Origin of the sequence: Curtobacterium sp. MCLR17_034 (genome assembly GCF_003234485.1) — a bacterium.
GTDB lineage: Bacteria > Actinomycetota > Actinomycetes > Actinomycetales > Microbacteriaceae > Curtobacterium > Curtobacterium flaccumfaciens.
Genome location: NZ_QKTH01000021.1, coordinates 1 through 57,302, shown reverse-complemented (window position 1 = coordinate 57,302; position 57,302 = coordinate 1). Strand labels below are relative to the sequence as shown.

Here is a 57,302-nt window from a genome sequence, read left to right as displayed (position 1 = left end):
TGCATCCGAGGTCATCGAGGCGGCCCAGCCGTACTCCCCCGCCACTTCGTGAGCAGGAACGGTCGAGTCCGTCCCCGGGACTCGACCGTTTCTGCTCACCGAGTCGCACGGAGATGACCCGCGCCGGCCGGAACGACGAAGGGCCCCGGTGGAATCCACCGGGGCCCTTCTTCGTCCTGTGCGCTCGAAGGGACTCGAACCCCCAACCTTCTGATCCGTAGTCAGATGCTCTATCCATTGAGCTACGAGCGCGTGGCCTTGCGGCCGTGGAAGACTCTACAACAGGTGCGGCCCGGGCGCCAATCGAGCCCCTCCGGCCCCCGTGCTCGGCGTGTCGCGAACGGTCTCCGACGGCCGCTCCGTCACAGCGCCGCGGGCTCCTCGTCGAACACCTCGGCCAGGAACACCCGGAGCGCCTGCCACGACCGGCGGTCGGCACGCTCCTGGTACTGCGCGCCGTGGTCCGGCGCGTCGGTGCCGGGCACGGCGAACGCGTGCATCGCGCCCGAGTACGTCACGACCTGCCAGTCGACCTGAGGTGCAGCCCGCATCTCGTCCTGCCATGCGTGCACGGCCTCGTCCGGCACGACGGGGTCGGCGCCCCCGGTGAGGACGAGCAGCTTCGCCCGGATGTCCGCGGCGTCCGAGGGGTCGTGCGCGATCAGGCCACCGTGGAACGCCACGGCACCGACCAGGTCGGCCCCGGTCCGTGCGAGTTCGAGTGCGGTCGAGCCACCGAAGCAGTACCCCATCACCACGACGCGGGCGGGGTCGACGTCCGGGTCGGCGAGCAGTCGCTCGAGCCCGGCGGTGGCGCGGGCGCGCAGCAGGGGCAGGTCCTGGTAGAAACCGCCGGCGACCTGGGCCGCCGTGTCGTCGCCCGGGCGGACACCGGCGCCGTAGATGTCCGCGCCGAACGCGACGTAGCCGAGCCGGGCGAGCATCGTCACCCGGGCCTCGACGTGCTCGTTCACGCCGTGCCAGTCGTGCACGACGAGGACGGCCGGACGACGGCCCGCGATCGCGGCGTCCTTCGCGAGGACGCCGAGCAGTTCGGTGCCCTCGTGGTCGTAGGAGACGTCGTCGACACGGATGTCGGCGCCGGCGGGTTCGGGAACGGTCTGCAGGACGTCGTCGGTGGTGTTCACGTCGCCCGACGCTACGCCCCCACTCGGGCTCAGGCCTCGATGTTGTCCCAGCCGTCGGGGCCGACCGACCCGGCGGCGTACTCGTCGAGGGGTGCCTTGCCGGCCTTCCACGCGTCGAGGAACGGCCCGACGACCTTCCAGCCCTGCACGGCGCTGTCACCGCGGACCGACAGCGTGGCGTCGCCCTCGAGCACGCCGGCCAGCACCTCGCCGTAGGCACTCAGTCGCCCGGGGTTGAAGGTCACCTCGAGGCTGGTGTGGTCGATCGTGTACGGGTCACCGGCACCGTTGACGTTGAGCTCGAGCTGCATCTCGTCCGGGGCGATCCAGATGCGCAGCCGGTCGGGCAGCTCGGTGCCGGTGAGCCCCTCGGGCACGTGCGGGGAGTCCTTGAACGTGATGACGATCTCGCGGCGCTGTGCGGCGAGCGCCTTGCCGGACCGCAGGGTGAACGGGACGCCGGCCCAGCGCCAGTTCGCGATCTCCAGGGTGAGCTGGGCGAGGGTCTCGGTGCCGAGCGACGGGTCCACGCCGTCCTCGTCGACGTACGACGGCAGCTGGCGGTCCCCGACGGTGCCGGCGGTGTACCGGGCGCGCTTGCCCGCGGTGACGACGTCGCCGCCCCACGGTCGGACGGCCCGCAGCACGAGTTCCTTCTGGGTGCGCAGGTCGTCGGCCTTGATCGAGGCGGGGGCCTCCATCGCGACGACGGCCATCACCTGCAGCAGGTGGCTCTGGATCATGTCGGTGAGCGCCCCGGCCTTGTCGTAGTAGCGCGCCCGGCCCTCGAGACCGAGGGTCTCGTCGTAGACGATGTCGACGCGCTCGACGTGCTGCGACGAGAGCAGCGGTTCGATGATGCGGTTGGCGAAGCGCAGCCCGAGCAGGTTGAGGACGGTGGAGCGGCCGAGGAAGTGGTCGACGCGGTGGATGCGTTCCTCGGGGATGAACGAGTGCAGCAGGTCGTTCAGGTGCGAGGCACTGTCGGCGTCGGTGCCGAACGGCTTCTCGAGCGCCAGGCGGGTGCCGGCGGGCAGGTCGAGGTGGGCGAGCTGCTCGCAGCTCTTCTCGGTGACCGCCGGCGGCAGCGCGAAGTAGATCGCGGGGTCGTGCTCGCACGCGGCGAGCAGTGCGCGCAGGTCGTCCGGGTCGGTGACGTCGGCCTTCCGGTAGGTGGAGGCGTCGACCACGGCCTGCAGTCGCTCCGGCAGCGCTGTGTCGCCCGAGGCGCCCTCGTCCTCCTCGTTCTTCGACGCCTGCGCGTTCTCGAAGGACTCGCGCACCTGCGCCTTCCAGTCGGCGTCGGACAGGTCCTCGACACCGGCCCCGACGAGCTGGACGTCCCAGTCGTCCTTCACCTGGAGCAGGGTGGCGAGGCCGGGCAGGAGCAGGCGCTTGGACAGGTCGCCGCTGGCTCCGAGGATGAGCAGGCTGGTCTGGAGGCTCGACATGCAGCAGACGGTACTCATCGGCCCCGGTGGATGACCGGGCCGCTACGGTGGTGTCAGTCCGGCGCGAGGGAGCACCATGAGCAGTGGGTACGAAGGGCGACGCCTCCGTGTCGCCGTGGTCGGGACGGGCATGATCGCCGGCGTCCACGCCCGGGCGGCCCGGGCCTCCGGTGCCGAGGTCCTCGGTGTGCTCGGCCGGAACGCCGCCCGGTCCGAGCAGGTGGCGGCGCAGCTCGACCTGCCCCGTGGCTACGCCTCCCTCGAGGAGGTCATCGCCGACGCCCCCGACGTCGTGCACATCTGCACCCCGAACGACCAGCACCACCCGCAGGCGCTCGCGGTGATCGCGGCCGGCATCAACGTGGTGTGCGAGAAGCCCCTGGCGATCGACCCCGCGCAGGCCGCAGAGCTCGTCGCCGCCGCTGCAGAGGCCGGCGTCGTGGCCACCGTGCCGTTCGTGTACCGGTACCACCCGATGGTCCGCGAGATCCGGGCGCGCATCGCCGACGGGGAGCTCGGCCGGCTGCTCGCGGTGCACGGCCACTACCTGCAGGACTGGATGCTCGACGAGGACGCCTCGAGCTGGCGGGTCGACCCGACCTCGAGCGGGCTGTCCCGCGCGTTCGCCGACATCGGCTCGCACTGGTGCGACCTGGTCGAGTTCGTGACGGGTGAGCGCTTCGCCTCGGTGTCCGCCGCGACCGACATCGTCTACCCGACGCGGCCGGCGGCGTCCGGTCCGTCGTTCTCCGGCTCCCCCGACCCGGACCCGGTGGCCGACGCGGCCGAACGCGCCGAGGTCACCACCGAGGACACCGCCGTCGCCACCTTCCGCACCGCCACGGGTCGCATCGGGAACGTCGTGATCTCGCAGGTCGCGTCGGGCCGGAAGAACCGCCTGTGGTTCGAGGTCGACGGCACCCGCGGAAGCGCGGCGTTCGACCAGGAGCAGCCCGAGTCGGCCTGGTTCGGCAACGAGCGCGGCGCCCAGATCGTGGTCCGCGACCCGTCGCAGGGGTACCCGGACCAGCGCCGGCTGGCGATCGTGCCGGCCGGGCACCCGCAGGGGTACCTCGACGCCTTCGCGGCCTTCGTCGCCGACACCTACACCGCGGTCCGCACCGGCGTGGCCCCCGACGGACTGCCGACGTTCGCGGACGGCGCCCGCTCCGCCGACATCATCGAGGCCGTGATCGGCAGCGCGGCTGAGACGACCTGGCGGGAGATCCGGTGAAGCTCGGCATGCTGACCGCCTGCCTGCCCGGTTGGTCGCTCGACCGGATCGCCGGGTTCGCCCAGCAGCAGGGCTACGAGCGGCTCGAGGTCGCCGTCTGGCCGGGCACCGGCGGCCGCGACTTCGAGGCGGCGCACCTGCCGGTCGCCACGTTCACGGACGAGGACGCCCTGGCCACCCGCGCCCTGCTCGACCGCACGGGCCTCGAGATCTCGGCGCTCGCGTACTACGAGAACAACCTGCACCAGGACCCGGAGCACCGGGCAGCGGTGCGGATCCACCTCAAGCACGCCATCGACACCGCGCAGACGCTCGGCATCCCGTACGTCGGCACCTTCATCGGCCGCGACACCACGAAGTCCGTCCGCGAGAACATGGCCGAGGGGAACCGGGTCCTGCCCGAGCTCGTCGACTACGCCGGCGAGCGGGGCGTTCGGCTCATCATCGAGAACTGCGTGATGGAGGGCTGGCACCCCGACGGGTACCCCGGCAACATCGCGTACTCCCCCGAGCTCTGGGGCTGGGTCACCGGCCTGGGCTTCGGCCTGAACTGGGACCCGTCGCACCTGACGTGGATCGGCATCGACCCGGTCGAGACGATCCTGCCGTTCGCCGAGCACATCGTGCACGCCCAGGCGAAGGACCTCGAGCTGTTCCCCGAGCGGCGCAACGAGTACGGGTTCTTCGGCAAGGTCGACAAGGGCGACGACCCGTGGGACATGGGCTGGTGGCGGTTCCGGGTGCCGGGCCGCGGCGTCGTGGACTGGCCGCGCGTCGTCGACCGCCTCTACGAGGCGGGCTTCGACGGCACGCTGAGCGTCGAGCACGAGGACCCGCTCTGGGGCGGCACCGACGACAGGGTGCTCGAGGGGCTGCGCATCGCGCACCGCACGCTGCGTCCGCTGATCGCGCAGGAGCAGTAGCGAGCACCCACCGGCAACGAGCACAGGGCCCTGGTCTGGAGGCCCGGATCACGTGACCGACGTCGGTCACGTGATCCGGGCCTCCAGTCCGGTGCCTGTGAACGGACCCGTGCGCGCCCGCGCACGCTGGTGCCATGAGCACGACCGTGAGCGACTTCGTCATCGACCGCATCAAGGCGTGGGGGGTCTCCCGCGTGTTCGGGTACCCCGGCGACGGGATCGGCGCCTTCGACGGCGCGCTCGGCAAGGCGGCGTCGAAGGGCGACGGCCTGGAGTACGTCCGCCCCACGCACGAGGAGATCGCGGCGCTGATGGCGACCGCGCACGCGAAGTTCACCGGCGAGGTCGGGGTCTGCGTCGCGACGTCGAGTCCCGGCGCCTTCCACCTGCTGAACGGTCTGTACGACGCGCAGATGGACAACCAGCCGGTGGTGGCGATCGTCGGCCAGCAGGGGCTCGCGGCGATGGGGTCGTTCACGCAGCAGGAGTCGAACCTGGAGCGCGTGTTCGCCGACGTCGCCTGCTACGTGCAGACGGTGGCCACGCCCGAAGCCGTCGGTGTGGTGCTCGACACCGCGTTCCGCACGGCGTCGCTCCGCAAGCAGCCGGCCGTCGTCGTGCTGCCCCACGACGTGCAGGCGATGGCGTACGACGCGCCGCCGCTCGAGCACTGGGCCTCGCGGTCGAGCGACGTCCCCGCGTCCACCCGGATCACGCCGCCCGCCGACGAGGTCCGGAAGATGGCGGAGATCATCAACGCCGGGTCGAAGGTGACGTTCCTGGTCGGTGCGGGCGCGCGTGGTGCGACGGCCCAGGTGCTCGCCGCCGCCGAGAAGGCGGGCGCGGGGATCATCACGGCGCTCCGTGGCAAGGACGTGATCCCGTCCGACGTGCCGTACCACTCGCAGCAGCTCGGGCTGCTCGGGTCGCTGCCGTCGCTGCACCAGATCCGCGACTGCGACACCCTCGTGCTGCTCGGCACGAACTACCCGTACGGCGAGTACATGCCGAAGTCGGGGCAGGCCCGGGGCATCCAGGTCGACATCAAGCCGGAGCAGCTCGGCCTGCGGTACCCGACCGAGCTGAACCTGTGGGGCGACGTCGGCTCGACGCTCGACGCGGTGCTCCCGCTGCTCGAGCAGAAGACCGACAAGTCCTTCCAAGAGACGGTGGCCGACGAGATGCGCGAGTGGGAGTCGGAGATGCGTGCGCAGTCCGAGGTCGCCTACGACGACGGGGTGAACCCGCGCCGGGTGATCCAGGCCGTCAACGACCGGCTGCCCGACGGCGTCACGGTCACCGCGGACGCCGGCACGACCGCCGACTGGTACGGCCACCACATCCGGCTGCGCGAGGGCATGCGCGGCGACATGTCCGGCCGCCTCGCGACGATGCTCGCGGCGATGCCGTACGCGGTGACGGCGAAGTTCGCGTTCCCGGACCGTCCGGCGGTGTGCACGATCGGCGACGGTGCCTTCCAGATGCTCGGCATGAACGAGCTGATCACCGTGAAGAAGTACCTGGCGGCCTGGCCGAACCAGCAGCTCGTCATCGTGGTCATGCACAACGACGACCTCGGTCAGGTGTCGTGGGAGATGCGCACCGAGGACGGCAACCCGATGTGGCGCGGCTCGCAGGACGTCGAGTCGATCGACTACGCCGGGTACGCGACGCTGCTCGGGTTCCAGGGCATCGCGGTGCACGAGGACTCCGAGGTCGAGGCGGCGGTCGAGCGGGCCTTCGCCCACCAGGGGGTCACCCTCATCGACGCGTACGTGAGCCGGAGCGTCCCGCCGCTGCCCCCGCACATCACGAAGGAGTACGCGATCAACACGGCGAAGAGCCTGCTGAAGGGTGACCCGGTCGAGTTCGACGTCGTGAAGGACTCCGCGAAGGCGATGGCGACCGAGGTCACCGAGCGGGTGAAGGGCGCCCTCGGCCGCGACTGAACCAGGTCGGCCGAGCGGAGGGGACGGCCGTGTGAACGTCGTGTGACGAGTTGCGCAGGGGTCTGGCGAGTCGCCTGTGCGTCTTCGTAGGTTCGACGGCGATGAACACTTCCCACACCACCGGAACCGCCGGTGCGACGACCCGACGACGCCTCGGCGCCGGCGCGGCCCTCGCCACCGCCGGGGTCCTGGTCGCACTGTCCGTCCCGTCCGCAGCCGTCGCCGCCGAGGGCGACACGACGATCGACATCATCGACGTCAACGACTTCCACGGTCGCATCGAGTCCGAGGGCACCGCCGCCGACAAGGCCGCCGGCGCCGCGAAGCTCGCCGGCGTCGTGCAGTCGTACCGCGAGGCCAACCCGAACACGATCTTCGCCAGCGTCGGCGACAACGTGGGCGCCTCGACCTTCACCTCGCTCATCCAGCAGGACTCCCCCACGATCGACGCCCTGAACGCCATGGACCTCGACGTCAGCGCGATCGGCAACCACGAGCTCGACAAGGGCCAGGACGACCTGACCGGCCGCATCGAGGACCGTGCCGACTGGCCGTACGTCTCGGCGAACATCGTCAAGGCCGGCACCACCGACCCCGCGTTCACGCCGTACTCCATCGTGGAGAAGGGCGGCGTCAAGGTCGGCTTCATCGGTGCCACCACCGAGGACCTCATCCCCGGGCTCGTCAGCCCCGGCGGCGTGAAGGGCCTCGCGATGGCCCCGATCGTCAGCCAGGTCAACCGGTACGCCGAGCAGCTCACCGACGGCAAGGACGACAACGGCGAGGCCGACGTGCTCGTCCTGCTCGTGCACGAGGGCGCCACCACGAGTGCGCTCACCGACGCCACCGGCACCGGCGCCTTCGGCAAGATCACCTCGGGCGTCTCGTCGAAGGTCTCGGCCATCGTGTCGGCGCACACCCACGCGACGTACAACCACTCCGTCGCGGGCCCCGACGGCACGAAGCGTCCGGTGATCCAGGCCGGGTCCTACGGGGTGAACCTCGGACACCTGCAGCTCACGGTGGACGCGGACAAGCAGCTCACCGGCATCACGTCCTCGGTCACCCCCGTCAACGAGGACAAGCGTGTCCCCGCCGACACCACCTCGGTGACCGAGGTGAGCGACATCGTGACCGCCGCGAAGGCCGTCGCCGACGTCAAGGGCGGCGAGAAGCTCGGCGAGATCACGGGTGACCTGCGTCGCGCCGTGCAGTCCGACCGCAAGGCCGAGAACCGCGGCGGCGAGTCCGTCCTGGGCAATTACATCGCCGAGGTCCAGCGCAGCGCCACCGAGCGGAACGGCTCGCAGGTCGCCTTCATGAACCCGGGCGGCCTCCGCACCGACATGGTCTACGCGTCCAGCGGCGCCGGCGACCCGGACGGCACCGTCACCTACAAGGAGGCCGCGCTCGTCCAGCCGTTCGCCAACACCCTGGTGACGAAGGACATGACCGGCCGGCAGATCAAGAACGCCCTCGAGCAGCAGTGGCAGCCGGACGGCCTCGAGCGTCCGTTCCTGAAGCTCGGCGTCTCGGACGGCTTCGCGTACACCTACGACCCGTCGAAGGGTCGCGGCGAGCGCATCACCGCGATGACCCTCGACGGCGAGGCGATCGCGCTGACCGACACCCTCAAGGTGACCGTCAACTCGTTCCTGTCGACCGGTGGCGACAACTTCGCCGCCTTCGCGACCGGCACGAACGTCGCCGACTCCGGCCAGGTCGACCTGCAGGCCCAGGTGGACTACTTCCTCGCCAACCCGAAGGTCACACCCCCGGCCGACCAGCGCGCCGTCGGCGTCACGGTCACACCGACCCCGGCCGGTGGCTTCCAGCCCGGTGACGCGATCGAGCTCGACCTGTCGTCGCTCGTGTTCAGCAGCGAGGACCCGGCGAAGGCTGGCTCCGTCTCGGTCACCGCGGACGGCAAGGAGCTCGCATCGTCGGCGATCGACCCGACGATCACGGACAAGAACGACGAGCAGGGTCGCGCGACCCTGACCGTCACGGTGCCCGAGATCGAGGCCCCGGCGGCACGCGCCGCCGCCCGCACCGCCGGCTCCGTCTCGCTCGCCGCGGTGGCCGAACCGGTCGCCACGACGGACGCGCCGCTCGTCGTCACCCTGCCGGGTGGCCAGACCGTCACCCTCGCCGTGACGATCCCGGTCGCCGCAGCGGTCGACCCGACCGACCCGACGGACCCGACCGACCCCACGGACCCGGTCGATCCGACCCCGGCTCCGACCCCGAACCCGGGTGGCGGGGTCGTCCCCGGCCCCGGCGCGGGTGACGGTGACGACGCCGGCATCGGTGGCGTCGGCGGGACCGACGACGACCCGCGCGCCGGTGGCGACCTCGCCTACACGGGTGCGGACCTGACCGCTCCGGCGATCGCGGCGGGCCTGCTCCTGCTCGCCGGGATCACGGCACTCGTGGTCCTCCGCCGCAACCGCGCACGACGTGCCGCGACGGTCCTGACGGACTGACCCACAGCCTGCGGGCACCCACGCGAACGGGCCGTCTCACCCTGGTGAGGCGGCCCCTTCGCGTCGGTCAGGAGGCCCGGAGCACGTCCGGCGCACACCCCGCGCGACCCGGCGGTCACGGTTGCTGTCCCATCCCGGTCGATCACTGCGGATCCGCGGATCCGCGGGGTACTCTCGGGGTTGTCGCACCGCGACGCGTCGTGCCGGGTCGCTTTCAGCAAGTCGACGGTGGTTCCGTTCGGCGAGACTCCGCGACGCGGGCGTCCTCCGCCTCCAGGGAAACGGCGGAGGGCGCCCACCCTCGCGTGTCAGCGACTCAGCTCAGCGGAACAGCTGCTCGCCGATGTACGACCCCTTGCGGGGTGCCGGCGGCGCGGCGAACACCGCGGAGCCGATGTGCGAGACGTACTCGTTCAGCCGGTCCGAGGCGCCGAGCTTCCGCTGCAGCCGCGTGAAGTGGTCCGGGTCGTTCACGTAGGCGATGAACAGCAGCCCGGCGTCGAGCTGGCCGTACTCGTTGAGCCCGTCGGTGTAGTTGTACGGCCGGCGCAGGATCTTCACGCCGCCGTTCGCCTCGTGCGCGGCGAGGGCGATGTGCGACGTCGCGTCGATCTTCGTCACACCGTCGTCGTCCTTGGCGTGGAAGTCCGGGGTGGTGTGCTCCTGCCCGCCGGAGAGCGGTGCGCCCTGGATCTTCGTCCGCCCGAACACCCGCTGCTGGTCGCTGACGACGTCGGCGTCCCAGGTCTCGATGTTCATCCGGATCTTCCGCACCACCTGGTAGCTGCCGCCGGCCATCCACCCGGCGTCGCGGTCGAGCCAGACGAACCGGTCGTGGTCGGCGTCGGTCGTGATGTTGCGGGTGCCGTCCTTGAACCCCATCAGGTTGCGGGGCGTGCTCTGGTGCGGCCCGGCCGATGCCCGGCCGAAGCCGAGCACGGTCCAGCGGACGGTCGCGGTGCCGCGGGCCATCCGTGCCAGGTCGCGCACCGCGTGGTACGCCACCTGGGGGTCGTCGGCGCAGGCCTGCAGGGACAGGTCCCCGCCGGTCAGCCCCGCCTGCAGGTTGTCGCTCGGCAGCGTCGGGATGTCGGCGAGCGAGGCCGGACGGCGGTCGGCGAGCCCGAAGCGCTCGTCGAAGACGCCGGGTCCCAGGCCCACCGTGACGGTCAGGGACGCCGGCCCGAGGTCGAGCGCCTCGCCGGTGTCGGCACCGACCCCGTTGCCGTGTGCCGGCTCGACGCTGCCGACGGTCTTGCCGGCCTGCAGCTGGGCGATCGCGGCCGACCAGCGGGCGAGGAGCACCTGCAGCTCGGTCGTGACGGTCGTCGACAGGTCGAACGTCATGTAGACGCAGTACCGCTGCGGGGTGGTGCGGATCCCGCCCTGCGGCTGCCGTGCCGCGGTGGCGTAGAACGGCTGGCTCTGCGACAGGTCGATCGACTCGTCGCCGTTCGTCGCCGCCGTGAACGGGTTCACGCCGGTCGCCGCGGTGGCGCCGCCGATGCCCGCTGCCGCGCCGACCCCGGCACCGGCCACGGCCAGGCCGGCGCCGAACAGACCACGGCGGGAGACGTTCGCCCGGGGTGCGTCGTCCGCCCGCGGTGCCTCGTCCGGCTCGGTCACGCGGTCGCGACCTTCTCGGCCAGGCGGGACAGCGGGTCCTGGAGCGCCTGGATCTGCTGCGAGATCGTGTTCGCGTCGGACTTCTTGGTGGCGGCGTCCCACGTGGCGAAACCGCCCAGGTCGTCGGCGTCGCGGTAGCCGTCCATCATCGTGTTCGTGGCGTCGAACTGCTTCGCGATCTGCTTCGTCAGGGTCGGGTCGAGCTTGGTCAGCCCCGGCTTGAGGTACGCGAAGGCCTGACGGGCGCCCTCGACGTTGGCGGCGAGGTCGACGAGGTCGATGTGGCTGTACGCCTCTTCCTCGCCGGTGATCTTGTTCGACTGCACCTCTTCGAGCAGACCCGCGGCACCGTTCGCCAGGTCCTCCGGCTTGTAGTCCAGCGTCGGCACGAGCTTCGCGAGCAGCTGCACGTCCTCGGTCAGGTCCGCGGCGGTCTGCTTCGTCGACGCGGTGATCTTCCCGGCCTGGAACAGGTCCTTCTCGACGGCGTGGAACCCGCTCCAGCCGACGGCCGGGTCGAGGTTCGAGGCGCGCATGTCGATCAGGTAGTCGAGGTTGCCGGCGTTGTCGGTGGCCGTGAAGCCCTTCTTGACGAAGCCGTCGACGTCGCTCTCGACGTGCTCGTAGAACGGACGGGCGTTCGCGTAGTCGGTCTTCGCCGCGTCGAGGTCGCCAGCGTCGATGTGCTCCTGCATCTGCTCGACCGCGGCGACCATGTCGGTGACCTGGCCGTCGACGTAGGTCGCGTACCCCTTCGTCCCGTCGCGGAGCAGGGTCGAGGCGCTGCTGTTCGCGGTCGACGCGGCCTTGCCGGTGACGGTGAAGTCCGTCAGCTCGGTCTCGGCGCCGGGGCAGTACACCTGGTACTTCCCGCCGGTCAGCGTGGCGGTGAAGCGGACGGCGTCGAGGCCGGGCGCCAGGTTCTCCTTCTCGCCGAGGATCCGCTGGTCCTGCAGCAGCTCGACCTCGGTGATCGCGGTCGACGACTCGTTCTTGACCGTGAAGGTGACGGGGCCCGCGGGGACCTTCGTCGAGGACACCGCGCAGGCGTCCTGCCCGTCGTTGGTGAGCGTGATGGTGACGCGGGAGACCTTCGCGTCGCCGGAGCCGGAGCCGGAGCCGTCGGCTCCGGTGGACCCGTCGGCGCACCCGGTGAGTGCGAGGGCGGTGACGGCGCCGAGGGCGCCCAGGGTGATCAGGGGTCGGACGGGCTTACCGAAGGACATGGTCGGTGCTCCTTGCAGGGTCCGCGGCCGGAGGGCCACGAGCGGGGACGGGTTCGGGGGTGGGGGCGGTGGGGAGTCGCCGGCGACGGCGGTCACGGAGGGCCAGCAGCGCCTGCGCGGCGGCCGCGATGCCCAGGGCGATCGGCAGCCAGGCCTTCCAGAGCAGCAGGTCGGCGGACCGCGAGTCCGCTGCGGCCACCGAGGCGGCCGACCGCTCGACGCGGGCGTCGGGGACGGACCAGACGGTGCGGTCCAGGGTCGTGGTGCGCGCGGACGGGAGGCCCCCACCGCTCAGCGTCAGCACCTCGCGTTCGTCGCGGGTCGCGTCCAGGACCCCACCGCGGACGGTCCACAGGGTCACCGTGTCGCGCACGGCCCAGCGCGCCGCGAAGGGGCCGGGGTTCGTCGACGGGGAGACCCCGACGGGCAGGCGGCCGAACAGGGTGACGAGGTCGTCGAGCGTCAGCGTCGACGGACGGTCGGCACCGCTCCCCTGCGCACTGTCCCCGTCCTGCACGACGCGCCACCGGTCGGCGGCCACGCCCGCGCGGGTGACGCGGCGGTGGGCCGACGTCGGCAGGGTGATCCGGGCCTCCCGGCCGGTGCCCGCCACGCGCAGGACGCCGGACGCACCGTCGACGCTGGCCGAGACGGAGCTGGCGTCGCCGCTGACCGCGGTGGTGCGGGGCAGGTCGACCCCGCCCGTCGGCACGGCGATCGCGAGTGCCGCTGCGGCCACGGCGAGTGCGCCGGCGACGACGGCGCGCACCCGGGGCACGCGGTCCGGCGACGGACGCCACGCGCGCGGCCAGAGCGTCAGGGCCAGCACCGGGACCACGTAGAGGAACCAGCCGAGCACCTCGATGACCCGCGGGTCCGGCGGGATGCCGAGCACGCCGGTGACCAGGGCACCCTGCACCGAACCGCTCGGGGCGAGCCACGACAGGTCGACGGTGCGCTGCTGGCCGATGACGATCCAGCCGGCCTCGTGCGCGCGGCGGAGGACGGTCAGCACCAGGCCACCCGCGACGAACACCAGGAAGACCCCGGTGCCGGTGAAGAACCGCGACAGGTTGAGGCGGACGCCACCGGTGTAGATGCCGAAGCCGACGACGACCGCGGCCGCGATGCCGATCACGGCACCGAGGGCGGCGAGGCCGGTGTCCGACGACGCCTGGAACGTGGCGAGGAGGAACACCGAGGTCTCGAAGCCCTCCTTCAGGACGGCGAGGAACGCCATGCCGGCGAGGGCCCAGGCGGTGCCACGGCCGAGGGCAGCGGTCGCACTGGCCTCGAGGTCGGCGGTCAGGGTGCGCGCGTGCGTGCGCATCCAGACGATCATGCCCGTGACGAAGACGACGGCGACGATGCCGATGACCGCCTCCATGCCCTCCTGCTGGGCCTGCGGCAGCGCCTGCTCGACGGCCTGCAGCCCGAAGCCGACGGCGATGCTGAGCAGCACCGCGAGCCCGACGCCCGACCACATCGGGGTGAGCGGAACGCGGTTGCGACGCAGGAACGCGGCGATGATGCCGACGATGAGCGTGGCTTCGAGGCCTTCACGGAGACCGATGACGAGAGTGGCGAGCATGACGAAGGTGAGGCTAACCTAACCACCGAACGGCCCGCCAGTCGTGCGACGTGATGTTTGATGGTTCTCATGAACCTGCTGTCCGTCGACGGCCTGGCGTCGGTCACGAACGTGCTCGACCTCGCCGGGGTCTTCGCGTCCGCCCTGCTCGGCGGCTCCATCGCCCGCGCGATGGACTTCGACCTGTTCGGGTTCCTGGTCGTCGGGTTCGTCTCCGGACTCGGCGGCGGGATGCTCCGCGACACCCTGCTGCAGAACGGGCCACCCGTCGCGCTCGTCGATCCGCTGTACGTGCCGGTCGCCGTCGCCGGGGCGCTCATCGCGTTCCTCGTGTCGTTCTCCGAGCTCACCTGGGACCGGCTGTTCACCGTGCTCGACGCCGCCGTGATCGGGTTCTGGGCCGTGGTCGGCGTGCAGCGGACCTACGACGCCGGGCTCGACTGGCCCGCCGCGATCATCATGGGGACCATCACCGCGGTCGGCGGCGGGGCCATGCGTGACCTGCTGCTGCGGCGGGTGCCGGCGGTGTTCGGCGGGAACGCGCTGTACGCCACCGTGGCCGTCGCTGCGTCGGCCGTGATGGTGATCGCCTCGGCGCTCGGGTCGCCGTCGCTCGGCATCCTGCTCGCGATCACCCTGTCGCTCGGGCTCCGCTGGGGAGCGGTCCGGCGGGGCTGGGGGCTGCCGAACGGCCGTGACTGGCAGCCGAAGTCGACCCTCGGTTCGCTGCTCCGGCGGGGTCGGAGCCTGCGGCCGGACGCGCTCCGGTTGCTCCGGCGCCCGGGCCGTCGGACCGGTGCCGGCAGTGTCCGAGAAGAGCACGAGGACTGAGGGGCTGTCCTCCGGCGCTCCGCGACGGTACGATCAGTACCGCCGGGTATCGACCTGGCAGTTCTGCCGGGCAACGTCCCGGTGAACGCTGTCCGCACAGCACCGACGCGACCCGAACGCGGCGGTTCCGAGCAGACGTGGGGATGGGGGCTTCGCTGATGCCGCGCGGGATCAGACGCGCGGCGCGGCAGGTCTCCACCACGATGCTCTCCCCGACGACCACCAGCACAGGTCGGAGCAGCAACCGATGAGCGACGACGCTTCCCCCACCCAGCGCATCCCGCGTGCCGAGGTCCGGGAACGCCTGCTCGCCGCCGGAGCCGCGGTCTTCGCCGAACAGGGTGTGTACGGCGCGCGGCTCGACGACGTCGCAGCGCGCGCGGGGTTCAGCAAGGGTGCGGTCTACTCGAACTTCTCGTCCAAGGAAGACCTGCTCGCCCAGGTCATGCAGCGGTCCACGAACGTCGTGCTCGGCTCACTGCAGGAACTCGTGCACGCGGACATCGCCGCCGTCGACGTCGGTGACGTCCTGCGCGCCGCGTTCGGGCAGAACGACCAGAGCGAGCAGTTCGCGCTGCTCTCGGCGTTCCGTGGGTACGCCGTCCGGCACCCCGAGTTCCTGCCGGAGTTCATCCGGCAGCGCCGGATCCTGCAGGACGGAGTACTGGAGCTGGTGCGGCTCTGGCTCGGTGCCCACCCCGAGGTCGAGGTCGGCATGACACCGGAGGAGTTCGCGACCGTGCTCATCGGGGCGAACGTCGGCCTGGTGTTCGACGCGCCGGCGCTGCCCGGGGTCGATCCGGGCGAGCTCATCGCGACGCTGGTCGAGGCGGTCATCCGCCGGCGCTGACGCGCGGCGCCCCGCTCGGCGGCGCGGGCGGGCGCGGGCGGCGGCTGGCGGGCGGCGGGCGGCGGCGAGGCGCGGCGCGGCGGTCGGGGCTTCGCACCGTGCGAGGTTCGCGACCCCGTGGCCGCTCGACCGCCCCGTGCACGCCTACAGCCCCGCACCGAACCACCAACCACGCACCACCCGACGAACCCTGCACCGTGCAACACCCGCCGAGCCATCGCCCAACAGAGCCCGCACCGTGCGAGTTTCGCGACCCCGTGGCCGCTCGACCGCCCCGTGCACGCCTACAGCCCCGCACCGAGCCACCAACCACGCACCACCCGACGAACCCCGCACCGTGCAACACCCGCCGAGCCATCGCCCAACAGAGCCAGCACCGTGCGAGGTTCGCCACCCCGTGTCCGCTCGACCGCCCCGTGCACGCCTACAGCCCCGCACCGAGCCACCAACCACGCACCACCCGACGAACCCCGCACCGTGCAACACCCGCCAACCGGCACGCGCCCGCGTCAGGCCGTGCGACGATCCCGACGGCGGGGCTTCGGCCCGTCGTGGGACCAGGCGGACGACGGCAGCAGGCTCGGCGGCAACAGGCGCGACCGCACGACGCGCACCGTGGAGACCGAGGCGTCGAGCGCCTCCCGAGCGTCGCGGACGTGACGTTCCAACGCCGCCGTGTCCACCGATGAGGCCCCATCGGCGGCGAAGCGTTCGCGATCGACCGCGTCGACCGCGGCCTCCAGGTGCGGCACGACCGACTCCGGCAGCCCGGGACGCAGGCGTCCGAGCACGGCTCGGGCGGTCCGGGCCACGGCGGCGGCGTCACCCGGCGGCGCGAGGCCGGGGGCGTACCCGTGGTCGGCGACGTCGTCGAGCAACTCGCGCCACGCTTGCACGGCGGGTGACCGACCGGCAGCGATCGCCGACAGCCTCGACCGACGGCGAACAGCACGCACGAGGCCCGGGGCGACGAGGACCGCGAGCACGAGCAGCAGGCCCACGAGCAGCCCGACCGGTCCTCCGCCGCCGCCGGTGCCGGACGCACCCGTGGCACCCGGAACCGGGGACGCCGACGGGGTCGGTGACGCTGATTCGTCCGCCGGGGTGGTCTGCTCGGGTGCCGGCAGCGGGGTCTCCGATGCCGCCGCGGTCGGCGAGGCCGAGGGCTCCTCGGACGGCGCGGCCTCGTCGGAGTCGGGCGTCGGCTCGAAGGCGACCCACCCGGCGCCCTGGATGTACAGCTCCGGCCAGGAGTGCAGCTGCCGGTTCGACACCGCGTACTCGCCGTCGGGCTGCGGCGACCCGGCCCGGTACCCGACCGCGATGCGCGAGGGGATGCCGAGCGTCCGGGCCATCACGGCCATCGCGGACGAGAAGTGCACGCAGTACCCGTCGCGGACCTTCAGGAACGTCGAGACGACGTCCATGCTGTCGCCGTCGTAGCCCTGCTCGACGGGAGCGGTCTCGGAGTACGTGAACAGGTCGCTGCGGAACCACTGCTCGAGTGCCCGCGCCCGCCCGTAGTCGTCGGTCGCGGCTGCGGCGACGCGGGTCGCGGTGGTCGAGATGTTGGCGGGCAGGTCGTCGGGCAGGGCGAGGTCGGTGCGCAGCTGCTGGCGGCTGGGCTCCCGGAAGCCACGGCCGTCGGAGCGGGCGAGCACCCCCGAAGCGGCGACCGCGTCGAGGTAGTCGTTGGCGAACGTCGAAGCCCCGTAGACCTCGTACATCGCGCCGCGGGCGGTCGCGGCTCCGGTCGACCGGACGGTGCTCGAGTTCCCCATCCACCGCCACTGCGACAGGTCGAGGTTGGTGGACTGCGACTCGATCGACACCGCACCCGACGGGACCGGCAGGTAGGTGCTGGACAGCCCGGTGATCCGGACGGTCACGTCGCCACGGCTCGCCAGGCGCGGGTTGACGCCCTCGGCCCACTGCTGTTCGTCGGCCGTGTCGGCCTCGGCCGCGTTCGTCACGGTCGGCACCCAGTCCCCCGTGCCGAACTCGTCGAGGTCGGCGAGCTTGAGGTACTCGGGCTGCCCGTCCGACGAGCGGTAGCGGAACACCTCGAGCTCGCTCGGACGGCGCAGGTCGTTGCCGAGTTCGAGCAGGGTGCCGGGCCGTCCGGGCTGGATCGGCGACTGGATCGCACCGGTCACGCCGGACAACCAGCTGGCGTTGAGCGGCACGATCGTCGGCAGCCCGATGGCCACGACGAGCCCGATCGCCCCGACGACCGCGGCCGGCAGTGCGCGCTGCACCGGACGCACGGACAGCCAGAGCAGGGCGAGGAACGCCACCGCCGTGGTGATGACGAGCGGGGTGCCGGCGGGCTGCCCGGTGATGACGCCCGGCACGATCAGGATGACGAGGGCCGGGGCAGCGGCGAGCGACGGGATCCGCGCGATGGCGGCGAGGAACAGCGAGACCGCAGCGACCCAGCCGATCGACGCGGTGACGACGAGCCGGATCGCGTCGGTCTGCGGCAGTGGTGCGGGGTTCAGGCGGATCGCGGCGAGCGTCTCCCCGAGGGCTCCGTCGGCGTCGAGCCACCCGAGCGGTTGGATGTCGTTGACCAGTGCGGCGGCGCACGAGCAGGCGATGACCGTGCCGACCAGGACGACGAAGCGGATGCCGGGCGTCTGGCGGCGCACGGCGAGCATAACGGCGACGAGCACGGCGACGACGACGACACCCGATGCCCACCAGGCGATGCCCTGCACGAGCGGCCGGATGGCGAGGGCGGCGAGGAGCACGGGCACCGGCGCGAGGGCCACGACCCAGGCGCTCGGGACGTCACGCAGGTCGTCGTCGCGGTCGAGGATCTCGCGCACGTCGGCACGGCCACGCGCCGGTGCGCTCACCCCGGTCACCGTGCGGCCCCGGACGGCGTCGCGCCGACGACCGGCACCACGAGGGTCCGCCAGCCGCCGCGGTCGAGGATGCCCCGCACGGCCGGGTCCGGCGGCACGATCGTCGCCAGGATGCCGCGGCTCGACCCGCTGGTCGCGCTGACGAGTTCGGCGGCTTCCTCCGCGGTGCAGGTGCCCGTCACGACGGCGGTCATGCCGTGCACGTCGCGGCCACGGACCTCGGGCAGGACGTCGGTGACTTCGCGGGCGTCGGAGCGGAGCCGGACGTCGGCGAGCCCGACGAGCACGTCGGTGAGCCCGCCGACGTCGCCCGCGTGCCGGGTCGCGCCTTCGGGACCGTCGAACACGAGCACGACACGGGAGGTCCGGGCGGCGAGCGCCCGGGCGACACTGGCGGCCACCACGACGGCGTGTTCGAAGGCCTGGTCGCCGCCCAGGTCGGACAGCTCGGCGAGGTCCTCTCGACCGAGCCGCTGGTAGGACTCGCGCCGGACGTCGAGGGCGATCACGGCCTCGGGCGGCTGGGCCTGGGTGGTCTGGCGGACGTGCAGTTCACCGCGCCGAGCACTCTGGGCCCAGTGCACCCGGCGGATCGGGTCACCCGGTCGGTAGGGGCGGAGTTCGCTGTCGTCGGCGGAACCACCCTGTCCGACCCGGCCCTCGTCGGCCGAGACCGCACCGGCGAGCGCCCCGGCGTCGATCGCCCCGAGGGGGGCCGAGGCCGGGACGACGACGACCTCCTCAGCAGGGACGACGGGTCGGTCGATGCGGAGCAGGCCGAACGGGTCCTCGACCCGGATCGTCACGGGGCCGACCAGCGAGCGGCCGCGGTGCATCGCGAGCGCCTCGACGTCGAGCACTGCCGGCGGCAGGTTCGGCCCGACCTCGGCGTAGGTCTCCGCCTCGGCCAGGCTGGCGAAGGCGTCCTCGAGCTGTTCGCGCACGAGCAGCGTCGCCCGCGGGCCGATCCGCAGGCTGGTGCTGCCGAGGGTGATGCGTTCCCGGTAGACCTCGCCCACCTGGACGATCGCCCGTGCGGTGCTGCGGCTGCCGCGGAGCGGGGTGGCGACGACGAACGCCATCACGATGCCGAGCACGACCAGGACGAGCAGCAGCAGGCCGGCCGTGACGGCGACGCTCGTGGTGCCGACCAGACCGCCGCCGACCAGGCCGATGCCGACGGCGATGACCGTCCAGCCCCGGATCGTCGGGCGCGGGAACGGGGTGCGTCGGGCCAACGACAGCCCGCGGCGGCCGAACCGTGCCGCCGTGGACCGCGCGGCACCGACGCGTCGCAGCAGCGACGGCGGTGCCGATGGACCGGCCATCAGGAGCGGACGGGGGTGGCCGTGAACGGGATGGCGGTGTCGGAGACGATGTGGACGACGATCTCGCGCACGGTGTCCTCGCCGGTGCCGCCGAGCCCGCGGGCGACCGGCACGAGCCGGTGCGCGAGCACGATCGGGGCGAGCGTCGCGACGTCGTCGGGGGTGACGAACGGGCGGCCGAGCAGGGCTGCGTGCGCACGGGCCGCCTGCGCCAGGTGCAGCGTCGCGCGGGGGCTCGCACCCAGCACGAGGTCGGGATGGGTGCGCGTCGACCGGACGATCGCGATGATGTACGCCTCGACGTCGGGGGCGATGTGCACCCCTGCGACGGTCTCGATGATCGCCCGCAGCGTGCCGACGTCGACGATCGGCCGCAGGCGCGACAGCGGGTCGCTGCCGCCGCGGTTCGCGAGCATCTGCCGTTCGGCGTCGACGCTCGGGTAGCCCATCGCGATGCGCGCCATGAATCGGTCGCGCTGCGCCTCGGGCAGCGGGTACGTGCCCTCCATGTCGATCGGGTTCTGCGTCGCGACGATCATGAACGGCCGGTCGAGCGGACGCGTCACCCCGTCGACGGTGACCTGCGACTCCGCCATCGCCTCGAGCAGGGCCGACTGGGTCTTCGGGCTGGTGCGGTTGATCTCGTCGCCGATGACCACGTTCGCGAACACCGGGCCGGGCGAGAACCGGAAGGTGCCGGACGACTGGTCGAAGATGTTCACGCCCGTGACGTCGGACGGCAGCATGTCCGAGGTGAACTGGATGCGGTTCACGGACCCGCCGACCGAGGCGCCGAGCGCCTTGGCGAGCACGGTCTTGCCGACGCCGGGGACGTCCTCGACGAGCAGGTGTCCCTCGGCGAGCATCACCGTCAGGGCCGTGCGGATGGCTTCCGCCTTGCCGTCGATCACCGTGGCGACCGAGGCCACGATGTCGTCGCCCACCGCCCGCACGTGTTCGAGCGGGAAGGCGGGGTGGGTCGGCTCCGGCACGCAGGGCTCCATCGTCGGGGACAGGTGTCGTGCATGCTACATCGGGCCGGTGACAGCACCCGGTACGGGTGCACGGACTGGTCGTTCCGCGCAACGGCGGCCGATCCGCGTGTGGTGGGGCCGGGAGGCACGGCCCACCACACGCCGATCCGTCACCTCGTGCGCGGAACGGCCCACGGGCCTCCAGACAGTGCCCGGACCGGCCGGCGGACGGTCAGGACCGGGGCGCCAGCGCCGCGTCCGCGGCGCGCAGCACGCGCGCGGCGACCGCGACCCCGTCTTCGCGCCCGAGCTCGGTGTCCTCGTGCTCGATGTTCACCCACATGTCCGGGTCGATCGCACGCAGCGCATCGAGGAACGTCGTCCAGTACGCCTCGTCGTGGCCCTTGCCGAGCGCGACGAAGTCCCACGCCGACGGCGTCGGCCACTCGTTCGCCCACTCGTCGCCGCCGAGGTTCGTGCGTGACTCGTCCGGCGACAACCGGCGGAACGAGTTGTCGAGCACCCCGTTGATCGCGGCGTGCGGGTTGATCCGGACGTCCTTCGCGGCGGCGTGGAACACGAGCGGGCCGAGGTCGCGGGCGACCGCCACCGGGTCCATCTGCTGCCAGAACAGGTGCGAGGCGTCGAGCTCCACCCCGACGTTGGTCAGCCCGCCGCGCTCGACGAGCTCCCGGATCGACGCCGGGTTGAAGACGAGGTTCTGGGGGTGCAGCTCGAGCGCGACCTGCACACCGTGCTCCCGGGCCAGGGCGTCGATCTCCTGCCAGAACGGCACCGCGACGCTCCACTGGTGCTCGAGGACGTCGAGCGCGGCCGAGTTCCAGGCGTTCACGATCCAGTTCGGCCTCGTGCCACCCGGCTCCCCCGCCGGCAGTCCGGACATCGTGACGACGCGGTCCTGCCCGAGGCGGGCCGCGAGGCGGATGCTCCGCCGGACGTCCTCGGCGTGCGCGGGGCCGATCGCCGGGTCGGGGTGCAGCGGGTTGCCGTTGCAGTTGAGCCCGGCGATGGTGACGCCGGTCCCCGCGAACTGCGCCAGGAACGCGTCACGCGCCCCGTCGTCCTGCAGGATCGCGTCGATGTCGGGCACGTGCACCGGGGGCAGGAACCCGCCGGTGTTCAGCTCGATGCCGGTGAGGCCGTTGGCCGCGATGACCCGGAGCGCGTCGGCGAGGGGGCGGTCGTGCAGGATCGCGTTGTAGAGACCGAGCTTCATGCGCGGACACCACCCTGCGTGGTCGGGACGACGGCGTCGGCAACGTCGACGGACGTGCCCCCGGCCGCGGCGGATCGTGCCACCGCGTCGAGGACCTCCATGTTGTGCACGCCGTCGTCGAACGTGGCGTTCGCGGGCAGGGCGTCGGGCGCGGCGCCGGACAGCCCCGCGATCTCGTCGAGGAACGCCCGCGCCTGGTACTCGAACATCTGGTTCTGCCCCCAGCCGACCCCCGGGGCGTCCATCGCCATGCCACCCGCGACGTAGGGGTGGTCGGGGCCGAGCACGACCTGGCGGTACCCACCCGTGCGCGAGCCGTCGGACTGCAGCGCGAGGCCGATCTCAGAGGCGCGCTCCTGGTCCCAGCGGGCGGCACCGCGCTCACAGAACACCTCGATGACGAGGCCGTTCGGGTGCCCGGCCGCGACGCGTGAGGCCTCGAGCGACCCGACGACCGTGCCGTCGCCGAACCGTGCGCTGAACGTGGCGTAGTCGTCGTTGCCGACGGCCGCGGTCTCATCGGTGAGCGGGACGGCCTGCCCCCGCAGGGCATGTCCGGCGGCCACGGGTCGCTCGGTGATCGACGTGGTGAACGTCCCACCGCTGACGCTCCGGACCGGGCCGGCGAGGAACTCGGCGACGTAGGACAGGTGCGAGCCGACGTCGGCGAGCGCGCCGGATCCCGGCGCCCCGGCGAAGCGCCACGAGAACGGGACGTCGGGCGAGGCGCCGTAGTCGGTCCAGTACCGGCCGGAGACGTGCAGGACCCGGCCGAGCGTGCCGTCCTCGACGAGCTCCTTGATGGCCGCGAGGCCGGGAGCCCGGCGGTAGGTGAACCCGATGCGACCGAGCACCCCGCGCTGGGCGGCCTCGGCAGCGGCGGACGCCATCGCGCGGGCATCGTCGAGCGAGTCGGACAGCGGCTTCTCGCACAGCACGTGTTTGCCGGCGGCGAGCAGCCCCTCGACGATCTCGCGGTGCAGGGTGTTCGCGACGACCACACTCACCACGTCGATGTCGTCCGCTGCCGCGATGGCTCGCCAGTCGGTGTCGTGCCGCTCGTAGCCGAAGCGCCGTGCGGCGTCGGCGGCGAGGGGCTCGTAGACGTCGCCGACCGAGACGAGCCGGACCGGCGGCAGCGTCGAGGTGAAGAGGGAGGGTGCGTTCCGCCATGCCGCCATGTGGGCCTTGCCCGCCATGCCCGCGCCGATGACGGCGACGCCGATGCTGTCGCTCATGTTCTCTCCTTCGAGAAGGTCGCTGGATCCCGATTCTGGAACGTTCCAGAACGTGTCGGTAGACTGTAGCCGCACCAGCCCATGTCCTGTCAAGCACCGTGCCGGAAAGGCTCAGCGTGACCCCTCGCCCGCCGACGATCATCGACGTCGCCGCACGCGCAGGCGTCTCGAAGTCCCTGGTGTCGATGGTGCTGCGCGACGATCCCGGGGTCTCCCCCGCCCGCCGCTCCGCGGTGCTCGCCGCCGTCGCGGAGCTCGGCTACCGCCCGAACCGCGCCGCCGCCATCCTCGCCGGCACCCGGACCCGCACCATCGGGGTCATCGTCGACGACTTCCGGAACCCCTGGTACGTCCCGATGCTCGACGGCATCCGCGAGGCCCTCGCCCCGCACGGCCTCCGCCTCACCCTCGCCGACACCCGCGCCAACGCCCACCTCGACTCATCCCCGTTCGACGACCTGGTCTCCCTGCGGGTCGACGGCGTGGTGCTCGCCGCCGAGGGCTTCCCCGACGTCGTCGTCCCCGCCGACACCCCGGTCGTGGTCGCCGGCGCACGCGAGGACGTCCCCGGCGGACTCGACGTGGTCGCCTCCGACGAAGCCGCCGGCGGACGGTTGGCAGCGGATCACCTGATCGGCCTGGGTCACCGCCGCATCGCCCACGTCACCGGTTCGGGAGGCCCGGCTGCGCTCCGCCGCGACGCCACCGTCGCGCAGCTGGTCGCGTCCGGCATCGAACCCCTGGTCTACGGCTCCGGCCCGACCTCGGAGACGACGGGCTACGAGGGCATGCGGCTCGCCCTCCGAGAGCACCCCGACCTGACCGCGGTGTTCGCCGCGAACGACGTCATGGCGATGGGAGCGATCGCCGCCGTGCAGGAAGCCGGACTCCGCGTGCCGCAGGACGTCTCGGTGATCGGCAACGACGAGACCCCGCTCGCCGCGTCACCCCTGCTGCGCCTGACGACGGTCGACCCGCACAACGACGAGGTCGGGCGCCTGGCGGCTGCGCGGTTGGTCGAGCGGATCGGCGCGGCTGCAGGGGCGCCGGCCGATCCCCTCCGGACGCTCGTGCCGCCGACGCTCGTCGTGCGCTCGACGACGGGGCCGCCGCGCCTGAGCGGTGACCGCCCCGGGGCCGACGCCGGCGGGACAGAGGTGCGCCGGGCCTCCAGGCCGGGTGCGAGGTGACCGGAGGTCAGACGCGCGCGCCCTCGAGCCGCGGAACCCGGTTCCAGCAGGCTCGGCCGCCATGCGAGGCGCCCGGGAACGACGAAAGCCCGGTCCGATCGGACCGGGCTTTCGTGCTGCAGTTCGTGCAGTGCGGAGACGGAGGGATTTGAACCCTCGGTCCCCTCAAAGGGGACTCCACCTTAGCAGGGTGGTGCACTCGGCCGGACTATGCGACGTCTCCAAGCACTCTCGCGAGCGCTGCGACCACCATACAGGAGGACCGCGCCACTCTCGACCCGACGAACACCCGCGCGTGGCACGACCCGTCACACTCGGTCCCCCGAAGTGGGGACACGTGGGGGTTGTCGGGGCGTACCCCACTGCATACCATCATCGGGACGCGGCAATCACGTTCCGGGGCTCGTCCCCGTCGTCGCGACACAGCACCCGACGTCGTTCCCCGTGCGGGCCCGGCGCGCCCGATCGCGTGGCGCCCGGCGGGGAGCGACTTCCCCTGGGGGCGCGGCCCACCACCGCGCCCCCGTTTCTGCGTTCGGGGGCGGGTGCACTGCTGACGTTCGGGCGCGCGCACGGCCACGGTCGGGCCCACGAAAGCGACACTGCGCCACCGAGCTCGGCCGTCACTGGCGCCAGGGCGACAGAGTGTCGCGGATGTTCGGCGGCAGTCTGTCGCTTTCGCGGAAGGGGGCAGGGGCGGGAGGCGCCAAGCAAGCAACCGCCCGCCCGCGCCTCAGTACCCGAACGCCTTGGAGCAGGTCTGCTGGTTGGCGGACTGCCCCTCGAGCCCGTCGATGGTCTCGGGCGTCGCCGAGGGGGTGCGCGGTGCAGCGGACGACGGCACCGCCGGAGTCGCCGGCGTCGCGGGCTCCGGCGCAGCGGCCGGCGACGACGGTGCAGCCGCCGGCTGCGTCGGACTCGTCTCGGACCCGATGCCCGTGCTGTCCGCCCCGAGGGAGAACGACTGGTCGGCCTTGATCTTCGCGAACAGCCGGTCGGCCAGGTACGTCGTCGGCTCGACCTTGCCCTCGTAGACACCGGTGCCGCCCGTGGTGCCCGGGTACTGCACGAAGTTCACCCGCGCCAGCGGCAGGTCACGCAGCGCCAGGCCCATCTGCACCATCGTCCCGATGTCGTTCAGGCTCTGGGACAGCTGCATGTTCGACGCCGCCGCCCGGGCCAGCTTGTACAGGCGGGCCGGCGAACCGAGGGTGTCGTTCGACTTCACGGTGCGGAGCAGCGACGACAGGAACACCTGCTGGCTCGAGATCCGGCCGAGGTCCGACCCGTCGCCGACCCCGTGCCGGGTGCGCAGGAACGCCAGGGCCTCGTCACCCTGCAGGGTCGAGGTGCCGGCCGGCAGGTTCAGCCCGGTGTACGAGTCGGTGATCGGCTGGGCGACGCAGACCGGCACGCCGCCGATCGCGTTCGACATCTCGATGACGCCCTTGAACGACACCGCGGCCGAGTACTGGATGTCGAGCCCGGTCAGGCCGGCGACCGTCTGGGTGACGCAGTTCAGGCCACCCTCGCCGAACGAGGTGTTGATCGGCTGCGCAGCCATCGCCGGGGCCGTGCCCGTGCCGTCGGTCTTCCTGCAGGCCGGGATCGGTGTGACGAGGTCGCGCGGGATGCTCACCGCGGTCGCGTTGGTGTGGTCGGCCGAGACGTGCAGCAGGATGTTGACGTCGTTGAGGGTCGCATCGCGCTCCCCGAAGGCAGCACTCTGCTCGGGGTCGTTGTCGGTGCCGACGACGAGCATGTTGAACCCGCCCTTGAAGGCACTGATCGGCTTCGCGCCGCCCTTCGCCTGCGGTGCCGGCTGTCCCTGTATCTCGACGCCGTCACCGAGGTCGTCCGTGACCTGCTTCGCCGCGATCGCCGTGACCGAGACCGAACTCACCAGGGCCACTGCGACGACGGCGGAGACCGTCTTGGCAGCGGTCGCGAAGGGGCTCGAGCGCCGCAGACGTCCGTGCCGTGCGATCCCGGACGCTCGGTTCAAGCGGTGGGATCGATCGCGGACGTCGTTCACGGGCACTCCTGTCGTCGGTGGACACGCCGGGGACGGCAACCGGTCAAGGCTGCCACGACGTTGCCTGACGATCCAGTGCGAGGGACACCGCTACCACTCGCTGCTCGGTGCCGCGACCTGCGGATCCACGGCGGTCAGCGCGGACCTGAGCGGATCCGCAGCCGAGGTCGGTTCAGGCGGACACGACCACCCGGAAGCGGTCCGGCAGGGCGATCAGGGCGGACGACAGGTCGAGGAGCGCCGCGGCACAGTCGTCGAGGGCGTCTCGCTCCGCAGCGGCCACGGCCCGCTCGACGATCTCGACCCGTCGCCGCCGGTCGACCACGGCATCGATCCCGTTCGCCAGGGCGACGTCGTCGGTGAAGAACATGTCGAGCACGATGCGCTGCGACAGCAACCAGTCGCCACTGACCGACGATCCGCGGCGCCGCAGGTACCAGGCGCCGAGCTCGACGAAGGCACCAGCCTCGGTCCAGCACTCCCGCAGCCACACCTTGTCGAACCGGTCCTGGTACCCGACGGAGTTCGACGGCGGATCGACGAGCAGGGCTTGAGCGATCCGCAGTCGCTCGATCATCTGGTCGACCGACCACTGCGAGATCACAACACCGACGTAGCGCTGCACGCTGGCCAGCTGCAGGGACTCGAGGGTCACGAGGGCTTCGCGCACCGGTGTGCGCGACACCCGCATGTCCGATGCCAGGGTGTCGAGCCGCAACCGCTGCCCGCGGCGGTACTCCCCCCGCAGGACGTTGTCGAGCAGTCGCAGGAACACCGCGTCGCGCAGCAGGCTGCGGCGCAGGCCGTGGGGATCGAGGCCGCCGGCGCTGGCTCGGATGGGGGTGTGCTCCATCAGCCCAGGCTCACGCACGGACGGCACCCCCGAGGCGAGGGCGGTCGCTGCCGTGGATCGTGGTCGCCGGTGTCGCGCTGTGGAGGAGTGCCATGCAGGCACAGTGACAGCGCTGCGACGGCGGCGCTAAACACTCTGAATACGGAATGTCAGGCCGCCGCCACAGGGCTCACCTCCGGTCGGACTTCGCGTCCCCGGTGAGCACCGAGAGCGGTTGGGTGACGTCCTCCAGCCCCTTCCGCGCGGCGTCGACCCCGAATATCAGGGCCACCACGCCGCCGCCGATCATCACCGCGGATCCGAGCAGGTACCCCCAGAACAGCGGCTCCCGGGATGACCCGTCACCGATGAAGGCCCCGTAGATGGCCGGTGCGACCGCACCGAAGATCTGCGCCAGGGCGAAGAAGTACGAGATGGCCTGCGACCGCAGCTCGAGCGGGAAGATCTCGCTGACGGTCAGGTAGGCGCTCGACGCCCCGGCCGAGGCGAAGAAGAACGAGACGCACCAGAACGCGACCTGCACCGTCGCCGAGATCGCGTCCGCCCGGAACAGGAACGCCGACGTGGCGAGCACGAGGCCGGACACCAGGTACGTCAGGAAGATCATCTGCCGACGACCCCAGGTGTCGAAGAAGCGCCCCAGGATGATCGGGCCGAGCAGGTTGCCGATCGCGAACGGGAAGAAGTAGACCGCCGTCTCCGCCGTCTTCAGGCCGAAGAAGTTCGTGAGGACCAGGGCGTAGGTGAAGAAGATCGCGTTGTACAGGAACGCCTGCGTGATCATCATCGTCGCGCCGACGAGCGTTCGGGTCGGGTACTGCTTCAGCAGCACGCGCGCGATGGCCAGGAACCCGACGCGGTCGGTCGGCGTGACCGTCATCGCCTTCGACTGGTCGACCTCCGGCAGGGGCTTGCCGGTCGCCTTCTCCACCGACTCCTCGATGCGGGAGACGGTGGCCTCGGCCTCTTCCTCGCGCCCGTGCGTCATCAGCCACCGCGGACTCTCCGGGATGTGCCGTCGCAGGAAGATGATCGCGATGCCGAGCACCGGGCCGAGGAAGAAGCCGATGCGCCAGCCGATGTTCTCGGCGAAGTAGGACGTGTCGAGCAGGTAGATGTTCGCGAACGCGCCGAGTGCGGCACCGCCCCAGTACGTGCCGTTGATGGCGATGTCGACGTGCCCGCGGTACTTCGCCGGGATGAGCTCGTCGATCGCCGAGTTGATCGCCGCGTACTCGCCGCCGATGCCCAGACCCGCGACGAACCGGAAGGCCGCCAGGAACCAGAAGTCCTGCGCGAGGCCCGCGATGCCCGAACCGATCAGGTAGATCGCGAGCGTCAGGATGAACAGCTTGCGCCGCCCCAACCGGTCGGACATGCGCCCGAACACCAGGGCACCGACGACCTGGCCGACCAGGTAGATCGTGCCGAGGGACGTCACCTGCTGTGTGGACAGGTTCAGGTCCGCCTGGAAACCCGCGTTCGAGACGATCTGGATCTCGAGACCGTCGAGGATCCAGGACACGCCGAGTCCGACGACGACGCTCCAGTGGAACCGGGTCCACGGCAAGCGGTCCATCCTGGCGGGCACCAGGCTCTTGATGGTTGCGTTCGCGCTGCTCACGAAATGGGACCGTACGCCGAGATCGCCGATGTGGTTCAGATGCGGAACGAGGAACCGGGGGCGGAGCCGGATCCCCCTACTTCGAATCCGGCTCCGTCGCCGGGATCTCAATGATCGCAAGTGCGATGGAAACCCACAAGCGGACGGGAGGCGCGGTGCGGGCCCGCCACGCGCCTCCAGTCCGACCCTGGTCGCCGTCGCGAACGCGGCGTAGCGTCGGAGAGGTGACCCGACCTGACATCCGCACGGTCGGCGAGCTCCGCACCTCTGGTCACGTCCAGAAGACGGTCCGCGCCGAGATCCGCGACAACCTGCTCACCGCCCTGCGCCAGGGCACCGATCCGTGGCCCGGCCTGCACGGCTTCGAGACCACCGTCATCCCCCAGCTCGAACGCGCCCTGATCGCCGGGCACGACGTCGTCCTGCTCGGCGAGCGCGGCCAGGGCAAGACCCGCCTGCTCCGCACCCTGCAGGGCCTGCTCGACGAGTGGACGCCGGTCATCACCGGCTCCGAGCTCGGCGAGCACCCGTACGAGCCGATCACCACCGCGAGCATGCGGCGCGCCGACGACCTCGGCGACGCCCTGCCGATCAGCTGGCGGCACCGCGACGACCGCTACGTCGAGAAGCTCGCGACACCGGACACGAGCGTCGCCGACCTGATCGGGGACGTCGACCCGATGAAGGTCGCCGAGGGCCGCAGCCTGGGCGACCCGGAGACCATCCACTTCGGGCTCGTCCCCCGCGGGCACCGTGGCATCGTCGCGATCAACGAGCTGCCCGACCTGGCCGAACGCATCCAGGTCGCGATGCTCAACGTGATGGAGGAGCGCGACGTCCAGATCCGCGGCTACGTGCTGCGGCTGCCGCTCGACGTACTCGTCGTGGCGAGCGCGAACCCCGAGGACTACACGAACCGCGGCCGGATCATCACGCCGCTGAAGGACCGCTTCGGCGCCGAGATCCGCACGCACTACCCGATCGAGCTCGACGACGAGATCGCCGTCATCCGGCAGGAGGCCCAGCTGACGGCCGAGGTCCCCGACGCCCTGATCGAGATCCTCGCCCGGTTCACCCGCGCACTGCGTGGTTCGAGCGCCGTCGACCAGCGCAGCGGTGTGAGCGCCCGGTTCGCGATCGCCGGTGCCGAGACGGTGTCCGCGGCCGCGGTGCACCGCGCAGCACGCCAGGGCGAGGACGAGGCGGTCGCCCGGCCGATCGACCTCGAGACAGCGGTGGACGTCCTCGGCGGCAAGATCGAGTTCGAGAACGGCGAAGAGGACCGTGCCGACGAGGTCCTCGAGCACCTGCTCCGCACCGCGACCGCCGAGACCGTGCGCTCCCGCTTCAAGGGTCTCGACTTCGCGGTGCTCGTGGACGCGCTCGACGGCGGCACGATGGTGACCACGGGCGAGCAGGTCAGCGCCCGGGCGTTCCTCGAAGGCCTGCCGCCGATCGGCGAGTCCGACCTGTACGACCAGGTGTGCGACCGGATGGGTGCCACGAACGACGGCGAACGCGCCGGCGCGATCGAGCTCGCCCTCGAGGGGCTGTTCCTGGCCCGACGCATCAGCAAGGAGTCCGGCGGGGGCGAAGCCGTCTATGGCTAGGCAGAACCGGCGCCTGACGCGCGACACCCGGTACGGCCGGTACACCGACGGACCCGACCCGCTCGCCGCCCCGGTCGACCTGGCCGAGGCGCTCGACGCCATCGGGCAGGACGTGATGGGCGGCACGTCGCCCGAGCGCGCGATGCGGGAGTTCCTGCGGCGAGGGGGCCGGACGCAGCGCGGCCTCGACGACCTGGCCCGCCGGGTGGCCGAGCGCCGCCGTGAGCTGACGAGCAGGAACAACCTCGACGGCACCCTGCAGCAGGTGCGCGAGCTCCTCGACCAGGCGCTGCTCGCCGAACGAGGCGAACTCGCCCGCAACGTCGACCTCGACGACGGCGACCGGGCCCTGGCCGAACTGCAGCTCGACAGCCTGTCGCCCTCCCGGGCCGCCGCGGTGCAGGAACTCGGCGACTACGACTGGACGAGCCCGACCGCGCGCCAGAAGTACGACGAGATCAAGGACCTGCTCGGCCGCGAGGTGCTCGATCAGCGCTTCGCCGGCATGAAGCAGGCGCTCGAGGGTGCCACCGACCAGGACCGGGCCGCGGTCAGCGCGATGATGCAGGACCTCAACGCCCTGCTCGAGGCGCACGCCCGCGGCGAGGACACCCAGCAGCAGTTCGACGACTTCATGGACCAGCACGGCGAGTACTTCCCGTCGGACCCGGCGAACGTCGACGAGCTGCTCGACGACCTGGCAGCCCGCGCGGCCGCGGCGCAGCGCATGCGCAACTCGATGACCCAGGAGCAGCGGGACGAACTCGATGCCCTCGCCCAGCAGGCCTTCGGTTCCCCCGACCTGATGGGGCAGCTGTCCCACCTCGACCGTACCCTGCGCGCACTGCGTCCCGGCGAGGACTGGGGCGGATCCGAGCGCATGGAGGGCGAACAGGGGCTCGGGCTGGGCGACGGCACCGGGGTGTTCCAGGACATCGCGGACCTCGACGCCCTCGCCGACCAGCTCGCCCAGTCCGGGCCGGGCTCGGAGCTCGACGACCTGGACCTCGACGCGCTGTCCCGGCAGCTCGGCGACGAGGCTGCGGTCGACGCGAAGACCCTGCAGCGCCTCGAGCAGGCGCTCCGGAACTCCGGGGCGATGCGCCGCGGTGCCGACGGACAGCTCCGGCTCACCCCGAAGGCGATGCGGCAGCTCGGCAAGAGCCTGCTCAAGGACGTCGCCCAGCGGATGTCCGGTCGCCAGGGCGCGCGGGACCTCCGTCGCTCGGGCGCCGCGGGCGAACCCTCGGGGGCGTCGCGGCAGTGGGCGTTCGGCGACACCGAGCCGTGGGACATCCCGCGCACGATCACGAACGCCGTGGTGCGGACGGCGGCGAGCGGACGACAGGGAGCCGGCGTGCGCCTGAGCATCGAGGACGTCGAGGTGCAGGAGACCGAGGCCCGCACCCAGGCCTGCGTCGCGCTGCTCGTCGACACGTCGTTCTCGATGGCGATGGAAGACCGCTGGGTGCCGATGAAGCGCACCGCCCTGGCGCTGCACACCCTGGTGTCGACCCGGTTCCGCGGCGACGACCTGCAGCTCATCGCCTTCGGTCGCGAGGCCGAGGTGATGGACGTCGAACAGCTCGTCGGGCTCGACGCGATGTGGGACAAGGGCACGAACCTGCACCACGCCCTGCTGCTCGCCAACCGGCACTTCCGGAAGCACCCCACGGCCCAGCCGGTGCTCCTCATCGTCACCGACGGCGAGCCCACGTCGCACCTCGAGCCGAACGGACAGGTCTGGTTCGACTACCCGCCCGACCCGGTGACGATCGCGCTGACCGTGCGGGAACTCGAGAACGCCGGACGCCTCGGCGCCCAGACGACGTTCTTCCGGCTCGGCGAGGACCCGGGGCTCGCCCGGTTCATCGACGCGATGGCGAAGCGGGTGGACGGCAGCGTCGTGGCACCGGAGAACGACGACCTCGGGGTCGCCGTGGTCGGTTCGTACCTCGGCTCGCGTCGCGGGGCCGGCGGCGCGCTCTTCCGCGACGACTGGGGGCTCTGAAGCCCACACGGGACGGACTGGAGGCCCGTGGCGACACCGCCACGGGCCTCCAGTCCGTCCCTGGGTGCGTCTAGAACAGCGGCCAGGGCACGGCGGGGCCGTGACCGGGCGGCGGCGGCGGGAAGATCCCGACGGCGCGCAGGGCCGCGCAGCGCGCCCGGAGCGTGTCGATCTCCTCGTCCGTCAGGTGCTCGGCGAGCTCGTCGCCGAGACCGCCGCGCAGGGCTTCGGACACCCGGTCGAGGCCCTCGAGCTCGTCCGGACCGAGCGGCTCCCCGATCCAGCCCCACAGGACCGTCCGGAGCTTGTGCTCGACGTGGAAGGTGAGCCCGTGGTCCACGCCGAAACGGTGGCCGTCGGGCATCGCGAGCACGTGCCCGCCCTTGCGGTCGGCGTTGTTCACGACGACGTCGAAGACGGCCATCCGGCGCAGGGCCTCGGAGTCCTCGTGCACGAGCGTCACGGGCTGGTCGTGTTCGTCGATGGCCTCGAGCACGGGCAGCCAGGGCGAACCGTCCGCCTCGGCGAGATCCGGCGCCACCAGGTCGACGGCGTCCTGCTCGGGGTCGACGTCCTGCCAGCGCTGCACCATGCCGGGCCCGAACGGACCGTCGCCCATCCACGTGGGTGGGACGACACCCCAGCCGAACGCCTCGGAGACCAGGTGCGCGGCGATCTCGCGGCCGGCGAGCGTGCCGTCCGGGAAGTCCCACAGCGGGCGCTCGCCCTCGACGGGCTTGTAGACGACGGTCGCACCGTCGAGTTCGGCGAGGAAGGTGGCGTTGGACGCCTCACGGATGCGCGCCCGGACGGACAGCGAGCCGTCGCTCATGCGTCGCCGGGCGGACGACCGGCGGCGACGACCTCGCGCGTGCGCTCGACGAAGGCCCGGGCGGTGCCGACCGGGATCTTCACCTGGAACAGCTCGGCGGGCTCGGGGATCTCGACGACGGCCTCGATCTCGATGCCGTCCTCGCTCTCCTCGGACACGATCTCGACCTCGTCGTCGATCGGGTACGCCTCGATGACGACCTGCGCGGTGGACGGGTCGAAGCCCAGGCTCAGGGCCCCGGCGCGGAACTCGGCCTCGACGGGCTGGTCGAGCGGCTCCGGGTCGCGGAGTTCGACGGGCACCGACGGCGGCACGCTGAAGCGGTTGTCGTCGACGGTCGCCACCTCGTCGAGGAGCTCGTCGATCTTGTCGGCGAGGACGGCGGTCTGCTCCTTCTCGAGCGCGACGCTGGTGACGCGCCGACCGGAGCGGGCCTGGATGTAGAAGGCGCGCTCACCCGGACGGCCGATGGTGCCGACGACGAGGCGGTCCGGCCAGTCGAAGCCGTGGACGATGGTGGGCATACCCGCATTGTAGGAGCGCTCGGCTCCGGCCGTTCAGGGTCCGGCAGGACCCGCGGGCGCGTCGGGTGCCGGACGCCCGGTGCCGGTGTGCGCATCGGGTTCCGGATGGCCCGCCCCGCCGCCGACCGCGGCGTCCCCGCTGGGTGCCGGGGCGGTGCGCAGCCAGGACAGGTCACCGGACTCGGTGTTCGTCGCGACGACCTCCGGGCGGTGCTCGCCGTAGCGCACGACGGACACCGAGGCCGGCCCGACGCCGATGCGCTGGAACAGGTCCAGGTGCATGCCGAACGCGTCGGCGAGGACGCTCTTGATGATGTCGCCGTGGCTCACCGCGACCCAGACGGCGCCGGGTCCGTGCTCCGCCTCGACCTCGGCGTCGATGCGCCGGACGGCTGCGACGGCCCGGGACTGCATCGTCTGCATGGACTCACCGCCGGGGAACACGACGGCGCTCGGGTTCGCCTGCACCGTGCGCCAGAGGGGCTCCTTCGCCAGGTCGGCGAGCTTCCGGCCCTGCCACTGCCCGTAGTCGGCCTCGGTGATGGCCCGCTCGATCAGCGAGGCGGGTGGCCCGGCCGGCCGGTCGGTCTGCCGGTCCGTCTGCCGGTCCGTCTGCCGGTCCAGGATCGCGCGGGCGGTCTGCCGGCAGCGCTCGAGCGGACTCGACACGACGGCGACGACGGGCACCGCGGCGATGCGCTCCGCGGTCCGCTCGGCCTGGGTGCGGCCGACGGCGTCGAGTCGCACGCCGGCGGTGCGTCCGGCCAGGACGCCGGTGGCGTTCGCGATGGTGCGTCCGTGACGGACGAGGAGGACGGTCGCCATGCGCCCGATCCTAAGCGCGGGACGCGGTCGCCCTTGACGGGCCGCCCGGGGACCGGTCAGATGGGGGGATGGCCGGGCGGCATCGACTCGCACTCTTCGCCACGTCGACGGTGACCGGGTTCGGGATCGCGACGTGGATCACCCGGACGCCCGCGATCCGCGATGAGCTCGGAGCCTCGATCGAGGCGATGGGGCTCGTCCTGCTCGGGCTGTCGATCGGGTCGATGATCGGGATCCTCGGCGCCGGGGCGCTGGTGCGACGGACCGGCAACCGCCCGCTGATCCTGCTCGGGGGCGCGCTGCCCGTCGTCGGCATGGTGCTCGTCGCGCTGCTCGCCCCGGCGCAGGTCGCCGCCGGGGTCTGGGCTGGGCTGTTCCTGATCGGCTTCGGGGCGGGCGTCGCCGAGATCGGGCTGAACGTCGAGGCCGCCGCGGTCGAACGGCAGATCGGGCGACCGGTCGTGCCGGTGCTGCACGCCTGCTTCAGCCTCGGCAGCGTGGTCGGTGGGGTCGTCGGCATCGCCATGACGGCGGCGGGGACCCCGGTCCGGGTGCACCTGCTCGTCGGCGCCGCGGTGATGGCCGCGCTGGCGGTGTTCGCGATGCTGAACCTGCGGCCGGTGCCCCGTGAGACACCGACCGATCCGCCGGCCGATGCCCGTGGCACCCGCCGGGGAGCCCGCCGCTCCGTCCTCACCGTGCAGCTCGCCATGATCGCCGTCATCACCCTGGCGATGGCCTTCGCCGAGGGTGCCGCGAGCGACTGGCTCCCGCTGCTGATGACCACCGACCACGATGCTCCCGAGTCCGTCGGGTCCCTCGTGTTCACCGGGTTCGCCCTCGCCATGCTCATCGGTCGGGCGGCCGGCACTCCGCTCGTCGCCCGGTTCGGTCGCGCCCCGGTCGTCCGGGTCTGTGCCGCGGTCGGTGCGGTGGGGGTCCTGCTCGTCGTGCTGTCACCGAGTCCGATCGTCACCGCGGCGGCCGCCGGCGTCTGGGGTCTGGGCATCGCCCTCGGGTTCCCGCTGTCGATCTCCGCCGCCGGCGACCACCCCACCGACGGCGACCGCCGGGTGTCGGTGGTGGCCACCGCCGGGTACATCGCGTTCCTGGTGGGGCCGCCGCTGCTCGGCTTCGTCGGGGAGCACCTCGGCCTGCAGACGGCGATGCTCGTGCCGCTCGTCCTGCTGGTCGCGGCGTTCCTGGTCGCCCCGGCGACGCGGGGACAGGACACCGGGCGGACGATCGAGCCGTCGGAACCGGCGCGGCGGCCGTCCGGTCGGTAGCGTCTCCGGCATGCCGTTCTTCCGCGACGCTCCGCGCCCGACCACCCCAGCCCCGCCGTCCAGGGTCCAGGCCGCGTGGTCCGACTCCGCCGGGCACTTCGCGACCCGGTGTCTGCAGCTCATCATCGTCGTGGTGGTCGTCGCCGGCGTCGTCTGGGCGAGCAACATCCTGAGCGTCGTCACGATCCCGGTGCTCCTCGCGCTCATCATCGCGTCGGCCATGCACCCCGTGGTGTCGTGGCTCCGCAAGCACCGGGTGCCGTCGGTGGTGGCCACCCTCGCGGTGCTCATCGGCGTCCTCGCGATACTGGGGTTGATCGGCTGGCTCATCGTCGTCGCGGTCGAGAACCAGTGGGCACAGCTGCAGAAGTCGGCAGTCGACGGATTCGAGCAGCTGCAGACCTTCGCGAAGACCCTGCCGTTCTCGATCTCCGACAAGCAGATCGACGACGCCGTCGCCGGGGCCTCCGACTTCGTCACGAGCGCGCAGTTCGGCTCCGGTGCCCTCGCCGGAGCCTCGGCCACCGCGAACTTCCTGACCGGGCTCGTGCTGATGATCGTCGTGCTGTTCTTCTTCCTGAAGGACGGCCCGAGCATCTGGGAGTTCCTGCTCCGCCCCTTCACCGGTGAGCGCTACGCCCGAGCACGTCGCGTCGGCGACCGGGTCGTCTCGACCCTCGGCGGGTACGTCCGCGGGACGGCCACCGTCGCTGCTGTGGACGCGATCGGCATCGGTGTCAGCATCGCGATCCTGGGCGTCCCACTCGCCCTGCCGCTGGCCGTCGTCGTCTTCATCACGGCGTTCATCCCGATCGTCGGTGCCACCGCCGCCGGCATCCTCGCCGCCCTGGTCGCGCTCGTGGCCCTCGGCCCGGTCAAGGCGCTCATCGTGATCGGCATCGTGATCGTCGTGAACCAGCTCGAGGGCAACTTCCTGCAGCCGGTCCTGATGGGTCGCACCCTCAAGCTGCACGGCCTCGTCATCCTGATCGGGCTGACCGCCGGCACCGTCCTCGCCGGCATCACCGGCGCGATCATCTCGGTGCCACTGATCGCCGCGGCCTGGGGCGCGATCCTGGTGTGGGACGGCCCGAACACCCCGGCCCGTCCGTGGCGGAAGAAGCGCAACGAGGACGTCACCGCGCACGAGCTGCCGCAGGGCTGATCCGCAGCGCCGATCCGGCAGGCGCGTTGCGGACATCCGCTTCGCGCAGCGGCCTTCCACCCAGCAGGATGGAGGAGTGCTCGTCTCCATCGTCTACATGAGCCGTGCCGTCGTCCCCTTCGACGACCAGGCCATGGCGGTGCTGCTCGCGGAGTCCCGGCTGCGCAACGAAGCGCTCGGGGTCTCCGGGCTCCTGCTCGCCAAGGGCGGCCGGTTCATGCAGCTGCTCGAGGGGCCGGCGTGGAGCGTGCAGGACCGGTACGACGTGATCGCGAAGGACCGACGGCACGGTGAGGTGAAGTCGCTGGTGCGCGAGGACATCGAGCGCAGACGGTTCGACGGCTGGTCGATGGCCTACCGCGCGCTCGACGACTCGGACGTCCGGTCAGAAGCGGGCTTCAGTCCGTTCCTGTCCGGCACGATGGACTTCCCGCGCTCGTTCGACCGGACCAGTGCGGCGTGGCTGCTGAAGTGGTTCCGCGACCGCGAGCTGCACGACCTCTGACGCGCCGGCGCAGGCACGCACGCACCGCACGATCGGTCAGTCCGTGCCGAACGCGTCCTCGACGACGGCGAGCAGCCGGTCGCGGTGCTTCGGGTCCGCCGTCGCCGCGATCACCACGCGCCACATCGTCGCCACGGCCGGCATCAGGTCGGTGCGCCGCGTCCGGACGTCGGACACGAGCTGCACGCCGGTGAAGTAGGGCACCACCGTCGATCCGAGCTGCTCCGCGGTCAGGTCCGTCCGGAGTTCCCCGCTCGCGACCGCCAACCGGAACACGTCGACGATCCCGCCGATCCACTGCTCGTAGAAGCTCAGCGTCGCGGTCTGGAACTCGCCGCGCTCCAGCGACAGCCGAATCCCGGCCCGCACGATCGGGTCGGTCCGGAGCAGGTCGGCGATGCCGTGCGACGCACCGATCAGCGCGGCGACCGGCGAGCTGTCGGTGTGGCTGACGACGTCGAAGGTGCGGGCGTTCTGCTCGCCGATGACGCCGAGCGCCAGGGCGAGCTTCGTCGGGAAGTGGAAGTGCAGGGTGCCCTGCGAGACGCCCGCCGCGCGGGCGATGCCCGCGATCGTCGCGCCGGCGAAGCCGACGCGGTCGAACTCCTCCGCCGCGGCCACCAGGATCTGCTCACGTCGTTCCACGGGACCAGTCTCACAGGCTGGAGGGACGGGGCGGGCCCGCACCGTCCCTCCAGTCCGAGGGGTGGTGCGGCTCAGGCCGCGTGCCGGCAGTCCGAGGGGCGGCGCGTCTCAGGCCGCGTGCCGGCCGAGCGTGATGCGCTCCTCGGGCAGGTCCTGCAGGTCGCGCCCACGGAACCAGCGGAGCAGCCAGTCGGCGGGCGTGCCCGCCACCCCGGTCGGCAGACCGGTGCGGTCGCTGAGGAAGGTGCTGAACCCGGGCTCGTCACGGAGCTCGTCCCCGGTCGGGCTGCCGAACGCCATCGCCCAGCCGTCGAACCGACGCGTGCTGATGGACTCACGCGACAGCGACTTCACGCCGGTGTGCCGCGGGTCGCGCTCGATCGCGGCGAAGCGGTCCTCGACGCTCCAGACCGGCCCCTCGAGCACCTGCATGAAGCGGCCGCCCTTGGCGAGCAGGAGCCCGGAGACGCCGAGCGCGTGGTTGCGGAGCCGCGCCTCCCGCAGCATGGTGACCAGCTGGTCGTCGGTGAGGTCGTCGACGGCGACGGACATGTAGACGAGGGAGGTGAGGGAAGTCATCCCCTGCAGTCTGGGTCGTGGTCGGCGGCACGGTCAACGCGTCGTCCGCACACCGCACCGGAGGGTGCGGCATGCGGACGACGGGTGGATCCGCAGGCCGTCGATCAGGTGAGGGCGAGCAGGTTGTTGACCTGTTCGTTGACCCCGGTCAGCGTCGAGATCGGTTTGCCGTTCGCGTAGACGTCGTCGAAGGCGGGCTGCAGCAGGGCCTGCACGTCGGCGGGGTTCTTCGTGACCGGGAACAGGAACGTGGTGTCCTCCTCGACCTGCCGGGTGAACGCCGAGACGTCGAGCCCGCGCTTCCGGAACGACGCCACCGCGGCCTCGGTGCCCGCGGGACGAGCGGGGAACACGATCCCGCTCTCACCGACGATCCGCTGTGCCTCGTCGCTGCCCAGGAACGCCACCCACTTCGCCGCGGCCTCGGGGTCCTTCGCCTGCTTCGTGATCGAGTCGCCGAGCCCGTTGAACATCGACGCACGGTGACCCGACGGGCCGATCGGGGTCGGGGCGACCGCGACGTCGAGGTCTTCCATGCCGAGGTACGAACCGATCATCCACGAGCCGTTGAACGACAGCGCGCACTTGCCTGCGCCGAGCTGCACCTCGGGCCCGGTCGTGGTGGAGAACACCCCGTACTTCGCCATGTAGCCCTTCTCAGCCAGCCGGTAGTACCAGGCGAGGGTGTCCTGCACGACCCGCTCGTCGTAGCGGAACCTGTCGCCCCACGGGTTCTCGTTCGTGTAGAACCAGTCGACCGATCCGGTGAACGGTGACCACTGGGTCTGGCCGAAGCCGTCACCGCCCGAGCCGTTCGACGAGATGCCGTAGACGGCGACGTCGTCCTTGTCGAAGCCGTCCTCGTCGCCGCGTCGGCCCTTCGAGTCGACGGTCAGCCGCGCGAGCATCCGCTCGAACGTGCCGCCGTCGTCCGGGTTCCACTCGAGCGACCCGAGTTCCTCGGCGGAGACCCCGGCCTTCGCCATCGCCTTCCGGTCGTAGAACATCGCGACGGTGTCCCAGTCCTTCGGCGAGCCGTAGCGGTGGCCGTCCTGGCCCTTCCACAGTTCGGCGAGCCCGGACTGGTAGTCGTCGTCACGGATGCTCTTCGTGGCGTCGAGTTCGTCGAGCTTGTAGAGCACGTCGAGGTCGGCGTACTGCGGGAACTTCGTCAGGTGGTCGGTGAAGACGTCGGGCGCGGTGCCGGCGATGAAGCCCGCGGTGAGCTTGGTCCAGTAGTCGTTCCACCCGAGCTGGGTGATCTTCACGGTGATGTCCGGGTTCGCGCGGTGGAACGCGTCGGCGACGGCCTGGTACGCGGGCTGCTGGTTGGCGTCCCAGAGCCAGTAGCTCACGGTGCGCGCACCCGACCGGTTCGTCGTGCGGCGACCGGGCGACGAGCAGGCGGCGAGTGCGCCGAGGGCCAGGGCGGAGGCGCCGCCGGCGAAGAGCGTGCGGCGGGTCAGTTGGTTCGTCATGGTGTTCGTCCTGTCCGACAGCCGGGTCACTTGATCCCGGAGAAGCCGATGGAGTTGACGATCCGCTTGGCGAAGACGCCGAACAGCAGGATCATCGGGAGCGCCGCCACCAGGGTCGCGGCCATGAGCCCGGCCCAGTCGGTGCCGGACTGTGGGGTCTGCGACTTGAAGACGCCGAGCGCGACGGTCAGCACCCGCGAGCTGTCGGTGTACGACACCATGAGCGGCCAGAAGTAGTCGTTCCAGCTCGTGATGTACGTCAGCACGGCGAGGGTGGCGATCGGGGCCGCGGCCATCGGGATGACGAGCCGGAAGAACACGCGGACCTTGCCGGCGCCGTCGATGAGGGCCGCTTCTTCGACCTCCTTCGAGATGCCGAGGAAGAACTGCCGCAGGAAGAACACCGCGAACGGGGTCATGAACATCGTCGGCAGGGCGATGCCGAGCAGGTTGTCGACGAGCCCGAGCTGCTTGATGAGCGTGAAGTTCGGCAGCAGCGTGAAGATCGCGGGGACCATCAGTCCGGCCAGGAACACCCCGAACACCTTGTCGCGACCGGGCCAGCGCAGCCGGGCGAAGGCGTAGGCGGCCGCTGCCGAGAAGAACACCTGGCCGACGGTGACGAGCGTCGACACCAGGATCGAGTTGAGCAGGTACCGCCAGAAGTTCAGCGCGGCGCCGGAGCCGCCCTGCGCCAACGCCTCTTCGGTGGACTGCAGGCCGAAGACCCGCTCGAACCCGCCCAGGCTGAAGCCGACGGGCAGCAGCGAGGTGGGGTCGGAGTTGATCGCGGTGTTCGACGACAGCGCGGTGCGCAGGATCCAGTAGAACGGGAACAGGGTGACGACGATGACGAGGATCATCGCGACCCAGGCGAGCACGCGGCCGAGCGACGGGCGACGACGGTGGCCGGCGCCCATCCGCGGCGGGCGGGACGTGGTGACGGAACGGGTGAGTGTCGTGGTCATGGCGCTTCCGTTCAGTCCAGGTCGGACTCACCCGAGCGGGTGAGGCGGTACTGGATGATCGTGATGATGCTGAGGACGATGAGGAGCGCGACCGAGACCGCGGACGCGTAGCCGAACTGGAACCGGCCGAACGCCAGGTTGTAGATGTAGTTCTGCACGACGTTCGTGGCGTTCGCGGGGCCACCCTGCGTGGTGACGGCGACGGTGTCGAACACCTGGAACGACCCGATCACGGTGATGATCAACACCAGGGACAGGATCGGGCGGAGCAGCGGCACCGTGATGCGCCAGAACATCTTCCACTCGCTCGCACCGTCGATGCGTCCGGCCTCGTACACGGTCTCGGGCAGCGACTGCAGGCCGGCGAAGATGAGCAGTGCCGTGTAGCCGACGTGCCGCCAGACGTTGATGAGCGCGATCGAGGGGATGCCCCAGACGTCGCTCTGCAGGAACGGGATGCGGTCGAGCCCGAGTGCGGCGAGCATCTCGTTGCCGATGCCGAGCTGGGTGTCGAGGATCCAGAGCCAGACCAGGGCGGCGACGACGTTCGACACCAGGTACGGCGCGAGCACGATGCCGCGCACGAAGGTCGACTTCGTCAGGCGGTGCATCATCACGGCGATGAACAGCGCGACGACGGTCTGGATGACGATGTTGATGAGGACGTACTCGACCGTCACCACCATCGAGTGCCAGAAGATCGAGTCCTGCACCAGGCGGGCGTAGTTCTGCAGGCCGGTGAACTCGGGCTCGGTGAGCAGGTTGTACGACGTGAAGCTCAGGTAGATGCCCCGCACGGTCGGCCAGGCGAGGAACACCGCGAACCCGACGGCTGCCGGGGCGATGAAGACGAGCGCGAGCCACAGGTCGTTCCTGGGGCGGCGCCGTGGTGCGGTGGTGCGGGCACGGGCGAGGTCGGCGGACCGACTCCTCCGTCTCGTGCTGGCGGTCGTCAAGGGTGACGACACAGGGCTCTCGGTTGCCATCGCGACTCCTTCGTCTGCGGTGGACTGACGTGCAGCAGTCCGTGAGCCGGGAATCTACACGTGGGGACCGCTGCTGGCAAGAGGCTCTTTCCGAGCCGTCGACGGGGGTTGTCACGTGTAGACAGCGTGTGTCAGGATGGCGCTCGATCGCATCGGAGCGACCCGCTCGGCGACGCATCCCACACCTTGGAAAGGTCACTGATGATCTCTGTCGGAATGGTCGGCGCGGGCCAGTTCGCCCCCCAGTTCGCCAAGCTGTTCAAGCTCCACCCCGACGTGGACCGGGTCTACGTCACGGACCTCGTCGACGAGCGCGCGTCCGAACTCGTCGAGACGCAGCACCTCGACGGCACGTTCCCGGACTTCGACGCGGTCCTCGCCTCGGACGTCGACGCCGTCGCGATCTTCACGCAGCGCTGGACCCACGGACCGCTCGTGGTCAAGGCCCTGCGCGCCGGCAAGCACGTGTACTCCGCCGTGCCGATGGCGATCTCCGTCGACGAGATCCGCGACATCATCCAGGCGGTCCGCGACACCGGCCTGACCTACATGATGGGCGAGACGAGCTACTACAACCCCGCGACGGTGTTCGCCCGCAAGCAGGTCGCCGCCGGCGCCTTCGGCCGGGTGTTCTACGCCGAGGGCGACTACGTGCACGACATGGACCTCGGCTTCTACGCCGCGTACCAGTACAGCGGCGGCGACGAGTGGAAGCGCACCGCCAGCTACCCGCCCATGCTCTACCCGACACACTCGGTCGGCGGGGTCCTCGGTGCGATCCCCGGGCACGCGGTCAGTGTCAGCTGCATCGGTGTGAAGGACGACCGCGGCGACGGCGTCTTCGACAAGGACGTCAGCCAGTTCGACAACGACTTCTCGAACGCCACCGCACTGTTCGAGCTCGACAACGGCGGCGTCATGCGCATCAACGAGATGCGTCGCGTCGGCTACCCGTCGCACATCCGTGAGTCGCGCTTCCGCTACTTCGGCACCGAGGCCAGCTTCGAGCAGCTCGCGAAGACCAGCGTCTGGCAGGACAAGGAGGACTCGTACGACATCAGCGACAAGATCGACACCCAGGCGACGATGTCCCTCGACGACCCGCGCCTGGCCGACGTCGACCCGTCCCTGCGCGACGCGTTCGTCTCCGGCTACGCCGAGGTGCACGACACCGACCGTCTGCCCGCCGAGTACGACGGTGTGCCGACCGGGCACGAGGGCAGCCACCAGTTCCTCGCCGACGACTTCGTCCGCGCCGTCGTCGACCGGACCCTGCCGCCGGTGAACGCCTGGACCGCCGCGCGCTTCACCCTGCCGGGCATCATCGCCCACCAGTCCGCGCTGCAGGGTGGCGCCCGCCTCGACGTGCCGGACTTCGGTGACGCCCCGGAGACGACGAGCGCTGCGACGGCGAACGCTCCGACGTCAGCGGCCAGCACGTCGTCGGCTACGATCGCGTCCGAGTAACACGTGTCGTTCGGGTGCCGGTCCGTCGTGGGCCGGCACCCGAACGACCCTCCCGGACCCGACGAAGGTGGCACCCGTGACCGTCCCGACGAACCCCAGGGCGGTCACCCGTGCGGACGTCGCCCGCTACGCCGGGGTCAGCACGTCCGTCGTCAGCTACGTCGTGCACGACGGACCGCGCCCCGTGGCCGCCACCACCGCCGCCCGGGTGCGCGAGGCCATCCGCGTCCTCGGCTACCGCCCGAACGCGAGCGCCCAGGCCCTGCGCACCGGCTCGTCGAAGATGCTCGGCCTGATCGTGCCCGAACTCGACAACCCGTTCTGGTCCGAGCTCGCCGTCGCCGTCACCCACGCCGCCGCCGCACGCGGCTACGACGTCCTGCTCGCCAACAGCGACGGTGACGCCGCCCAGGAGCGCGAGCGACTCCGCAGCCTGTCCGCGCGCCAGGTCGACGGCATCATCGTGACGAGCATCATGACCCACCCGGACCTGTCGACCGTCACCGACCCCGGCCTGCCGATGGTCCTGCTCAACACGTTCTTCGAGGTCCCCGAGTACGCCAGCATCGGTGTCGACGCCCTGCGTGGCGCTCTCGACGGCACGCAGCACCTGGTCGAGCACGGCTACCGCTCGATCGGCCTCGTGATGGGGCACACCGGCTCGATGGAGCTCCGCGAGCAGGGCTGGATGCGTGCCCTGCGCCAGGCCGGCCTGCCCGACGGGCCCATCGTCCGCACCGACTTCACCCGGCGCGGTGGCTACGAAGCCGGCCTCCGGATGTTCGCCGACGAGACCGGACCCCGAGCCGTCTTCGTCAGCTCCGACATGCAGGCGATCGGCGTCATGCGCGCACTGTGGGAACTCGGTCTGCGCGTCCCCGAGGACGTCGCGATCGTGTCGTTCGACGGCGCGGCCGAGGCGGACTACACCAACCCGCAGCTCACCACGGTCCGGCAGCCGATCGAGACGATGGCGGTCGCCGCGGTCGACCGTGTGCTCGGCCTCGACGCCGACAACCAGTGGCACCGCGACCTGGTCCCCGCCGAGTTGGTCCTCGGCGCGAGTTGCGGGTGCGACGTGCGGCGCTGACGCACCCAAAAGCGGACTGGAGGTTCGGGGGCGGGGCCGCCACGGGCCTCCTGTCCGTCAGCCGGTCGTGTTCAGGACGCCGGCTCCATGACGGCGCGGAGGCGCGCGGTCGGGATGCGCTCCTGCGCATCCACGGTCACGGCGGCAGCCTCGACCGCCTCGCCGGTCTCGGCGTCGACGAAACGCAGGTCCGACGCCCGCTCGGACGGACGGTGCCGGTCGGCCCAGCCGCCGAGGGCGAGCAGCACGAGCGACAGGTCGCGGCCGGAGTCGGTCAGGACGTACTCCTCGCGGGCGCGGGCCCCCTCGGGCTTGTAGGTGGTGCGCTCGAGGACTCCCCCGTCGACGAGCGATGCCAGGCGTGCGGTCAGGACCTCGCGCGGGATGCCGAGGCTCTGCTGGAACTGACTGAAGCGGGTCGAGCCGCCGATGGCGTCGCGGACGATCATGAGCGTCCACTTCTCGCCGAGGACGTCGAGGGAGCGTGCGATGGGGCAGCGCTCGTCGCCGCCGAGGATGCCGAGCATGTGTTCATCCTAGCTGGGTTCGATTTCCGGACACAACGTGCTAGGTTCGGTTTCCGTACTCAACATCCCGCATCCCTCGCACGACTGGAGCACCCCATGACCGACCTCACCAACGCCGTCGTCCTCGTCACCGGAGCGAACGGCGGCCTCGGCGCCGAGTTCGTCCGCCAGGCCCTGGAGCGTGGCGCCACCAAGGTCTACGCCACCGCCCGGAACCCGCGCACCTGGGAGGACGAGCGCATCGTCCCCCTCGCCCTCGACGTCACGAGCCAGGAGAGCGTCGACGCCGCGGCCCGCGCCGCAGCCGACGTGACCGTCCTCGTGAACAACGCCGGGATCGCCGGCTCCGACCCGCTCGTCGACGTCTCCGTCGAAGAGGTCGAGCGCATCTTCGCCACCAACGTCTTCGGTGCACTCCGCGTCGCCAAGGCCTTCGCCCCCTCGATCGCCAACGGTGCGCTGGTCGACGTGCACTCCGCCCTGAGCTGGGTCGCCCTCGCCGGCGCGTACTCGGCGTCGAAGGCCGCGTTCTGGTCGATCACGAACTCCCTGCGCCTCGAGCTCGCACCCCAGGGCACCCAGGTCGTCGGCGCCCACCTCGGCTACACCGACACCGGCATGATCGCCGACCTCGACGTCGAGAAGTCCGACCCCGCCGACATCGTCCGGTCGATCTGGGACGCGGTCGAGGCCGGCGAGCACGAGGTCCTCGCCGACCAGGTCAGCCGCGACGTCCGTGCCGGCCTGAGCGCCCCGCTCACCGCGCTCTACCCGATGCTCGCCAGCGCCTGAGGCCGGTTCTCGTCGGGACGGTGACGGTTCTGGTTCACGAACACCCGGGTTCCTGAACCAGAACCGTCACCCGCCCCGATCGCGTCAGCCACCCGCGCCGCGGTCGGTGATCCGACGGTTCGTGGCGGTGATGGCGGCGCGCTCGTCGTCAGACAGGCCACCGGCGTGGAGGATCCGGCTCAGCACGTCGCTCTTCCGCTCGATGTAGTCGTCGATGTCCTCGGCCTCGGTGGCTGCCCGGCGTTTCACGGCGGCGTACTCGTCGCGGAGCGCCGGGTCGGCACGCAGCACGTCGCGGACGGCCACGTGGTTCCGCAGCGCGAGCGACCCGGCCGCGACGACGTAGGTGTTGGTCGGGGCGAACCGCTCCGGTGCCCGGAACGCCTGCCTGTCCGGGACGCCGAGTTCACCGCGCGGCTCGAAGCCGATCGTCGCCATCGCCGCCACTGCAGCCGGGACGTCGGCAGTGTCCACCACGACGTCGACGTCGAGCACGGGCTTCGCCGCCAGGCCCGGCACGGACGTGCTGCCCACGTGCTCGATGCTCCGGAACGGCACATCGGCGTCGTCGAGCGCGGCGGCGTACGCATCGTGCAGCTGCCGGAACCGCTCGGGCCAGGACGACCGGTACGCGACGACCTCGATCACGGGGCCGGCGTCGGCGCGAGGAGCTGGAACATGACGTGGTCGCGCCAGACCCCGTCGATCTTGATGTACTCCGGCGCGAATCCGTACCGGGTGAATCCCGCCGACTCGAGCGCGCGCTGCGAGCCGACGTTCTCGGGCAGGGTCTCGGCCTGCACGCGGTGCAGACGGAGCACGTCGAACGCGTGATCGGCCGCTGCGCGGACAGCGCGGGACGCATGGCCCTGGCGCGTGCGGTCGGCGCGGATCCAGTACCCCATCGCGCACGACTGCAGGGCACCGCGGACGACGCCGCTCAGCGTGATGCGGCCGAGGAGTTCCCCGTCGGTCGACTCGATGACGAACGGCACCGCGTTGCCCGCGCGCTGCGTGGCGAGGGCCTGCGTGATGACGTCCCGCTGGCCGGACTCCGTGTAGTACGACGGCGCTCGCGCCGGTTCCCACGGTCGCAGGTGGTCGGCGTTCTCGGTGATGACCGCAGCCAGGACGGCCGCGTCGTCGAGGCGGAGTGGGCGCAACCGTGTGTCCATCGCGGAGGGTGTGGGATTCGAACCCACGAGACATCTCTGCCCACCTGTTTTCAAGACAGGCTCCATCGGCCGCTCGGACAACCCTCCAGTGACGCGACCACGTGGCGAGACGTGATCGCGTCCCGGGAAGTCTACCCGGGCCTCCAGGCAGGGGTGCGCGCGAGCGCGGACTAACGGGGCAGGGAGTCGAGCGCCGCTGCCAGGCCGTCGTCGGTGATGCCGCCGGTGAGCTCGTTGCCGGCGTCGACGACGTCGTCGGGGGCCTGGCCCATGACGACGCCGCGACCGGAGGTCGAGGCCCAGCGGAGCATGTCGATGTCGTTGCGGCCGTCGCCCGCGGCGAAGACGCGGGAACGCGGGATGTCGAGCCACTCGCGGACGCGCTCCATCGCGGTGGCCTTCGTCACGCCCTCCGGAGCGATGTCGAGCCACGACGTCCAGCCGACCGAGTACGAGACCTTGTGCAGGCCCATCTGCTCGACGATCTGCAGGAAGTCCTCGGTGTCGTGGCCGGGCGAGATGACGACGACGCGGGTGGCCTCGACGCCGAGCAGCTGCTCGAACGGCACGTGCTCGCCCTCGACGGTCATCGTGTCGTCGGGGAAGTTGCCGGACAGCAGGAAGTGACCGGTCTCGTCCTCGACGCCGAACGCGGCGTTCTCGAGCGCGCCGTGGATGGTCTGCAGCACCTCGGACGGGTCGAACCGCTCGACGTGTTCGCGCACGTAGGAGCCGTCGGCGCGGCGGGCCAGGATGAGCGCACCGTTCGCGCAGACCAGGTACTTCGGCCGGATGCCGAGGGTCTCGAGCAGGGGCACGGTCATGCCCTCGCTGCGGCCGGTCGAGAGCATGACCTCGTGGCCGGCGGCCTCGGCGTCGCGCACGGCGGCGACCACCGCCTGCGTGATGACACCGTCCTCGCGCATGGTGGTGCCGTCGATGTCGAGCGCGACCAGCCAGCGCTTGGTGCGGGCGGGCGCGTCGGTGCCCGCGCCCTGCTCGGTGCCGTCCACGAACCGTCCCTGGGTGCTCATCGGGGCTCGATCACCTCGACGCCACCGAGGTAGGGGCGCAGGACCTCCGGCACGACGACGGAACCGTCGGCCTGCTGGTGCGTCTCGAGGATCGCGACGATCCAGCGGGTCGTGGCGAGGGTGCCGTTCAGGGTGGCGACCGGGGCGGTCTTGCCGCTCTCGGTGCGGTAGCGGATGTCGAGGCGGCGGGCCTGGTACGTCGTGCAGTTCGACGTCGAGGTGAGCTCGCGGAACGTGCCCTGCGTCGGGACCCAGGCCTCGATGTCGTACTTCTTCGCGGCGCTCGTGCCGAGGTCACCGCCGGCGACGTCGATCACGCGGTAGTGCAGCCCGAGGTCCTGCAGCATCTGCTCCTGGTACCCGACGAGCTTCTCGTGCTCGGCCTCGGCCTCGTCGGGGTGCACGTAGGTGAACATCTCGAGCTTGTTGAACTGGTGCACGCGGAGGATGCCGCGGTTGTCCTTGCCCGCCGACCCGGCCTCACGCCGGTAGCAGGTCGACCAGCCGGCGTAGCGGTGCGCGGTCTTCTCGATGTCGAGGATCTCGTCGGCGTGGAACCCGGCGAGGGCGACCTCGCTCGTGCCGGTCAGGTACAGGTCGTCGGCTTCGAGCCGGTAGACCTCGGCCGCGTGCTCGCCGAGGAACCCGGTGCCGGCCATCGTCTCGGGTCGGACGAGCGTCGGGGTGATGAGCGGTTCGAAGCCGGCAGCGATCGCACGGTCGAGGCCGAGCGACATCAGCGCGATCTCGAGCCGGGCGCCCATGCCGCGCAGGAAGTAGAAGCGCGAGCCGGAGACCTTCACGCCACGCGGGATGTCGATGATGCCGAGGTGCTCACCGAGGTCGGCGTGGTCCTTCGGCTCGAAGTCGAACTCGGGCTTGGTGCCGACGGTGCGGAGCGTGACGAAGTCGTCCTCGCCGCCCTCGGGCACACCGGGGAGCACGACGTTCGGGATGCCGCGGACGACGGTGTTGAAGGTGTCCTCGGCCGCGGTGACGGTGGCCTGCGCCTCCTTCACCTTCGCGGCGAGGGCCTGGGCCTGCTGCACGAGCGCGGCCTTCTCGTCCTTCGGGGCCTTGGCGACGGTCTTGCCGAACGCGTTCTGCTCGGCGCGGAGCGACTCGAACGAGGTGATCGCACTGCGGCGGGCGGAATCGGCGGCGACGGCTTCGTCGACGACGGCCACGGAGGCACCACGCGCCTGCTGTGAAGCCTTGATGACGTCCGGGTTGTCGCGAAGCAGCTGTGGATCGATCACCGCCCCATCCTAGACGGGGCAACCGCACGCAGCCTCGATCGGTAGCGTGGACGTATGTCGACCCCTTCGGAGACCGCGCCCGCGGACCAGGACGCCCTCCCCACCGAGCAGCGGACGGCCGCGGTGGTCTACAACCCGGTCAAGGTCCACCTGCCGACCCTCAAGCGCACGGTGCAGGAACACCAGCAGCAGGCCGGCTGGGCCGAGACCCTGTGGTTCGAGACCTCAGAAGAAGACCCGGGCGGCGGCATGGCCCGCGCGGCGATCGAGGCCGGTGCCGACGTCGTCGCGGCGGCCGGCGGTGACGGCACGGTCCGTGCGGTCGCCGAGGTCGTGCACGAGTCCGGTTCGACCCTGGCGCTGCTGCCGAGCGGCACCGGCAACCTGCTCGCGCGCAACATGAAGCTCCCCCTCGACGACCTGGCCGCGAGCGTCCGGACGATCTTCCACGGCGACGACCGCAAGATCGACTTCGGCATGCTCAAGATCGAGCGCCCCGGGGGCGAGCGCGAACGCTTCGGCTTCCTGGTGATGGCGGGCCTCGGGCTCGACGCGCGGATGCTCGTGAACACCCGCCCCGAGCTGAAGAAGAAGGTCGGCTGGCTCGCCTACGTCGACTCGCTGTTCCGTTCGGTGCGCGACGCCAACGCGTTCGAGTTCCGCTACCAGCTGGACGACGACGGCAACCACTCGCTCCGAGCGCACTCGCTCATCGTCGGCAACTGCGGCATGCTGCAGGCCGGCGCGATCCTGCTCCCGGACGCCGAGATCGACGACGGCGTGTTCGACATCGCCGTGATGCGCCCCCGCGGGTTCTTCGGCTGGGTGCGGATCGGTGCCCGGGTGTTCTGGGAGAACGGGATCCTGCGGGCGTTCCGTCGGTCGAACCTGGGCAAGACCGCGGTCGGCAAGAAGATCGTCTCGAAGTCGCGCGAGGAACGACCCCTGCGCTACCTGCGCGGGCAGGAGTTCACGGCGCGACTCGAGCGGCCCGACGAGTTCGAGATCGACGGCGACCCGGTGGGCGAGGTCATCGCCTTCCGTTCGCGCATCGACCCGATGGGGCTCTCCGTGCGCGTGCCGGACCCGGCGGACGACCGCCACGGCTCGCGACAGGTGCCCTGACCCGCAGCGCTACCGCGCCCCGGGCTCACCCGACACGATCGCGCGCAACCAGTCCCGCGCCTCGACGAACGCGGCGTCCGAGTAGCGCGCGGGCACCTCGGGGCGTGCGCCGTCGGCACGCGGGTACGACCCGAGGAACGTCACGCGCGGGCTGAACCGCCGCAGGCCGAGCAGCGCGTCCGCGACCCGCTCGTCGCGCACGTGCCCGTCGAGGTCGATGACGAACCGGTAGCGGCCGAGCTCGTCACCGATCGGGCGTGACGACAGCAGCCCCATGTTGATGCCCCGCGTCGCGAACTGTTCGAGCATGTCGACCAGGGCGCCGGGGTGGTCGGCGGGCAGCTCGACGATGACGCTGGTCTTGTCGGCGCCGGTCGGGTCGGGCAGGGCGAGGGTCTTCGACACGAGCACGAACCGGGTGACCGCCGAGGCGTTGTCGCCGATCGACGACGCGAGGACGACGACGTCGTGGTGGTCGGTGATGCCGGGCGGTGCGACAGCCGCGTCGGCGGTCGGGTTCGCCTCGAGCAGGGCGAGGGCCGCGGCGACGTTCGACGACGCCGGGATGTGGCCGTGCCCGGGCAGGTTCGCCTCGAGCCAGTTGTGCGTCTGCGCGTAGGCGACCGGGTGCGCGTTCACGGTGTGGACGTCGGCCAGGGCTGTGCCGGGGCGGGCGACGAGCACGAAGTCGACGGGGACCAGGTACTCCCCCACGATCCGCACGCCGGGGATCCGGGCCAGGGCGTCCTGCGTGGCGCTGACCCCGCCGTCGACGCTGTTCTCGATTGCGATGACCGCCCCGATCGACCGCCCGGACATGACGTCGTCCAGGGCCTCACCGACGTTGTTGACGCTCCGCCAGGGCTTGCCGGCGGCGGCCTCGACGAGCTTCAGGGCCGCCTCGGTGAAGGTGCCGGCGGGTCCGAGGTAGGAGTACGTGTCGGACGGCGCGGCGGGGTCGGTCATGCGGCGAGCCTATTGCAGGGACGCGGCCGCCAGCCCGCCTCAGTCGGTCGCCGCACCCGTCAGCCGCTGCTCGCAGATCGCGGTGTCGTCGTCCTCGCGCGGGTAGGTCAGCGCCGCGAACCGCCCCTCGGGGTCGAGGCGCGTCAGGAGCGACGCCGCGATGCCGTCGAGCTGCGCGACCTGCTCGTCGGAGAGCGCGTCGATGACCACTCGACGGGCGGTGCGGACGTGGTCCGGGGCAGCGTCGACGATCGTGGCGTACCCGGCGTCGGTCAGGCGGACGTCGGTGGCGCGGCGGTCGGAGGTCGACGGGCACCGGGTCACGAGCCCGCGCTTCTCGAGCCGGGACACCACGTGCGACAGCCGCGGCAACGAGGCGTTCGTGGCCGAGGCGAGCGCCGACATCCGCAGGGTCCGGGTGTCGGTCTCGGAGAGCATCGCGATGACCATGTAGTCGAAGTGCGTCAGGTCGGCGTCACGCTGCAGCTGCTGGTCGAGCGCGGCCGGCAGGAGTTCCATGACCGCGACGAGCTTCATCCACGCGCGCAGCTGCTCGCGGGTGAGCCACGGGGTCTCGTCGGTCATGACCTGATCATACCGAAAGGTTGTCTCTTTAACCAGTGGTGCGCACCGCGGACGAACCGGACGAACCGGACGAACCCGCCGAACCCGACGAACCGCCAGCGCGACGCGACCGCACCACCCCGATGACGAGCACGACCACCACGACGACGAGCAGCGCCCCCTCGACGAGCAGCAGCCGCGTGCCGTAGTCGAACGGCAGCACGGTCGGGTTCTTCTGCCCGTGGTCCTTCGCCGCGATCTCCGGCAGGACCACCAGGGCGAGCACGCTGCCGAGCACGATCGCCGCCTGCACGACGACGAGCACCCAGGCCCGCAGCGAGCGTCCGGCCCGACGCAGCAGCAGCCCGGCACCGACCACGAACGGCGACAGGACCGCGTCGTGCAGCACCACCGCCGCGAGCAGCCACACCCCGAGCCCGCCGATGCGGTTCGGCTTGACGGACGTCACGAGCACGTACGCCCCGAACGCGATGACCAGCACGCCGATCACCACGAGCACGATCCGCGCGGCCTTCACCGGAGCACCTCGATCTTCTCGATCCACTTGGTCTGCAGCACACCGGGCCGTCCCGGAGCGATGATCCGCGCCGGGAACCCGTGGTCCAGGTCGAGCGTCGCACCGTTCAGCTCGAGGGCGATGAGCGTCGTCGGGTCCTCGGCGTACTCCGGTCCCATGTCCATGATCCGGTAGCCGCCGTGCCGCTCCAGGCTCGTCACGCGCACGTGCGACCCCTGCGGCGCCTGCACGGCGTCGAGCAGGTCGCGCATCCGCACGCCCTTCCAGGTCGCCATCTGACTCCACCCCTCGACGCACGAGATGGGCAGGTCGACCTGCGCGGTGCCGAGCGCGACGAGTTCCGCCCGGACGAACGTCCGGCTCACGTCGTGGCCGACGACGGTGAGCGTCCAGTCGGCGGCGGTCGCGGTCGCGAGGACGCCGGCTGCCCGCGCGGTCCGGTTCACCGGCAGCCCGTTCGCGCCGATGCCGCGACCGCGGGCGCCGAACACGTTGAACGGTTCCGCGAGCTTCGAGGACTGCCCCGCCGTGAGCGCGACGACACCGACGGTCGCCGCCGTCACGCCGGCGAAGAACCCGCGTCGGGCGATGCGCTGGCGTCGTCCGGTGGCTGCTTCCGGCGTCGGCCTGGAGGCCCGGCTCGCCTCCGGCACATCGGCCGTCGGCTGGGCGCGACTCGGCTCCTCGGACACCGCGCGGGTCTCCGGGGCCGTGTCGGGTCCGGTGGGACGGGGCTCGGCGCCGCCGGGGGCGGCGTCGACGCCGTCGATCCAGCGGAACACGCGGCCCAGCAGGCCGGGGGCGGTGGACCCGGCGGTCTCGGCGACCGCAGCGTGCGGGGCGGACGTCGGATGAGCCTCCAGGCCGGGTGGGAGCAGCTCACTGCCGGACGCGGGGTCCGCGATGAACCGACCGTGCGCGTCGTAGGAGTCGCGCTTCCGCCAGTAGCGGGCGATGACCGGCAGCTTGGCGGCGATGTGGATGGCCAGCGACCCGATGATCACGTAGGCCAGGGCGTTGTGCACCTGGCGGAACGGGAACGGCCACGGGTACCACTGGTACGTGTTGAGCAGGCCGGTGACGACCTGGATGATCGACGCGGACACGAGCACCGCGATCGACAGCCGCTCGAGCAGGTGCAGCACGCCGCGCACCGGCGGCACCTGCACCAGGGCGGGCATGACGGTGTTGAGCTTGGCGAGCAGCAGCGGGATGATCGCGATCCCGGTCGTGATGTGCAGGCCCTGCGTGAACTGGTACAGCTGCGTCGGACGGGTCGGGAACCGCATCCAGCCGAGCGGTTCCTGCAGCAGGTGGCTGTAGATCCCGGTGCCGAAGCAGACCAGGAACGCGATGCCGAGCAGGCGCCCGAGCACCACGGCCGAGCGGGCGTTGCGGTTGGGGGACGCCAGAGCTGCTCGTCCGTCGTGCAGCAGGCGCTGGAGGCCGGATAGCCTCGACGGACCATGAGCGACCGACTGCGTGCCCTCCGACCGTCCCTGGCCGACGGCACCGCCGCGCGGATCGGCACCGTGCTGGCCGTCGTGGGAGTACTCGCCCTTTCGGGCGTCATCGCCGTCGGCGTCACGCATCTGGGGTTCCTCCGATCGGGCCATCGTTCTGCATTCGTTGCGTGGACGCTGATCGCTTGGACCGTCTTCGTGATCGCCGTGCTCGCGGTGCGTTTCGTGCCCGTCCGGTGGATGACCACCATGGTCATCGGCGGAGCGGTGGTGATCGGCATCGCCGCGCTGGTCGGCCCGCCGAACACGAGCACCGACTCCGCTCGGTACGCGTGGGACGGCATCGTCCAGCATGCCGGTGTCTCACCGTACGCGCACACCCCCCAGTCCGCGGCACTGTCCGGTCTCCGACCCGACTGGTTGTTCCCCGACAAGGTGGACGGTACGTGCGATCCGCTGAAGCCCCGGTTCCGCGGGCTCGGCGACGGCGCGGACGGGCACTGCACCGCGATCAACCGGCCGGACGTCACGACGATCTACCCGCCGATGGCGCAGCTGTGGTTCGCCGCGGTGCGGTTCTTCGTGCCGGCGACCGCGCAGTACCTGCCGTTCCAGGTCGCCGGGCTGCTCGTGTCGCTCGGCGTGACCGTCGGGCTCGTCCTGGTGCTCCGCCGGATCGGCCGTCCGACCTGGTGGGCGGCGCTCTGGGCCTGGTCGCCGCTCGTGGCGTCCGAGGCGGTCACCAACTCGCACGTCGACGTCGTCGGCGCCGCACTCGCCACGGCCGGTGTCGTGCTCGTCGCATTCGGCCGGCCGATCTGGGGCGGGATCGCGCTCGGGGCCGCGACCGCGACCAAGCTCATCCCGGCGATCGTGTACCCGCCGTTGCTCGGCCGCGGTCGGGCGTGGTGGGCGATCCCCATCGGCATCGCCGTGTTCGGGCTGCTCTACGTGCCCTACGTGCTGACGACCGGGCTCGACGTGCTCGGGTACCTGCCCGGCTACCTGAGCGAGGAGGGCTACGAGGACGGCTCCCGGTTCGCGCTGGTGTCGCTCGTGGTCAAGGGCGACGCGGCGACCCTGGTGGTGGGGCTCCTGGTGCTGCTGGCGGCGTTCGTGGCGTGGCGGTTGTCCGACCCGGCGCGGCCGTGGTCGGGCGAGGTCCTGATGATCGGCGTGACGTTCCTCGCCGTGACGCCGCGCTACCCCTGGTACGCGCTGCTGCTCATCCCGTTCGTGGTGCTGTCCGGGCGGTGGGAGTGGTTGTCGATCGGCCTCGCCATCGCGCTGCGCGGGGTGTGGCCGTCGGCGGACGCCTACCGGTGGTGGTTGCTCGCGGCCGTGGCGGTCATCGTGGTCGTCACACTGCTGCGCACGGAGCGGTCGCAGTGGCGACGGTGGTGGGAGCGGCTGACGTTCCGGCGCGTGGAACACGTACGCTGACGACCATGGCACCCGCGATCCTGCTCGGCACGACCGGCTCCGTGGACCCGGCTCCCGCCGGGCTCGTCGACCGCTTCGGGCGTCGCGCCGTCGACCTGCGGGTGTCGCTGACCGAGCGCTGCAACCTCCGCTGCACCTACTGCATGCCCGCGGCCGGACTGCCGTTCGCCCCCGACGAGGCCCTGATGACGGCGACCGAGATCGAGCGGCTGGTCCGGATCGGCTCGTCGCGGTTCGGCGTCCGCAAGGTCCGGTTCACCGGCGGGGAGCCGATGCTCCGGCACGACCTGGTCGACGTGATCGCCCGGTGCGCCGCGCTGCCCGACGCCCCGGAGCTGTCGCTCACCACGAACGCGATCGGCCTCGCCCACCGCGCCCAGGGCCTGTACGACGCCGGACTGCGGCGCGTGAACGTGTCGCTCGACACCGTCGACCCCGACGTCTTCACCACCGTGACCCGCAGGCCGTTCCTCGACAAGGTGATCGCCGGACTGTCGGCCGCGCACGACGCCGGACTCGACATCAAGGTCAACGCGGTGTTGCTGCGCGGCATCAACGACGAGGCCGCCCCGGAGCTCCTCCGCTGGTGCCTGGAGCGTGGCTACGAGCTGCGGTTCATCGAGCAGATGCCCCTGGACCCCGACCACGCGTGGGACCGCACCTCGATGATCACCGCGGCCGAGACCCGCGCGCTGCTGGCGACGTCGTTCGTGCTCACGCCGGACGACGCCCCGCGCGACGGTGCCCCTGCCGAGCGGTACCGCGTGCACGACGCCGTCACCGGGGAGCCGCTCGGCACCGTCGGGATCATCGCGAGCATCACCGAGTCGTTCTGCGCCGACTGCACCCGCACCCGGCTGACCGCCGACGGGCACGTGCGCAGCTGCCTGTTCTCCGACGAGGAGACCGACGTGCTCGGGCCGATGCGCTCCGGGGCGGACGACGACGAGGTCGCCGAGCTCTGGCGGCTCGCGATGTGGGCGAAGCCGCGCGACCACGGTGACGACAGCGACGAGCTCGTGCACCCGACGCGCGGCATGAGCGCGATCGGCGGCTGAGGCATGACCACGATCCGGTTCTTCGCCGCTGCCCGGGCTGCCGTGGGTGTCGACTCGCTGACCACGTCGGGGCCCACCATCGAGGCCGCCCTCGGCGCGATCAACGTCGTGGACCCTGCGCGATGGAGTGCGCTGCAGGAGCGCTGCTCGTACCTGGTCGACGGCGTGACCACGCGCGACCGGGCGACCTCGCTCGACGGTGTCGAGGTCGTCGACGTCATGCCGCCCTTCGCCGGGGGCTGAGTTCGGCGGCTGAGCGGTAGTACGCCCGTTCCTTCCCAGAACACCCGCGATACCTGGCGTTTTCGGGCATACCTGGTGCGAACTTCCGACCAGGTACGCCCGATTCGACCAGGTACACCCGGAACGACCTGGTACGCCCGACTCGACCCCGCGCCCGCGCACCCCGCGCCCGTTCCTTCCCAGAACACCCGCGATACCTGGTGCTTCCGGGCATACCCGGTGCGAACTTCCGACCAGGTACGCCCGATTCGACCAGGTACGCCCGATTCGAGCCGGTACGCCCGATTCGACCCCGTGCCCGCGCACCCCGCGCCCGTTCCTTCCCAGAACACCCGCGATACCTGGTGCTTCCGGGCATACCTGGTGCGAACTTCCGACCAGGTACGCCCGATTCGACCAGGTACGCCCGGAACGACCCGGCGCAGCCAGCCCAGCCCGCGCCCTGCCTCTTATACACACCTCCGCTCCCACCATACCGAG

The 57,302-nt window shown here is 71.5% G+C and carries 50 protein-coding genes and 3 tRNA genes (1 of these 53 running past the window's edge); 20 read left to right on the top strand and 33 right to left on the bottom strand.

What is annotated here, in order from left to right:
* Positions 1-52: the 3' end of a TetR/AcrR family transcriptional regulator gene (locus tag DEI98_RS16490; protein ID WP_111101354.1), read on the top strand. It extends 581 nt beyond the left edge of the window; only the last 52 of its 633 coding nucleotides appear in the window; its start codon lies off the left edge, out of view; the stop codon is at positions 50-52.
* Positions 53-179: 127 nt separating this feature from the next.
* Here DEI98_RS16490 and DEI98_RS16485 read toward each other — a convergent pair.
* From DEI98_RS16485 to DEI98_RS16475, 3 genes are all read right to left on the bottom strand, one after another.
* A tRNA-Arg gene (locus DEI98_RS16485) sits at positions 180-252 on the bottom strand.
* Positions 253-362: 110 nt separating this feature from the next.
* Complete coding sequence (locus DEI98_RS16480; protein ID WP_111101353.1) at positions 363-1,148, bottom strand: dienelactone hydrolase family protein; 786 nt, start codon at positions 1,146-1,148, stop codon at positions 363-365.
* Between the two features lie 29 nt (positions 1,149-1,177).
* A complete protein-coding gene (locus DEI98_RS16475) occupies positions 1,178-2,599 on the bottom strand; it encodes a glucose-6-phosphate dehydrogenase (RefSeq protein WP_111101352.1) in 1,422 nt (473 codons plus the stop codon).
* Between the two features lie 76 nt (positions 2,600-2,675).
* Here DEI98_RS16475 and DEI98_RS16470 point away from each other — a divergent pair, with 76 nt between their 5' ends.
* From DEI98_RS16470 to DEI98_RS16455, 4 genes are all read left to right on the top strand, one after another.
* Positions 2,676-3,833, top strand: a complete 1,158-nt coding sequence (locus DEI98_RS16470; protein ID WP_071406476.1) for a Gfo/Idh/MocA family protein — start codon at positions 2,676-2,678, stop codon at positions 3,831-3,833.
* On the top strand, positions 3,830-4,756 hold the full coding sequence (locus tag DEI98_RS16465) for a sugar phosphate isomerase/epimerase (protein WP_111101351.1): 927 nt from the start codon (positions 3,830-3,832) through the stop codon (positions 4,754-4,756). Before DEI98_RS16470 ends, DEI98_RS16465 begins: the two co-directional genes overlap by 4 nt.
* Before the next feature lie 134 nt (positions 4,757-4,890).
* Positions 4,891-6,705 (top strand): thiamine pyrophosphate-requiring protein, encoded by a 1,815-nt coding sequence (locus tag DEI98_RS16460; protein WP_111101350.1) that lies wholly within the window; start codon positions 4,891-4,893, stop codon positions 6,703-6,705.
* A gap of 101 nt (positions 6,706-6,806) precedes the next feature.
* Positions 6,807-9,191 (top strand): bifunctional UDP-sugar hydrolase/5'-nucleotidase, encoded by a 2,385-nt coding sequence (locus DEI98_RS16455; RefSeq protein WP_111101349.1) that lies wholly within the window; start codon positions 6,807-6,809, stop codon positions 9,189-9,191.
* Positions 9,192-9,512: 321 nt separating this feature from the next.
* Here the strand turns inward: DEI98_RS16455 and efeB are convergent, their stop codons facing one another.
* The 3 genes from efeB to efeU are packed head-to-tail and all read right to left on the bottom strand — an operon-like array spanning position 9,513 to position 13,634.
* Positions 9,513-10,817, bottom strand: a complete 1,305-nt coding sequence (efeB, locus tag DEI98_RS16450; protein ID WP_111101348.1) for an iron uptake transporter deferrochelatase/peroxidase subunit — start codon at positions 10,815-10,817, stop codon at positions 9,513-9,515.
* On the bottom strand, positions 10,814-12,043 hold the full coding sequence (efeO, locus tag DEI98_RS16445; RefSeq protein WP_111101347.1) for an iron uptake system protein EfeO: 1,230 nt from the start codon (positions 12,041-12,043) through the stop codon (positions 10,814-10,816). The genes efeB and efeO overlap by 4 nt, the downstream gene beginning before the upstream one ends.
* Positions 12,030-13,634: an iron uptake transporter permease EfeU gene (gene efeU, locus DEI98_RS16440; RefSeq protein ID WP_111101346.1), complete on the bottom strand. Its 1,605-nt coding sequence runs from the start codon at positions 13,632-13,634 to the stop codon at positions 12,030-12,032. Before efeU ends, efeO begins: the two co-directional genes overlap by 14 nt.
* Before the next feature lie 69 nt (positions 13,635-13,703).
* Between efeU and DEI98_RS16435 the strand changes: the two genes are divergently transcribed.
* Positions 13,704-14,465 (top strand): trimeric intracellular cation channel family protein, encoded by a 762-nt coding sequence (locus tag DEI98_RS16435; RefSeq protein ID WP_071406483.1) that lies wholly within the window; start codon positions 13,704-13,706, stop codon positions 14,463-14,465.
* 247 nt (positions 14,466-14,712) lie between these two features.
* The gene (locus DEI98_RS16430; RefSeq protein WP_111101345.1) at positions 14,713-15,315 is read left to right on the top strand and encodes a TetR/AcrR family transcriptional regulator; all 603 of its coding nucleotides are present in this window, start codon (positions 14,713-14,715) and stop codon (positions 15,313-15,315) included.
* A 509-nt stretch (positions 15,316-15,824) separates the two neighbouring features.
* On the opposite strand, the gene DEI98_RS16425 is transcribed toward DEI98_RS16430, so the two are convergent.
* The 5 genes from DEI98_RS16425 to DEI98_RS16405 all read right to left on the bottom strand — a co-directional run bounded on the left by DEI98_RS16425 (position 15,825) and on the right by DEI98_RS16405 (position 22,962).
* Positions 15,825-18,176, bottom strand: a complete 2,352-nt coding sequence (locus tag DEI98_RS16425; RefSeq protein ID WP_146243547.1) for a transglutaminaseTgpA domain-containing protein — start codon at positions 18,174-18,176, stop codon at positions 15,825-15,827.
* Positions 18,177-18,181: 5 nt separating this feature from the next.
* Positions 18,182-19,513: a DUF58 domain-containing protein gene (locus tag DEI98_RS16420; RefSeq protein WP_071406486.1), complete on the bottom strand. Its 1,332-nt coding sequence runs from the start codon at positions 19,511-19,513 to the stop codon at positions 18,182-18,184.
* Entirely contained in the window at positions 19,513-20,517 is a 1,005-nt protein-coding gene (locus tag DEI98_RS16415) for a MoxR family ATPase (protein WP_111101343.1), read from the bottom strand. Before DEI98_RS16415 ends, DEI98_RS16420 begins: the two co-directional genes overlap by 1 nt.
* A 202-nt stretch (positions 20,518-20,719) precedes the next feature.
* Complete coding sequence (locus DEI98_RS16410) at positions 20,720-21,724, bottom strand: sugar phosphate isomerase/epimerase (RefSeq protein WP_111101342.1); 1,005 nt, start codon at positions 21,722-21,724, stop codon at positions 20,720-20,722.
* Entirely contained in the window at positions 21,721-22,962 is a 1,242-nt protein-coding gene (locus DEI98_RS16405; RefSeq protein ID WP_111101341.1) for a Gfo/Idh/MocA family protein, read from the bottom strand. Before DEI98_RS16405 ends, DEI98_RS16410 begins: the two co-directional genes overlap by 4 nt.
* Before the next feature lie 116 nt (positions 22,963-23,078).
* Between DEI98_RS16405 and DEI98_RS16400 the strand changes: the two genes are divergently transcribed.
* Complete coding sequence (locus tag DEI98_RS16400; RefSeq protein WP_258370909.1) at positions 23,079-24,152, top strand: LacI family DNA-binding transcriptional regulator; 1,074 nt, start codon at positions 23,079-23,081, stop codon at positions 24,150-24,152.
* 133 nt (positions 24,153-24,285) lie between these two features.
* Here DEI98_RS16400 and DEI98_RS16395 read toward each other — a convergent pair.
* From DEI98_RS16395 to DEI98_RS16380, 4 genes are all read right to left on the bottom strand, one after another.
* A tRNA-Ser gene (locus DEI98_RS16395) sits at positions 24,286-24,375 on the bottom strand.
* Between the two features lie 510 nt (positions 24,376-24,885).
* A complete protein-coding gene (locus tag DEI98_RS16390) occupies positions 24,886-26,157 on the bottom strand; it encodes an LCP family protein (protein ID WP_258370907.1) in 1,272 nt (423 codons plus the stop codon).
* A gap of 202 nt (positions 26,158-26,359) precedes the next feature.
* Positions 26,360-27,040 (bottom strand): GntR family transcriptional regulator, encoded by a 681-nt coding sequence (locus tag DEI98_RS16385; protein WP_111101340.1) that lies wholly within the window; start codon positions 27,038-27,040, stop codon positions 26,360-26,362.
* A 169-nt stretch (positions 27,041-27,209) separates the two neighbouring features.
* Positions 27,210-28,664 (bottom strand): MFS transporter, encoded by a 1,455-nt coding sequence (locus DEI98_RS16380; protein ID WP_375231882.1) that lies wholly within the window; start codon positions 28,662-28,664, stop codon positions 27,210-27,212.
* A 224-nt stretch (positions 28,665-28,888) separates the two neighbouring features.
* Between DEI98_RS16380 and DEI98_RS16375 the strand changes: the two genes are divergently transcribed.
* Together DEI98_RS16375 and DEI98_RS16370 are read left to right on the top strand one after the other, a co-directional pair.
* Entirely contained in the window at positions 28,889-30,274 is a 1,386-nt protein-coding gene (locus DEI98_RS16375; RefSeq protein ID WP_111101339.1) for an AAA family ATPase, read from the top strand.
* Positions 30,267-32,285, top strand: a complete 2,019-nt coding sequence (locus DEI98_RS16370; protein WP_111101338.1) for a VWA domain-containing protein — start codon at positions 30,267-30,269, stop codon at positions 32,283-32,285. The genes DEI98_RS16375 and DEI98_RS16370 overlap by 8 nt, the downstream gene beginning before the upstream one ends.
* Positions 32,286-32,355: 70 nt before the next feature.
* Here DEI98_RS16370 and DEI98_RS16365 read toward each other — a convergent pair whose 3' ends face one another.
* The 3 genes from DEI98_RS16365 to DEI98_RS16355 are packed head-to-tail and all read right to left on the bottom strand — an operon-like array spanning position 32,356 to position 34,466.
* Positions 32,356-33,117 (bottom strand): SCO1664 family protein, encoded by a 762-nt coding sequence (locus DEI98_RS16365; protein WP_111101337.1) that lies wholly within the window; start codon positions 33,115-33,117, stop codon positions 32,356-32,358.
* Complete coding sequence (locus DEI98_RS16360) at positions 33,114-33,641, bottom strand: DUF3090 domain-containing protein (RefSeq protein WP_071406497.1); 528 nt, start codon at positions 33,639-33,641, stop codon at positions 33,114-33,116. The genes DEI98_RS16365 and DEI98_RS16360 overlap by 4 nt, the downstream gene beginning before the upstream one ends.
* Before the next feature lie 33 nt (positions 33,642-33,674).
* Positions 33,675-34,466, bottom strand: a complete 792-nt coding sequence (locus DEI98_RS16355) for an MSMEG_4193 family putative phosphomutase (RefSeq protein ID WP_111101336.1) — start codon at positions 34,464-34,466, stop codon at positions 33,675-33,677.
* 68 nt (positions 34,467-34,534) lie between these two features.
* Between DEI98_RS16355 and DEI98_RS16350 the strand changes: the two genes are divergently transcribed.
* The 3 genes from DEI98_RS16350 (at position 34,535) to DEI98_RS16340 (ending at position 37,422) form a co-directional block, all read left to right on the top strand.
* Positions 34,535-35,752: an MFS transporter gene (locus tag DEI98_RS16350; protein WP_111101335.1), complete on the top strand. Its 1,218-nt coding sequence runs from the start codon at positions 34,535-34,537 to the stop codon at positions 35,750-35,752.
* 10 nt (positions 35,753-35,762) lie between these two features.
* A complete protein-coding gene (locus DEI98_RS16345) occupies positions 35,763-36,917 on the top strand; it encodes an AI-2E family transporter (RefSeq protein ID WP_111101334.1) in 1,155 nt (384 codons plus the stop codon).
* A gap of 76 nt (positions 36,918-36,993) precedes the next feature.
* Positions 36,994-37,422: a BLUF domain-containing protein gene (locus DEI98_RS16340; RefSeq protein ID WP_111101333.1), complete on the top strand. Its 429-nt coding sequence runs from the start codon at positions 36,994-36,996 to the stop codon at positions 37,420-37,422.
* 36 nt (positions 37,423-37,458) lie between these two features.
* Here DEI98_RS16340 and DEI98_RS16335 read toward each other — a convergent pair whose 3' ends face one another.
* The 5 genes from DEI98_RS16335 to DEI98_RS16315 all read right to left on the bottom strand — a co-directional run bounded on the left by DEI98_RS16335 (position 37,459) and on the right by DEI98_RS16315 (position 42,078).
* Entirely contained in the window at positions 37,459-38,067 is a 609-nt protein-coding gene (locus tag DEI98_RS16335) for a ScbR family autoregulator-binding transcription factor (protein WP_181438071.1), read from the bottom strand.
* A gap of 108 nt (positions 38,068-38,175) precedes the next feature.
* Positions 38,176-38,646: a BLUF domain-containing protein gene (locus DEI98_RS16330; RefSeq protein ID WP_111101331.1), complete on the bottom strand. Its 471-nt coding sequence runs from the start codon at positions 38,644-38,646 to the stop codon at positions 38,176-38,178.
* Between the two features lie 104 nt (positions 38,647-38,750).
* Positions 38,751-40,124 carry a sugar ABC transporter substrate-binding protein gene (locus DEI98_RS16325; protein ID WP_220037091.1) on the bottom strand — a complete coding sequence of 458 codons (1,374 nt, stop codon included), beginning with the start codon at positions 40,122-40,124 and terminating at the stop codon, positions 38,751-38,753.
* Between the two features lie 26 nt (positions 40,125-40,150).
* Positions 40,151-41,092, bottom strand: a complete 942-nt coding sequence (locus tag DEI98_RS16320; protein ID WP_027466099.1) for a carbohydrate ABC transporter permease — start codon at positions 41,090-41,092, stop codon at positions 40,151-40,153.
* Between the two features lie 11 nt (positions 41,093-41,103).
* Positions 41,104-42,078, bottom strand: coding sequence for a carbohydrate ABC transporter permease (locus tag DEI98_RS16315; protein WP_228516654.1), 975 nt, complete (start codon positions 42,076-42,078; stop codon positions 41,104-41,106).
* A 201-nt stretch (positions 42,079-42,279) separates the two neighbouring features.
* Here DEI98_RS16315 and DEI98_RS16310 point away from each other — a divergent pair, with 201 nt between their 5' ends.
* Positions 42,280-43,545: a Gfo/Idh/MocA family protein gene (locus DEI98_RS16310; protein WP_375334822.1), complete on the top strand. Its 1,266-nt coding sequence runs from the start codon at positions 42,280-42,282 to the stop codon at positions 43,543-43,545.
* Between the two features lie 76 nt (positions 43,546-43,621).
* Complete coding sequence (locus tag DEI98_RS16305; RefSeq protein ID WP_258370904.1) at positions 43,622-44,635, top strand: LacI family DNA-binding transcriptional regulator; 1,014 nt, start codon at positions 43,622-43,624, stop codon at positions 44,633-44,635.
* Positions 44,636-44,706: 71 nt separating this feature from the next.
* Here DEI98_RS16305 and DEI98_RS16300 read toward each other — a convergent pair whose 3' ends face one another.
* Positions 44,707-45,162, bottom strand: a complete 456-nt coding sequence (locus tag DEI98_RS16300) for a helix-turn-helix domain-containing protein (protein WP_111101327.1) — start codon at positions 45,160-45,162, stop codon at positions 44,707-44,709.
* 96 nt (positions 45,163-45,258) lie between these two features.
* Between DEI98_RS16300 and DEI98_RS16295 the strand changes: the two genes are divergently transcribed.
* On the top strand, positions 45,259-45,954 hold the full coding sequence (locus tag DEI98_RS16295; protein ID WP_111101326.1) for an SDR family oxidoreductase: 696 nt from the start codon (positions 45,259-45,261) through the stop codon (positions 45,952-45,954).
* Between the two features lie 84 nt (positions 45,955-46,038).
* Here DEI98_RS16295 and DEI98_RS16290 read toward each other — a convergent pair whose 3' ends face one another.
* The 5 genes from DEI98_RS16290 to serS form a co-directional block, all read right to left on the bottom strand.
* Complete coding sequence (locus DEI98_RS16290; RefSeq protein WP_111101325.1) at positions 46,039-46,602, bottom strand: GrpB family protein; 564 nt, start codon at positions 46,600-46,602, stop codon at positions 46,039-46,041.
* Positions 46,599-47,129: a GNAT family N-acetyltransferase gene (locus DEI98_RS16285; RefSeq protein WP_110865517.1), complete on the bottom strand. Its 531-nt coding sequence runs from the start codon at positions 47,127-47,129 to the stop codon at positions 46,599-46,601. Before DEI98_RS16285 ends, DEI98_RS16290 begins: the two co-directional genes overlap by 4 nt.
* Before the next feature lie 2 nt (positions 47,130-47,131).
* Positions 47,132-47,216 (bottom strand) — tRNA-Ser (locus DEI98_RS16280).
* An 83-nt stretch (positions 47,217-47,299) separates the two neighbouring features.
* On the bottom strand, positions 47,300-48,163 hold the full coding sequence (locus DEI98_RS16275; RefSeq protein ID WP_111029845.1) for an HAD family hydrolase: 864 nt from the start codon (positions 48,161-48,163) through the stop codon (positions 47,300-47,302).
* Entirely contained in the window at positions 48,160-49,422 is a 1,263-nt protein-coding gene (gene serS / locus DEI98_RS16270) for a serine--tRNA ligase (RefSeq protein ID WP_111038292.1), read from the bottom strand. Before serS ends, DEI98_RS16275 begins: the two co-directional genes overlap by 4 nt.
* Before the next feature lie 54 nt (positions 49,423-49,476).
* Between serS and DEI98_RS16265 the strand changes: the two genes are divergently transcribed.
* Positions 49,477-50,547, top strand: a complete 1,071-nt coding sequence (locus DEI98_RS16265) for a diacylglycerol kinase family protein (RefSeq protein ID WP_111101324.1) — start codon at positions 49,477-49,479, stop codon at positions 50,545-50,547.
* Between the two features lie 9 nt (positions 50,548-50,556).
* Here DEI98_RS16265 and pheA read toward each other — a convergent pair whose 3' ends face one another.
* The 4 genes from pheA to DEI98_RS16250 are packed head-to-tail and all read right to left on the bottom strand — an operon-like array spanning position 50,557 to position 54,207.
* Complete coding sequence (gene pheA / locus DEI98_RS16260; RefSeq protein ID WP_111101323.1) at positions 50,557-51,513, bottom strand: prephenate dehydratase; 957 nt, start codon at positions 51,511-51,513, stop codon at positions 50,557-50,559.
* Positions 51,514-51,552: 39 nt separating this feature from the next.
* Positions 51,553-52,098, bottom strand: a complete 546-nt coding sequence (locus DEI98_RS16255) for a MarR family winged helix-turn-helix transcriptional regulator (protein WP_017888293.1) — start codon at positions 52,096-52,098, stop codon at positions 51,553-51,555.
* A gap of 28 nt (positions 52,099-52,126) precedes the next feature.
* Entirely contained in the window at positions 52,127-52,615 is a 489-nt protein-coding gene (locus DEI98_RS18780; RefSeq protein ID WP_181438070.1) for a hypothetical protein, read from the bottom strand.
* Positions 52,612-54,207: a molybdopterin-dependent oxidoreductase gene (locus DEI98_RS16250; RefSeq protein WP_181438069.1), complete on the bottom strand. Its 1,596-nt coding sequence runs from the start codon at positions 54,205-54,207 to the stop codon at positions 52,612-52,614. Before DEI98_RS16250 ends, DEI98_RS18780 begins: the two co-directional genes overlap by 4 nt.
* A gap of 69 nt (positions 54,208-54,276) precedes the next feature.
* Between DEI98_RS16250 and DEI98_RS16245 the strand changes: the two genes are divergently transcribed.
* The 3 genes from DEI98_RS16245 to DEI98_RS16235 are packed head-to-tail and all read left to right on the top strand — an operon-like array spanning position 54,277 to position 56,822.
* A complete protein-coding gene (locus DEI98_RS16245) occupies positions 54,277-55,521 on the top strand; it encodes a glycosyltransferase family 87 protein (protein WP_181438068.1) in 1,245 nt (414 codons plus the stop codon).
* A gap of 5 nt (positions 55,522-55,526) precedes the next feature.
* Positions 55,527-56,579 (top strand): GTP 3',8-cyclase MoaA, encoded by a 1,053-nt coding sequence (gene moaA / locus DEI98_RS16240; RefSeq protein ID WP_111101320.1) that lies wholly within the window; start codon positions 55,527-55,529, stop codon positions 56,577-56,579.
* 3 nt (positions 56,580-56,582) lie between these two features.
* Positions 56,583-56,822, top strand: a complete 240-nt coding sequence (locus DEI98_RS16235; RefSeq protein WP_111101319.1) for a MoaD/ThiS family protein — start codon at positions 56,583-56,585, stop codon at positions 56,820-56,822.
* The last annotated feature ends 480 nt before the right edge of the window (positions 56,823-57,302 follow it).

Excerpts from the sequence above, each read along its gene's own strand:
- DEI98_RS16475 (WP_111101352.1), bottom strand. The coding sequence starts at position 2,599 with ATGTCGAGCCTCCAGACCAGCCTGCTCATCCTCGGAGCCAGCGGCGAC.
- DEI98_RS16470 (WP_071406476.1), top strand. The coding sequence starts at position 2,676 with ATGAGCAGTGGGTACGAAGGGCGACGCCTCCGTGTCGCCGTGGTCGGG.
- DEI98_RS16460 (WP_111101350.1), top strand. The coding sequence starts at position 4,891 with ATGAGCACGACCGTGAGCGACTTCGTCATCGACCGCATCAAGGCGTGG.
- DEI98_RS16455 (WP_111101349.1), top strand. The coding sequence starts at position 6,807 with ATGAACACTTCCCACACCACCGGAACCGCCGGTGCGACGACCCGACGA.
- efeO (WP_111101347.1), bottom strand. The coding sequence starts at position 12,043 with ATGTCCTTCGGTAAGCCCGTCCGACCCCTGATCACCCTGGGCGCCCTC.
- efeU (WP_111101346.1), bottom strand. The coding sequence starts at position 13,634 with ATGCTCGCCACTCTCGTCATCGGTCTCCGTGAAGGCCTCGAAGCCACG.
- DEI98_RS16435 (WP_071406483.1), top strand. The coding sequence starts at position 13,704 with ATGAACCTGCTGTCCGTCGACGGCCTGGCGTCGGTCACGAACGTGCTC.
- DEI98_RS16430 (WP_111101345.1), top strand. The coding sequence starts at position 14,713 with ATGAGCGACGACGCTTCCCCCACCCAGCGCATCCCGCGTGCCGAGGTC.
- DEI98_RS16420 (WP_071406486.1), bottom strand. The coding sequence starts at position 19,513 with ATGGCCGGTCCATCGGCACCGCCGTCGCTGCTGCGACGCGTCGGTGCC.
- DEI98_RS16415 (WP_111101343.1), bottom strand. The coding sequence starts at position 20,517 with ATGGAGCCCTGCGTGCCGGAGCCGACCCACCCCGCCTTCCCGCTCGAA.
- DEI98_RS16410 (WP_111101342.1), bottom strand. The coding sequence starts at position 21,724 with ATGAAGCTCGGTCTCTACAACGCGATCCTGCACGACCGCCCCCTCGCC.
- DEI98_RS16405 (WP_111101341.1), bottom strand. The coding sequence starts at position 22,962 with ATGAGCGACAGCATCGGCGTCGCCGTCATCGGCGCGGGCATGGCGGGC.
- DEI98_RS16385 (WP_111101340.1), bottom strand. The coding sequence starts at position 27,040 with ATGGAGCACACCCCCATCCGAGCCAGCGCCGGCGGCCTCGATCCCCAC.
- DEI98_RS16370 (WP_111101338.1), top strand. The coding sequence starts at position 30,267 with ATGGCTAGGCAGAACCGGCGCCTGACGCGCGACACCCGGTACGGCCGG.
- DEI98_RS16365 (WP_111101337.1), bottom strand. The coding sequence starts at position 33,117 with ATGAGCGACGGCTCGCTGTCCGTCCGGGCGCGCATCCGTGAGGCGTCC.
- DEI98_RS16360 (WP_071406497.1), bottom strand. The coding sequence starts at position 33,641 with ATGCCCACCATCGTCCACGGCTTCGACTGGCCGGACCGCCTCGTCGTC.
- DEI98_RS16355 (WP_111101336.1), bottom strand. The coding sequence starts at position 34,466 with ATGGCGACCGTCCTCCTCGTCCGTCACGGACGCACCATCGCGAACGCC.
- DEI98_RS16350 (WP_111101335.1), top strand. The coding sequence starts at position 34,535 with ATGGCCGGGCGGCATCGACTCGCACTCTTCGCCACGTCGACGGTGACC.
- DEI98_RS16345 (WP_111101334.1), top strand. The coding sequence starts at position 35,763 with ATGCCGTTCTTCCGCGACGCTCCGCGCCCGACCACCCCAGCCCCGCCG.
- DEI98_RS16330 (WP_111101331.1), bottom strand. The coding sequence starts at position 38,646 with ATGACTTCCCTCACCTCCCTCGTCTACATGTCCGTCGCCGTCGACGAC.
- DEI98_RS16325 (WP_220037091.1), bottom strand. The coding sequence starts at position 40,124 with ATGACGAACCAACTGACCCGCCGCACGCTCTTCGCCGGCGGCGCCTCC.
- DEI98_RS16320 (WP_027466099.1), bottom strand. The coding sequence starts at position 41,092 with ATGACCACGACACTCACCCGTTCCGTCACCACGTCCCGCCCGCCGCGG.
- DEI98_RS16315 (WP_228516654.1), bottom strand. The coding sequence starts at position 42,078 with ATGGCAACCGAGAGCCCTGTGTCGTCACCCTTGACGACCGCCAGCACG.
- DEI98_RS16310 (WP_375334822.1), top strand. The coding sequence starts at position 42,280 with ATGATCTCTGTCGGAATGGTCGGCGCGGGCCAGTTCGCCCCCCAGTTC.
- DEI98_RS16300 (WP_111101327.1), bottom strand. The coding sequence starts at position 45,162 with ATGCTCGGCATCCTCGGCGGCGACGAGCGCTGCCCCATCGCACGCTCC.
- DEI98_RS16295 (WP_111101326.1), top strand. The coding sequence starts at position 45,259 with ATGACCGACCTCACCAACGCCGTCGTCCTCGTCACCGGAGCGAACGGC.
- DEI98_RS16285 (WP_110865517.1), bottom strand. The coding sequence starts at position 47,129 with ATGGACACACGGTTGCGCCCACTCCGCCTCGACGACGCGGCCGTCCTG.
- DEI98_RS16275 (WP_111029845.1), bottom strand. The coding sequence starts at position 48,163 with ATGAGCACCCAGGGACGGTTCGTGGACGGCACCGAGCAGGGCGCGGGC.
- DEI98_RS16265 (WP_111101324.1), top strand. The coding sequence starts at position 49,477 with ATGTCGACCCCTTCGGAGACCGCGCCCGCGGACCAGGACGCCCTCCCC.
- pheA (WP_111101323.1), bottom strand. The coding sequence starts at position 51,513 with ATGACCGACCCCGCCGCGCCGTCCGACACGTACTCCTACCTCGGACCC.
- DEI98_RS16255 (WP_017888293.1), bottom strand. The coding sequence starts at position 52,098 with ATGACCGACGAGACCCCGTGGCTCACCCGCGAGCAGCTGCGCGCGTGG.
- DEI98_RS16250 (WP_181438069.1), bottom strand. The coding sequence starts at position 54,207 with ATGCGTGACGCCGACGGCGATGACGCCCGAAAGGGCGAGTACTCCCAC.
- moaA (WP_111101320.1), top strand. The coding sequence starts at position 55,527 with ATGGCACCCGCGATCCTGCTCGGCACGACCGGCTCCGTGGACCCGGCT.
- DEI98_RS16235 (WP_111101319.1), top strand. The coding sequence starts at position 56,583 with ATGACCACGATCCGGTTCTTCGCCGCTGCCCGGGCTGCCGTGGGTGTC.